Raw genomic sequence first — 57,671 nt, 5'->3', positions numbered from 1 at the left:
GGTGCGATCTTTGTATCGGGTTGAATGCCCTGTACATCGAAGCTGATCTGGTTATTGGCATGCTGTCTTATTTTTTCGGTATCGATGTAGTTGGTTAAAAAGCGGAGCTCTTTTTGTAAGGGTACTGTTGGTTGTTCCGCCTCATATAAAATATACCGCATCATTTCTGCCAGCCGGGCTACCAGCGACGCTGTGTCGGCCGATTGTTTCAGCGCCAGCGAATAAATGTTATTCAGTGTGTTGAAAAAGAAATGCGGGTGCAGTTGGGCTTTCAGGTAAGTTAGTTCAGTAAGCAATTGCTGCTCCTTCAGTTGACGCAGCTGATCCTCCTGTTTGGCGGAATAGATAAAATAGGCGAGGGCGCTTATGCACAAAAAATCACGGCACATGTAGATGATGCTGTAATGAAGTCCTCTGGCATTTGCCCATCGTGCCGCATCTGACCGCGCTTTGGCCGGTAAAAACTCAAGGTGGCTCCAAAGCAGGTAAGTCAATTTTTTATAAAAGACCAATCCTATCAAAAACAGGATGGTGTATAAGATAAAGCGGACTAATTTTTTAGAAACAAGTGAGCGGCGGACAATAGCATAAAACACCAGTCCGCTAAACAAATTGATCGGACTAAAAACCAGCATCTCCAGGGCATCATTGTAAAACTTTCCTAAGTTATGCTGTTCAAAATAACGATACTCTGCTGCGGTAAATATGGGAAACAACAGATAGTAAGTAATAAAAAACAAGCCTTCGAACCGAAAATATTTCCATGCTGTTGCCATGCGTACTGTATGCATGTTACAAGATAAAATATATTCTTTTCACTGATATTAGCCAGCCCGGGTTTTCGACAGGCTCCCTTATTTTTTCGACAAAACCAGTATAGTCTAATAATTAACCGGGCTGGTCTTATTGTCAAAGATCCTGTACCGAATGCCTTGTAGCTTTCCGTTATTAAACCATTTACACATGAAGTATAGCCTTTTTATTTCAATCATGTTGGTAACCGCCATTAACCGGCTTGAAGCGAAAACCAACCGGCCACCTGATGCATTAGTAGCCTTATCAAAAAAGCTGACCGCTTTACAAACCATCAGCTTTCAATTCTACCGGGAGATCAACAATCCGGATAACAACTACTTTAATACATTCACGGGTTCCTGTTACATCGAGTTTAATCAGACCGACAAACAAACGGTTTCGCGATACCGGATGGAATGCGATAGTTATATCTCGGTGTACAATGGCAGCGAGGACTTTTTCCTGGATAAGAAATTAAAAACCTATAGCCAAAGGGCGCAGCCAAAACAGCGGTCGTTCAGTACCCAGACTTTCTTTTTAAATTCCATTCAAACCCTGCGCAGCGTGATACAGCAATGGGTACAAAGCGATAGTATGCTTATGTTTGAACGGGATACGCTTATTCAGAACAAATCGTATAAATTGGTGCAGGTGAACAAACGGCAATATCCGTTGGAATACCTGAACAATTTCGATAAAATGGACCCATTGCCTGATAGTGTAACCCTTTTTTATAGCATCATTATAGACCCCGAAACAGGGCTGCCATACCAGGTGTTGCAAACAAGCAATCGATACAGCAGTAGTTTTAAAACGGTTTTTACGAATGTGAATACCCGGCCGGCGGAGCCAGAGGCCGACTCCTGGTTTTGTTCAACGTATCAAAAGGAGTATCAACCGCGGAAAAAGGAAAACAGGCAACTGATAGCTTCCGGCGCTGTGATGATGCCGGTATGGTCGATGCGGGAATATAATGGAAAAGACACGCCCGTTTTTTCAAGCAGTGCGGTTACAGGCAAGCTGGTTTTGTATGATTTCTGGATAAAAGGCTGCGGCCCCTGCATGGCCTCGTTCCCCATACAACAGCGATTGCAAAAGACCTATGGCGGTGATCATTTTCAATTGCTAAGTGTCAATACGGTTGATAAGAAGGAAGACATCAGCTTCTTTTACAAACGCGAACAACCCCTGTATAAAATGCTTTACGAGGGCGAAGCCATGGCCAAAGAATTAGGGATAGACAGCTATCCAACCCTGATACTGGCGGACAAAACCGGCAAAGTGATCTATGCGGGTCATAATTATGAAAAAGTGGAGGAATTGATCAAGACAAACCTTTGATTTAGATCATAATAGCATTAAAAAGCGGGCAGGTGAACCATCTACCCGCTTTATTGTTATTAACTACCACCCGGGCCGGGAGCCCCTGCCGGGCGTAATGGCACCCATTGGGGCATTAATTGTATATTTGCAATCTTATTTTTTTCAGTATGAGCCGTAAAGGAAAAGTTTTGGTGGCGATGAGTGGCGGTATCGATAGTACCGTTACTGCCCTGATGCTCAATGATCAGGGATACGAAGTGGTAGGTATAACCATGAAAACATGGGATTATGCCACCAGTGGCGGCGGTAAAAAGGAAACCGGTTGTTGTAATATCGATTCATTTAACGACGCCCGGATGGCTGCCGTACAGCATGGGTTCCCGCATTATATCCTGGACATTCGCGATGAGTTTGGCGATTTTGTGATCGAGAACTTTGTGGATGAATACCTGGCTGGCCGCACGCCCAACCCCTGTGTAATGTGTAATACCCATATTAAATGGCGCGCCCTGTTAAAACGGGCCGATGCATTGGGTTGTGATTATATTGCCACCGGTCACTATGGCAATGTGCATCAGCACGATAATGGCCGTTTTTACATCAGCAAGGGTAAAGACGAAACCAAAGACCAGAGCTACGTACTGTGGGGCCTGCAGCAGGACCTGTTGAGCCGTACTTTATTGCCATTGGGCCCTTATCACAAAACCGAAATCCGCCAAATGGCACTGGATTATGGTTATCCTGAACTGGCTAAAAAGAGCGAGAGCTATGAAATTTGCTTTGTGCCGGATAATGATTACCGGGGCTTTCTAAAAAGAAAGGTGGAAGGACTGGAAGAACAGGTAGCCGGCGGCAACTTTATAGATAAAACCGGTAAAGTGTTGGGTAAACATAAAGGGTATCCCTTTTACACCATTGGCCAGCGTAAAGGGCTGGATATCACCTTTGGGAAACCGGTATATGTTACCAATATCATTCCCGAAGACAATACCGTAATGCTGGGCGAGGAAGATGACCTGAACCGCCAGGACATGCTGGTAAGCAAGATAAACTGGATAAAATACGAAGGTATTACCGACGGTATGGAAGCCCTTACCAAGATCCGTTATAAAGATCAGGGTGCTATGGCCAGTTTGTACAATCATCCCAACGGGGTGCAGGTACAGTTCTCCCATTATGCCAAAGGCATTGCCCCCGGCCAAAGCGCCGTGTTTTATGAAGGCGATGATGTGATCGGCGGCGGGGTGATACAGCGCGGACAATTAGCCTGATTCTCAGGCAATAAATACATATTTATTAACGTTACAAACCTCCCGGCTTTTGCTGGGAGGTTTTTTTTGAAGCAACTAAAACGCCCCTATTTTTGTCCTGTAACAAAGTCGCTGTTTTACAAATCGTTGTATGAAGAAATTTTTTATCTCTGTAGCCGCCGGTATACTGTTTGGCTCTTTCTGGTTAAGCAGTTGTAATAAAAAAGATGATCTTACCTCTGATGCAGTAACAGATTATCTGAACCTGGAAAAAGGTAAATACATCCTGTACCGGTACGATTCACTGCGGTTTGTAGATTTTGACCAGTTTGATACAATGGTCACTTACCAGGCCAAAGAGGTGGTGGAAGACGCTACCACCGATAACCAGGGCCGTAACGGCTGGCGGATAGTTCGTTATATCCGCGACTGGACCGACACCGCGGAAGACAACTGGCAACCTATACTTACTTATGCAATAACGCCTTCTGACCGGAACATTGAAATGAGCGAGAACAGTTTACGGGCTATAAAACTCGTAGGACCGATAACAAACGGTTACAGCTGGCATGGCAATGGCTTTTATCCCGAGCGGCCTTATGAGGTGAATTACGATTTCGATAATGATCAGAATATTCAAACCTGGGATTATACGTATCATGATGTAGGCACTACCCTGAATCTGAATGGTAAAGATTACGAAAACACCATTTCGGTTACCCAGGTAGCGGATTCAGCCAACGTTCCCATTTCACAAACCATAACTGGCTACAAAAATTTGTGGACAGAATCATATGCCAAAGGCATTGGACTGGTTTATAAAGAAGTAGCCGTGTGGCAATGGCAGGGTGCTACTGGTACCCAGTCGGGATACTATACCGGCTTTGGCATAACCATGAGCATTCTTGACCATAATTAATAACCTTAAAGGGTGGTACCACTAATCGTTACCTTCCATGAGAAAGACAGCTATACTTGTAATAGTACTATTGGCAACTATCGGTTTAGCACAAGCTCAGTCACAGTCTACCCGCTATACAATTCAGCTTACTGATAAAAAAGGAACACCTTACACACTTTCGGCTCCTTCGGCTTATTTGTCGGACAAAGCACTGGCCCGTCGTGCCAAAATACACAGCGCCATCGACTCAACCGATTTGCCGGTTAATCCGGCCTACATCGCAGCCATTCGCAATGTGCCCTTTGTAACCGTACTAAACAATTCCAAATGGTTGAACCAGGTGCTGATAAAGATCGACACTACGGTGAAAACCAACGTGCCCGCTGCACTGGCCGCCATCCGGGCATTGCCCTTCGTAAAGAAAGCAGATTCCGTAGCCGCCAGGATAAGTACCAGTGACAAAGGCCTTTCCGGTACCTTAGGTGATTTAACAGTTCAGGCGCCCCTTTCCACTAAACAGACAACTGGTGAAACCGGAACTACAGCAGCCTTTGATTACGGCACTATGTACAACCAGATCCACATTCACAATGGTGATTACCTGCACGGGTTGGGTTTTTCTGGCCGGGGTATGCACATTGCGGTTATTGATGCCGGTTTTTTAAATTATCTTATTAACCCGGCTTTTGACAGCATTCGTTTGCAGGGCCGGGTGTTAGGTACCTGGGATTTTGTAAACAACGAAGCCAGTGTAAATGAAGATCATTATCATGGCGCGTATGTGCTTACCCTGATGGCTTCCAACCGGCCGGGTGTACTGGTAGGCACTGCGCCGCATGCCAGTTACTGGTTGTTAAGATCTGAAAATGACACCACCGAATTTCCGGTAGAAGAACACAACTGGGCTGTAGCCGCCGAGTTTGCCGATAGCGTAGGCGTTGATATGATCTCCACTTCGCTCGGTTATTTCAATTTTGACGACCCTGTTTATAATCACAGTTATGCACAACGCAATGGCAAAACATCCATGATCACGCTGGCGGCAAATCTGGCCGCTAAAAAGGGGATCCTGGTGGTAGTGGCTGCTGGCAATAGCGGAGCAAGTGCAGACGACACAAAATACGTTGCCTGTCCCGGTGATGCGGATAGCGTGCTCACCGTTGGTTCAATAAATGTAAACGGGAATATTGCCAGTTCAAGCAGCTGGGGCCCCAACGGTGCAGGCTTATTAAAACCCAATGTGGTAGCGGTAGGCGAAAATGCAATTGTGGCAAGCGCCACTGCCGGTATCCCATTGGTTAGCAGTGGTACTTCCTTTGCCTGTCCCAATATGGCCGGACTGGTTGCCTGTTTATGGCAGGCATTTCCTGAGTTCTCGAATATGCAGCTCATCGATGCGGTACAACGAAGCGGCAACAAGTACATCAATCCCGACTTCAGGTATGGACATGGAATCCCGAACTTTAAAAAAGCCGTCGCACTGCTTACCCAACAATACGCTACGGCCAGTATCGACTTTAATAATTGTGTGGTTACCCTAAACTGGAAAAGCAAGGACGATACCAGCTCGGTATATACCCTGCAAAGAAAACTGCCCGGTGAAACAGGTTTTGTCAATCTTAGTCAGCTTACTTCTTCTGCTTTTGCGTTTACAGCAAACAGCTATACGTATAAAGACACCATCAGGGCTGCGGGCGCTGGTATGGTTCAATACCGGATCTTACAAACCATGCGTTCGGCCGATACTACAATTGAGATAGCGAACCTGCAACAAAATATCAATTCTGCCTGCTTCTTCGATAACACCATGATGGCGCTGCCCAGCCCCTTCGATCAACAGCTGCTGGTAGTGGTAAATGTACCGGAAGCTATTGCCAACCTGGGAATAAAGATCACAGATATGATGGGGCGTGTTATGTACACCAAAAAGACAGATAAGGCGGCGGGGTATTACAGTACTACGGTCTCAACCATTGGCTGGAACGCCGGTATTTATGAAGTGACCGTCTACAATAACAGTAAAAGAATATATCAACGCAAGGTGTTGAAGAAATAACGGGTTTATTTTTTCTGAAATACCGCACCAAATAAGGTGTCTGCTTTTTGATCATAACCTGTGAACAAGGCTGTTTTCAGTAACGACAGCGAATGCTGTTCCTGGATATACTGCACCACTTCTTCGTTTTCCTTTTTAAATACAGAGCAGGTACAATACAACAGAAAGCCGCCCGGTTTTAGATGGGGAATGGCCTGTTCAACGATCTTTTTTTGGAGGGTGCTGTACCGGTCAATTTGCTGGGGATCGAAATAATACAATTGTTCCGGGGTGCGGCTCCAGGTACCGGAACCGCTGCAGGGTACGTCGGTGATGATGACGTCGTATAATGTATTCCGGGTCTTTAAGTTGGGTGCAGAAAGGTCGGCAATAAACGAGTGATAGTTTTTGATGCCTGCAGTGGCAAACCGTTTCTCCAGGTTGATAAGAATTGATTTGCGCACATCGGAAACTGTAAGGTCGATGCGGTGGAAGATGTCATTGGCCAGAATGGATTTGCCGCCGCTGGCCGCACAGGCATCCCAAACCTTGAGTGGAGCAGCGGAGCGGGCTGCATCTCTTATTAATTCCATCAACTCGCCAATCCGTTGCGAACTATAATCCTGGATCACTGCTTCCCGGTCGGTTTCAATAAGGGTGTCTATTTTAGAGGCATTCGGCAGGGCCAGGCAGGAACGGTTTAATTCCCTGAACGTGATCCCCGCTTGTTGCAGTTTATTTTTTACCGCCGCTTCTTTACCGGGGCGTAACCGCAGGAACAGATCGGGTTGGGTGAGAAAGGATGCGCAGAATGGTTCATAAACCATGCCCTCGCTAAGGGCTGCTGCCCAGGGAAACAGTTCGGGTAAGTGCAGGGCAACCAGTGCTGTTTTTTCTAATAGGGGCAGGTGCGCTTTATCATTCCAGTCTGGCCGCAGGTGCTGCAGCAGGTCATTGGGTTCGGGGCTGCAAAGGAACAAACCGGTGAGTATCCGTTCCTCCATCGGTAGCTGAGGCAGAGCCTTGCCCAACCGGAAAAAAGCATAACACAGGTGCGAAATATTCTTCCGGTCTTTGGAGCCGTACTTCTTGTGCTGGCTGAAGAACTGTTTTATAAAACTCCCAAATGGCTGACTGCCGTTGTATTGTTGCAACAATTGCACTGCGGTGTTCAGATGGGAGAAATATTTCATGGGGATGCAAGTTAGGAAAACAGCCTCAAGCTGCAAGCTATAAGCTGTAAGCCTCAGGCAATACACCTCATCGCGGCCTTCCAGCTCCGTAAGCTGGCGGAAGGGGGGACGATTACCAACCGGAAACTGGAAACCGGCAACCCTTTTTTCACTATCTTAATTGTTCAATAATTCCCGGAATGCGCAAATGGATACTGATATCATATTTGCTTTTGATGCAATTCGTTGGTTTGGGCCAGCGGGTTCCTTTTTCTTTCCGGAACATGAGCATTAATGAAGGGCTTTCGCAAAGCAGTGTGATTGATATCGCTACCGATGATGCCGGCTTTTTATGGCTGGCCACCCAGGATGGCCTGAACCGCTACGATGGCCGCGAACTGGTTATTTTCAAAAAGAATTTCGACGACATTACCACCACTACCGGCAGCAGGCTTGGGAAAATTGTAAACGGACTTAACAATACGCTGTGGCTCATTACCAGCGGCGGCAGGCTGGAAAAGCTTAATCTGTATAATGAAACATTTACGCCTGTTCGAACTATTGGCGCCGATAAAACAGAGCTGCCGCCGGTGAGTTGTTTATTTCATGACCGCAATAACACGCTATGGATTGGTACGGAAAGTAAAAGCCTTTATCAATATGATCTTACTACTAATAAAATAGTGTTTGTATACGACTTTAGTGATGTGTTGGGCCCGAAAAACATCATACAATATGTTTATAAAGACAGCGATCAAATGATATGGGTGTTGACCAACAACGGCTATTCGCAATTATACCCGCAAGTTGGTACATCTTCATTAGGTTCATTAATCCCCTCAGAAAAGGGTACTTCATTTAGTACCATGGATGAAGACTGCCATAAAAATCTATGGATAGGGAGTTATGGAAAAGGACTGTTTATAAAAAAAGCAGCGGAACAACGTTTCTCACCATTTATAGGTTATGGCGACGAGAACAGTTTGCCAGCCAACCTGGTCATTGAATCGGTAAAAGCAGCTGCCGATGGCCAGATCTGGGTGGGCACTTATGGAAACGGGTTGTATGTTATCAATCCGGCAAACGCTACAGTTACCCATTATGTAAATAACAAGAAAGATCCTTTCTCTGTTAGTTACAACGATATCCTATCGATAAAGCAGGATAAACACGGCGGCATCTGGATCGGTACCGATGGCGGCGGCGTAAGCCATTACGATAAGCGACTGAATAATTTTGCCCAGCTTACCAGTAACAATGTGCCGGAAGATATTTCCATTGAACAGGTACGGGCCATTACCACCGATCGCCAGGGCGCCTATTGGATAGGCACCAGCAGCACCGGGCTCACTTTTGCTGATATGCGCAACAATATTTTTAAAACCTTTCATTACCCGCCGGCGCCCAACGCGCAGGGGAATTATGACCGGGTGGTTTCATTGTATACCGATGGGCAGGGCGATATCTGGGTAGGCACCCAGGGCAATGGATTGCTGGTAGTTGATGCAGTTAGTAAAAAAGTAAAGACAAGATTCTATCCGGGACACTACATTCCCGATCATACCATTTGGTGTATGCTGCCCGCCACAAACAACCAGGTATGGGCCGGTACCCGCAATGGCGGCTTGTGCCTGATGGATAAACAAAAAGGACTGATCAGGAATTACAATGCCATCAGCACTGATAATCAAACGCTGGAAAATAATGTGCGCTTTCTGACCCGCATCAACGATACTACGCTGTGTATCGGTTTTGAAAAAAGAGGGATCCAGTTCCTGAATACCCAAACCGGTAAATTATTTACAACACAAAATAGTACGCTGGATAGCCTGATCACACACGAAGCCATTTTCAAGTGCGGCTGGTACCGGCAACCTCTGTTATGGATTGGTACATTGGGCCGGGGTCTGATAGCCTGCAACCTAAACACCGGTGAAACCCGGTTGATCAACGATGAACAGGGATTGCCCAATAATACGGTATATGGTATGCTGCCCGATGAACAGGGTTTTTTGTGGTTAAGTACCAATAAAGGCATTTGCCGGTTTACACCACCGGCCAGTTTGAAGGAGGTCGGCCGGTCCAGCTTTACGGCCTACCTGGTTGAAGACGGATTGCAAAGCAATGAGTTCAATACCGGGGCGTATCATAAGGCTGCCAACGGCATGCTATTGTTTGGGGGTATTAAAGGACTTACTTTTTTTCAACCAGGCCAGATAGCGCTGGCCAGCCAACCGGCGCACGTGGTAATAACACAGGTTATGGTGAACAACCAACCGCTGGGCAATGATACGGGTATCGCCTACAAGAAATTCCTGCGCCTGCCTTACCGGCAAAATGAGGTCTCGTTCAGTTTTGCAGCACTGGATTTTGTTTCACCACGCCGCTTTAATTATTATTACCAGTTATCGGGTCACGACAACCAATGGATCGATGCCGGCAATAGAAATTATGTGGCCTATACCAACCTGCCACCCGGTCGCTATGCGTTTAAGGTAAAGGCAGCGCAACAGCCTTTCGATAACAGTCCGGTTACCACGCTCTCCATCCAAATCGATCCGCCTTATTGGCGAACCGCCTGGTTTATTTTGCTGTGCGTGTTGTTGCTGGTGGGTATTTTATATGCAGTTTACCGGTATCGCATCAATCAGCTGTTGCGGTTACAAAAGGTGCGAAACCGTATTGCTACCGACCTGCACGATGATATCGGCACCACGCTTACCAATATCAGTATCCTCTCGGAGTTAAGTAAAAAGAGCGTGCTGCAAAAAGAAGACGCCAGTACGTTTCTAGATCGAATTGCTGAAGAAGTACACAATTCAAGTCAGGCCCTGGATGACATAGTCTGGAGCATCAATACCCGGAACGATACGCTGGCACAAACGGTGGCCCGCATGCGCCGTTATGCAGCGGAGGTATTCGATGCTGCCAATATTTGTTATTACCTGCAGCTGGATGAACAATTTGAGCGGTACAAACTGAATATGGAGCAGCGGCGTGATTGCTTCCTGATCTTCAAGGAAACGATCAATAACATATACAAACACGCCAATGCCAAACAGGTGCAAATAAAAGTATGGATTGAAAAAGGCCATTTACACATGAGCATAAATGACGATGGCAAAGGCTTTGATACCAATACCGTTACTCATCGCAATGGCATTAAGAACATCCATAACCGGGCTGAAAAATGGAAGGGACGTATTACACTGAAATCCGTACCCGGCAAGGGCACTCTGACACAGGTCAGTATCCCGCTGTCTTAGTTCTTACCTCACCCCAATGAGCTATGGTAACGATATGCCTAACCTGATTACATTTGTATATGGCAATAAAAATCGTTTTATTCGAAGATAATGAGCGGCTGCGGGAGTCGTTGGCGTATCTGTTAAAGATGAACGGATATAACGTGGTAGGGGATTATAGCCAGTGTTCGGAGGCTGCCAATATAGCCAGGGTGTATGAGCCCGATGTAGTGTTGATGGATATCGATATGCCCGGAGAGAATGGCATAAAAGGGGTGCGTATGATCAAGGAGGCACGTCCGAAAACATCGGTGGTCATGTACACGGTGTTTGAAGATGATGAAAAGTTGTTTGAGTGTTTGTGTGCCGGCGCCAATGGTTATTTGCTGAAGAAAACGCCGCCGGCCAGATTGTTCGATGCCATTCAGGAAGTGCTGGAGGGCGGGGCTCCCATGAGCCCGGTTATTGCCCGTAAGGTGTTAAACACTTTTCAGGTAAAAGAAACTTCCAATAAGTATAATTTATCACCGCGCGAAATAGAGGTGTTGCAATGGCTTATAAAGGGCTACAGCATCAAGATCATTGCGGCCGAAATGAACCTCGCCTTCGATACAGTACGTTCCCACCTGAAGAATATTTACCAGAAGCTGCACGTGAACTGCGGCAAGGAAGCTATTGCGAAGGCATTAAGTGAACGGATTGTTTAATGGAACGAAAAAGCCGGTAACCTCAAAGAAGTTACCGGCTTTAAATTTCTATGTTTTGTATTTGTTGTATTTCCTACTGCCCACTGCCTGGTGCCCATTGCCTTTTACAGCTCCAGCAATGTCTTAACCGGATCTTTTCCGAACAACAACAGCTCAGGGTTTTCGAGCAGCTCTTTCACCCGTACCAGGAAGCTTACAGATTCACGACCGTCGATGATGCGGTGGTCGTAGCTCACTGCCAGGTACATCATGGGTTTAATTACTACCTGTCCGTTGATAGCCATGGGGCGTTCCTGAATTTTATGCATACCCAGGATGGCGCTTTGAGGCAGATTGATGATAGGCGTACTCATTAAAGAACCAAATACACCACCGTTGGTGATGGTAAAGGTTCCGCCAGTGAGTTCTTCCATGGTTAATTTGTTGTCTCTTGCTTTGCCGGCCAGTTCCACTACTTTCTTCTCAATATCGGCCATGCTCAGGCTTTCTACGTTGCGGATAACTGGTACAGTTAAGCCACGGGGAGTAGAGACGGCAACAGAAATATCAACATAATCATGGTAAACCAGCTGGTCGCCATCGATGTAAGCGCCTACTGCAGGCCATTCCTGTAAGGCGATGGCGCAGGCTTTGGCAAAGAAGCTCATGAAACCAAGGTTAACCCCATGTATTTCTTTGAACTTGTCTTTGAATTTGGTGCGTATTTCCATGATGCGGCTCATGTCTACCTCGTTAAAGGTAGTGAGCATCGCAGTGGTGTTCTTTGATTCTACCAGGCGGCGGCTGATTGTTTTGCGCAGCTGGCTCATTTTTTCTCTTCTTTCTTCACGGCTGAACAGCGGTTTGCCGCCAGTTACTTTACCGGGGTTAGAAAGGGCTTGCAGTACATCGTTCTTAACGATCTTGCCGCTGTACCCGCTGGGGGTAACAGATTTGGGATCTATCTTTTTATCGGCGATCATAGCGGCTGCTACCGGAGTAGCCTTGATATCGTTCGATACTGCTGTAACAGGTGCCTGAGAAGGCTGTTGTACTACAGGTTCTGTTTTGGGGCTTGCTTCCGGCTTTGTTTCTTTAGCCGGTGTTCCGTTGGTGGCCGCTGCTTTTTCGGGCTTGGCTGCTTTATCATCGATAGTGGCCAGTACGTCGCCAATTTTAAGGGTATCACCTTCTTTGGCTGATTGTTGCAGGGTGCCTGCCTGTTCGGCATTTACTTCAAAAGTGGCTTTTTCGCTTTCCAGCTCAGCAATCACTTCATCACGTTCAACATAATCTCCGCTGTTCTTTACCCATCTTAATAAAGTAACCTCGCTAATGGATTCTCCAACTGTCGGAACTTTTATATCTATCATAAAAAACGTTTCTGTTTGACTTCAATGATGAATTATGGGCAATCGTGATGAACAAAGTTATATTGAAAATGCGGTATCAATGATCTCTGTTTGCTCCTGCGCATGAACCTTGGCATAACCGGTGGCAGTGGCAGCGCTTGGCTGACGGCTGATCACACCATAATTAATGGTCTTCAGGTTCATTTGTAAGAAGGAGGCAGCGCCCATGTTCAACGGTTCTTCCTGTACCCAGAACCAGGTTGCTTTGTTGTATTTGGCATACAATGCTTCCAATTGTTTAACAGGTAAAGGATACAACTGTTCAAGGCGTACAATGGCCGTATCTTTCCTGTTCTCTTTTTGTTGGCGTTCTGCCAGGTCGAAGTACACTTTACCACTGCAGAACAATACTTTACGTACGCTTGAAGCGTCGTTAACAAAAGTATCGTCGATCACTTCCTTGAATCCACCGTTCAGGAACTCCTGTGTTGGGGAGTAGGTACCCGGGTGACGCAAATTAGCTTTTGGTGAGAAGTTGATCAGTGGTTTGCGGAACGGCCAGGCTAACTGGCGGCGCAGGGCATGGAATAAGTTGGCGGCTGTAGTAATATTGGTCACCACCATATTCAATTCAGCGCACATTTGTAAGAAGCGTTCCATACGGGCGCTGCTGTGCTCAGGTCCCTGGCCTTCATAACCGTGCGGCAGCAACATGGTGATACCGTTCATGCGGTTCCATTTTTGTTCGCCGGCAGAAATGAACTGGTCGATCATGATCTGTGCGCCGTTGCTGAAGTCGCCAAACTGCGCTTCCCATAATACGAGGCTGTTGGGGTTGGCCATGGCATAACCATATTCAAACCCCAGTACACCATATTCGCTCAGTAATGAGTTGTATATTCTGAATTGACCACCTGCATCGGCGATCTCGCTCAGCCTGCTGTATGCTTTGTCGGTGTTTTCATCGCGCAAAACAGCGTGGCGGTGTGAGAAGGTGCCGCGGCGAACGTCCTGCCCGCTCATCCGTACATCATTTCCGTCCAGCAACAGGGTACCGTAAGCCATCAGCTCACCGGTTGCCCAGTCCAGTTTACCTTCTTCGTTGTATAATTTTACTTTGTCCTGGATGATCTTTTCAACCTTTTTCAGGGGTTTGAAATCAGCAGGCCATTTCATGATTGCTTCAAATACCTTCTTGAAGCTGGCATCGTTGATAGCGGTAGCGGGTGACTTCACAAAGTCTTCCTCAGTGGCTTTCCGCAAATTTTTCCAGGCCAGTTCAGGTTGTTGGTAATGATAGGGGAGTGGTTTCTGTTTTATTTCATCGAGGCGTTCCTGCAGGTCGGCCCAGAATTTCTTTTCCATTTCCTTGGCGAGGTCCTTGGCGTCTGATTCACCGTTTTCCAGCAGGAAGTTGGTATACACTTCACGCGGGTTGGCGTGTTTTTCGATCAGTGAATACAGCTGTGGCTGGGTGAATTTAGGATCGTCGCCTTCGTTGTGTCCATGTTTGCGGTAACAAACCATATCGATGAACACATCTGAATTGTATTCCTGGCGGTAGCGGGTAGCTATCTGAACGCATTTAACTACTGCTTCTGCATCATCGCCATTTACGTGTAATACAGGTGCCTGAACCATGGCTGCCAGTGAGGTACAGTAGTCAGAGCTGCGGGCATCTTCAAAGTCGGTGGTGAAACCGATCTGGTTGTTGATCACGAAGTGAACGGTACCTCCGGTATAGTAACCATCGAGGTCGCTCATTTGCAGTACTTCGTAAACAACACCCTGGCCGGCTACAGATGCATCGCCATGGATGAGTATAGGTAATATTTTATCGAAATCGCTTTTGTACAGTACATCGGCTTTTGCCCGGGCGAAACCGATCACAACCGGGTCAACCGTTTCCAGGTGCGATGGGTTGGGCATCAGTTTCAGGTGAATGGTTTTGCCATCAGGTGTTTGCACCTCACTGCCATAACCCATGTGGTATTTTACGTCGCCGCTGCCCATGGTTTGGTCGGGCTTGGCGGTACCTTCAAATTCACTGAAGACCTGCTCATAGGTTTTACCCATGATGTTGGTCAGTACGTTCAAACGGCCGCGGTGTGCCATTCCGATCACTACTTCCTGCACGTCGTTGTTGGCGGCAGTGGTAATGATCTCGTCCAGCGCAGCAATGGTGCTTTCACCACCTTCCAGGGAGAACCGCTTCTGGCCGATATATTTTGTGTGAAGGAATTTTTCGAAGATCACACCCTGGTTCAGTTTTTCCAGAATGCGTTTTTTCTTGTTGATGGGGAGCGGTTTGGCAAAGTTCCGTTCCATTTCATTGGTGAGCCAGTCAACTTTCTTCTGATCGCTGATGTATTTGAACTCGATCCCTACATGCCCGGCATAAGTCGTTTGCATGTGGTTGAGAATGTTGCGGAGGGTAGTGGTACCCAACCCGATCATATTGCCCGCATTAAAGGTTTTATCGAGATCAGCCTCGGTAAAACCATAGAAACCCAGATCGAGGTTCGCACCCCGGTCTTTACGCTCGCGAATGGGGTTGGTTTTAGCGATCAGGTGGCCTTTGTTACGATAACCCAGAATAAGGCGGTAGGCGCCCACTTCTTTTTTCCAGTCGAAGCTTTCGCCCGTAGCACCGGTTGTTCCGCCTGCTACTGCTGCCGTTCCGTTCGTTGTCCCATTTTTGCCTTGTCCCACGGCAAAGTCAAATCCTTCAAAAAATTTTTTAAGGTCGGGATCAACACTGTTTGGGTCTTGTAAGAAATCCTGATACAGGTTTTCAATAAAGGCCGGGTGGGAATTGGTGATATACGAAAAATCCTTCATGAGGATGCAATTGAAACTTAAAGTGTATTGAGTTATTTAAAATCGGGGTACAAATATCGGTCAAAAACGGTACGAATAGAACGTAAATTATCTGAATTTGTGTTTTTTGACACTATAAAATAGGATAGGCCGCTAAAACCTGCAAGGGGCGTGCGTTTTATGGTAATTTGGTGGAAAAAGAATTGGTTAATTTGCTGTTATTCATGGGGTAGAGGTGCCCCGCAAGATTTTTTCTGTATTATTTTTCGTTTTCTTGTTCAAATCCTTACCTTTGCACTCCCCTAAATTTTTGGGGAGTAAATTAGAACGAAATGGCAAATCATAAAGCTACTAAAAAAGACGTACGTCAAGCTGCTAAAAGACGTGAAAGAAACAAGTATTACGGCAAAACTACCCGTAATGCAATCCGTGATTTGAAAGCACTGAAGACAAACGGCGAAGCTACTAAAGAGTTTCCTGAGGTAGCTTCTATGATCGATAAACTGGCTAAAAGAGGTATTATCCATAAGAATAAAGCGGCTAACCTGAAAAGTAAGCTGGCTAAAAAGATCAATACCTTAGCAAAATAAGTGGTGTAACCTGCAGCCATTTGACATCTGGTTTGCAGGGCTTATTTATAAGATATTATTTTTTTTGTTTTTTCCTCCCGTTTACGCGGGAGGTTTTTTTGTTTTTAGTAGGGCCACTTTACCTGGTATAATAGTACCGGTATTGCCTGAAAATGGTAGTCAGATGGCCTGGGTATTGTACCGGAATGGCCCGGGGGGCTTACGCGGATCGCCTAATGCACAAGGCAGTCCCCTGGCAATACTTAGGCAATGGCCAGGCAATCCCCAGGCCATTCGCATTAGGTCTGCCATCGGCAACCCTGTAACCTGCAATAACCACTCCTCAAACAATTGCAGCCTTCCCCGGTAACTGGCAACCGGTAACCGGTAACTTTTCCTATATTTAGCCCCGAACAGTCACATTATGAGAAAACTACAAGTATTTCTGCTTCTTGTATTGCCCGTTTCCCTTTTCAGCCAGTCCATTACAACCAGATACGAACAAAGCCAGGCCAAAGAAACGCCTGTGTACAGCGAGATCATCAGCTGGTGGAAAATGATGGACGACCGGTTCCCCACCATAAAAATGCAGGCCATGGGCCCCAGCGATGCCGGTTTTCCCCTGCACCTGGTGGTAGTATCAAACGACGGTGATTTTGACATGACCAGCCTGCACCGCAAGAATAAACGCATCATTTTAGTAAATAACGGCATTCACCCCGGCGAACCCGATGGCATAGATGCCAGTATGCTGCTGGTACGCGATATCGCCACTAAAAAAATAAAACTGCCCGAAAATGTGGTGCTGGCCATCATCCCGGTTTATAATATTGGCGGTTGTTTGAACCGCAGCCCCTGGTACCGCGTAGATCAAAACGGACCGGATAATTTCGGTTCCCGCGGCAATTCCCAAAACCTGGACCTTAACCGCGACTTTATAAAATGCGATTCCAAAGAAGCCCGCTCCTTTGCAGCCATCTTTCACCAGTGCGACCCCGACGTATTTGTAGATAACCACGTGAGCAACGGGGCCGATTACCAGCACATTATGACCCTGCTTACCAGTCAGTACAACAAATTGGGCGGCCCCATGGGCGATTACCTCCATACGAAGTTTGAACCCGGCCTGTACAAACTGATGAAGCAAAAGGGATACGACCTGGTGCCCTACGTTGATTTTGCCGGCAATACCCCTGAATCGGGAATGGAAGCTTATTTTGATGGTCCCCGGTACAGCAGCGGTTATGCTACCTTGTGGCACACCTTTGCTTTTGTGCCCGAAACCCATATGTTGAAACCCTATAACCAACGGGTGGAAGCGACCAAAGCATTGATGGAATCGTTCATCGCCTTCACAGCTGCAAACAGCACGGCCATTCACCAACTGCGTGAGCAAACCAAAAAGGATGTAGTTACCCAAACCAGTTTTCCCCTGAGCTGGAAACTCGATACTACCCGGGCCGACCAGGTATTGTTCAAAGGCTATGAAGCCGGACATAAACCAAGTGAGGTGTCGGGGCTGCCGCGTTTGTATTACGACCGCAGCAAGCCGTATGAAAAGCAGATCAAATACTATAACGCTTACGCTACCCGCACGGCTGTTAATAAACCGCTTGCCTATATTATACCCCAGGGCTGGTGGCCGGTGATCGATCTGTTAAAGATCAACCGGGTAAAAATGCGGGTAATGCCAAAAGATACCAGTATAGAAGTGGAGGTGTATAGAATTGAAGATTACAAAACCTATCCCCGCCCGTATGAGATGCATCATTTAAATACCGATGTAACGGTAAGCACCCGTAAGCAAACAATGAACTTCAGAAAAGGAGATTATTATATTCCGCTCGATCAGCCAGCCAACCGGTTTTTGATGGAGGTGCTGGAGCCGCAGGCCGATGATTCGTACTTTGCCTGGAATTATTTTGATGGCATTCTGGGCCGCAAGGAAGGATTCAGCGCTTACGCATTTGAAGACATTGCAGCGCAGTACCTGAATGAACATCCTGATGTTCGAAAGCTGTTGGAGGCACGAAAGTCAACCGACACCGCTTTTGCCAAAAGCGCCAGCGCGCAGCTCGACTTTGTATACCGAAACTCACCTTATTACGAACCGGATCACATGAAATACCCGGTGTATCGAATCGTTCGTTAGTTAGAATTTCAGGTGCCTGACTGTCAATCCATCATTGATTAACTGTTTCAATGAGTCGATACCTATTCTAACATGCCTTTCAACAAAATTGGCGGTGACTTTTTTGTCGCTTTCTTCGGTTTTTACGCCTTCGGGTACCATGGGTTGATCGCTTACCAGTAACAGCGCGCCAGTGGGGATCTTGTTATAAAAGCCAACAGAAAAGATAGTAGCAGTTTCCATATCGATGGCCATGGCCCTTATCTTCTGCAGGTATTCCTTAAAGTGTTCATCGTGTTCCCAAACCCGGCGGTTGGTGGTGTATACGGTGCCGGTCCAGTAGTCAACGCTGTAATCGCGAATGGTAGTGGACACTGCTTTTTGTAAGGCGAATGCGGGCAGTGCTGGCACTTCGGGTGGAAAATAGTCGTTGGATGTACCTTCACCACGAATGGCTGCAATGGGTAAAATAAGATCGCCGATGTTGTTTCGTTTTTTCAAACCGCCGCATTTTCCCAGGAACAGTACGGCCTTAGGTTCAATAGCGGTTAACAGGTCCATTACGGTTGCAGCGGTTGGACTGCCCATCCCAAAGTTGATGATGGTAATGTTTTCGGCAGTGGCGCATTGCATGGGTTTGTCGATGCCGGTAACGGGAACGTTGTTCCATTCGGCAAACATTTTTACGTAATTGCTGAAGTTGGTGAGCAGAATGTATTCACCGAAATGGTCGAGGGTTTCTCCGGTGTAACGGGGCAGCCAGTTCTTTACTATTTCATCTTTTGTTTTCATAATCAATAAATTTCGTTTATTTTAAGCAAACCCAACTGGTTTTTAGTAATAAGAAATGGTAAATAGTAGCTTTGACAATATGATCAGGATTGAATATCCTTTGTTTCCTTTTCGCATGAAAAGAGAAGAAGGGAAAGAATTTATATTTGATGAATGCCGGAAGCAATGGATCCGGTTGACTTCAGAAGAATGGGTGCGTCAGAATTTTCTGCAATATTTATTACAGGTAAAAAAATATCCCGCTGCCCTTATCGCTGTTGAGAAAGAGATCAGGCTGGGAGAATTGAAAAAGCGGTTTGATATTCTTATATACAATGCACAACACCAGCCCTGGTTAATGGTTGAATGCAAGGCTATGGAAGTACCCTTAATGGATGATGTATTACACCAGGTATTACGGTATAACATAGCCGTGCCCGTTCCATATCTCGTTATTACCAATGGCGCTGCGAGTTTTGCATATATTAGAAAAAACAACCAGTTGCAAATGCTTGAAGACTTACCCGAGTACGGAATTTAAGTTGGTGTTAACGGATTTTATGCTTTCTTTAGCATAACCAACAACCTGTTTATGGATACACCTATCCATGAGAAAATTGAAGACCTGAACCGTCGCATTCAGGAACTGGCGGGCCGGCAGTCTGCTATCAGCAGTCAACTGTTACAATTGAACGATGAGCTCGAAGCACTGAAACTTACAGCAAATACCGGCGCTCCGGTTACGCAGAAACCGGTAGCGCAGGAGAAAATAGAAACAGTCCCGCCGCCACCGCCACGGGTTACCACCAAATCGTCCTCCTCCTTTGAAGAATTTATTGGAAAGGACGTTGCCAGCAAGGTCGGCATCCTGGTTACCATCATAGGTATTTTTATTGGCGCCAAATATGCCATCGAACATAATATGGTTAGCCCGGTAGTACGGGTGATCAATGGGTACATTGCTGGTATTGTTTTGGTGACCATAGCTATCCGCTTAAAGAAAAAATACGAAGCCTACAGCAGTGTGCTGATGGGGGGCGGACTGGCCGTGTTGTATTTCATTACTTATACCGCCTACAGTTTCTACCACTTGCTGCCACAGTCAGTCGCGTTTGCCCTAATGCTGGTCTTTACAGCCGGAACCGTATATGCCGCCTTGTTGTATAACCGTGTAATTATTGCTCACCTGGCACAGATAGGGGCATACGCCATTCCATTTTTATTAAGCGATAATTCGGGGCGTTATGCCATATTCTTTGGTTATGTAGCCATCATTAATACGGGGATCTTGATAGTGTCGCTGCGTAAATGCTGGAAGTCGCTGTTTTATTCGGCATTCATCCTTACCTGGTTCATATATGGGTTCTGGTATGTTACCAGTTTTCAATATCATTTGCATCAATACATTGCCTGGACGTACCTGGTTGTTTTCTTCCTGATCTTTTATGTGACCTTTCTGGCGTATAAGATCGTTAAAAAAGAGCAGTACGGGTTGAATGATGTGTTTGTGTTGCTAAGCAACGCGTTTATTTTTTATGGCATTGGTTATAACCTGTTGAGTCATGAATCGGCTGTCGCTAATTACGCAGGAGTTTTCACCATCATTAATGCGGCCATCCACCTCACCGTGAGCCAGGGGATAAAAAAATTGCAACTGGCCGACCGGTCATTGTATTACCTGTTGCTGGGGCTGGTGATCGTATTTTGTTCCATAGCCATACCTGTACAATTTGATGGCAATTGGGTAACCCTGTTATGGACTGCCGAAGCGGTACTGGTGTTTTTGATAGGCCGGATGCGGCGGGCCGGTTCCTATGAAAAACTGGGCGCCGGACTGATTATCCTGAGTTTTTTAAGTATGGTGCAGGACTGGTTTACCTACTCACAGGCACATCCTTTTTTGAATATAGTGTTTGCAACGGGGCTGCTGGCAGCTGCCGCACAGGGCATTATAATCTATTATAACAGAAGCAAAAGCTATCAATCAACTTTAACCCCTGACAGTCTGTACCTGGGGTTTTATAATTATTTTCTGCCGGGTATTTTTCTGGTAACGGCTTATGTGGTTTTTAGTATGGAGATCTCCGGGTATTTCAAAAAGCTTGATCTGCCTGTACCTGTAAATGACGACTGGAAATATGGCATCCTTTCATCCTTTTCCGGACCTGAAGAATTCATTGTACGCCTGTTGTATTCCATGGTATTCTGCATTGGAGTTATGATGGCCAATCAGCGATTGGGTCGGAGCAGATTACTGGGGGCATTTACGCTCACTGGTATTGGTATGATGATGCTTATACTGGTAACGCTCGCCCTGGGTGTCTTGAATGAACTCACGCATACCTATTATCAAAAAGGCGGCGGCTCTTTCGGGGCACTGGAATTTTACCTCAGGTATATTGTAATCGTAACGACCGTTTTGCTGTTCTACAAAGGACAGCAGACCCTGAATGAATTTGTACGGGAACCTGTTATAAAAAAGGCGTGGACGTTGACGATATACGGAGTAGCATTGGCCTTTATCAGTGCCGAATACCTTTGTTGGACCTCTTTCTCGGGAGTGGGTAAACAATACAAATTAGGAATGAGCATTGTGTGGGGTATCTATGCACTGATGTTGATCGTCCTGGGCATTCAGAAAAAACAAAAGCACCTGCGGCTGGCTGCCATTGCGTTGTTTCTAATAACGCTGATCAAATTATTCTTTTATGACCTGGCGGGTTCCAGCACCATTACCAAAACGGTATCGTTTATTTCATTAGGGGTGTTGTTGCTGGTAGTGTCGTTCCTGTATAATAAGTATAAGGAGGTGTTGTTTGGGGAAGGTGAGGGGAGGGAAGTAAATTGAAAAATAAGTAATTAAAGCACGAATGCCATCCCGCAAAAATGTGGAATGGCATTCGTGTACTACCTGGTAAACCAGATAGGGGCTTCGTATATAATTTTCAGCCTTAACTATGGGAAGATACCCAGTTCATTGTAGCTGGTACCCACTTTATTGATGGCTACCACGTAGGCGGCTGTACGCATATCGGGGATCTGCGGATTGGCTTTCCATACTTCCATGATCTCGCGGGTAGCGGTGATCATAGTTTCTTCCAAACCACTGCGCACCAGGTCAACCTCATCGGGGCCGTGCATAATCAATTCTTTCTCTGAACCATTCACCTTTTTACCGGTCAGCTCTTCAATTTGACCAAGGATGTGGGTGTTCAGGTTTTCAGTAAAGCGTTTTTCCATGCGGCCATAACGCACATGGCTAAGGTTCTTTAACCATTCAAAGTACGATACGGTTACCCCGCCGGCGTTCAGGTACATATCTGGTACAACCAGGATCCCTCTTTTTGCAAATACCTCATCAGCTTCGGGTGTAAGTGGTCCATTGGCAGCTTCACCAATGATCTTGGCTTTTACATTGGGGGCGTTTTGTCCGGTTACTACTGCTTCCAGTGCAGCAGGGATCAGGATATCGCAATCCATTTCCAGTGCATCGGTATTTTTTACAAAATTGGTGCTGCCGGGGAAATTCAGGATAGTCCCTTTTGCTTTGCGGTGTTCCACTACTTTATCCACATCCAGGCCATCAAGGTTGTAAATAGCGCCTTCGTATTCACTTAAGCCAACGATTTTGGCGCCATGTTCCTGGAAGAATTTGGCGGTGTGGTAACCCACATTACCTAATCCTTGTACCACTACACGTTTGCCTTCAACACCCACGGGCAGGCCCAGTTTATCCATTTGATCTTTCATGGACAGTACTTCGCGTAAGCCGTAGAATACACCCAAACCAGTTGCTTCGCGACGACCGCGAACGCCACCCTGAGTAACAGGTTTACCGGTTACGCAACCCAGTCCATCAATTTCGCCAGGACGCATGCTGGTATACGTATCAACGATCCAGGCCATTTCACGTTCGCCGGTTCCGTAGTCGGGAGCGGGTACGTCAATGCCGGGGCCTATGAAGTTCTTTTTGATCAGTTCTGAAGTATAACGCCGCGTGATCTTTTCGAGCTCATAAGGCGTATACTTTTTAGGGTCGATGGTGATGCCGCCTTTGGCGCCTGCAAACGGAACGTTTACGATAGCGCATTTATAGGTCATAAGGGCGGCCAGGGCCATTACTTCATCGAGGTTCACTGAAAGGGCAAAACGAATACCGCCTTTACAGGGAAATTTGTGATGGGAGTGTTGAACGCGGTAAGCTTTGATAACTTCAACCTTATCACCAATTTTTACGGGAAAATGCATGCGGTAAACGGCATTACATTGTTTGATCTGTTCCAGGATTCCGGGATCCCAGCTGGTGAATTGCGCGGCTTTATCGAAACTCTTCTCCACCGCGCCAAAAAAACTGTAATCTGACATGACTAAGCTGTTTTTGTTTATGTTTTGAGCAGTATATAGCAAGCTTGTAGCTGATAAATAGGTTTCTATCAGCTACCGTTATAAATTTTACAAAGGCCGAAGCCTCATTCACCCCATCCGAACGATCGATCCGGGCGGGCATTCACCGTTATTAAGAACTTTGTTTTTCGAGCTTTGAGATCTTTCCGTCGAGCCGGATTACATACAGGATCAACCCCACCAGAATAGTTACGGCAACTGCCAGCACAACATAGATCTTGTTTCCGGCGCCCAAACCTGTTGGCGTTTGCGTTACATGTTTTGTAGAGTCCTGGGCACGGGCCATTAATTGGACAAATAAAACGATCAGGGTTACAATTAGTTGCTTCATACTAAAAATTATGCGGAATGTTTTTTCTCTTCCAGTAATCGAACGCGCAACCTAAGGGTGGATATCCAGGTGCCTAACAATGCCCAGCCTATTACAGCCGGCCAGAAAACGAGGCGCATGGTAGCGTCGAGACTGCTGCCGCCAAGACCGGGGTTTCCCTCTGATCCTTTTCCGCCGGGGTGTAACGATTCTGTTAGCCGGGGTAGTATCATGATCATGGGTATGTAAATAAAATAGGCGAAAATGTTATAGACAGCTGCTACCCGGCTTCTTTTGTCCATATCGGGCATGGAATTGCGCAGCACAAAATAAGCTATGTAAATAAGCAGGGCAATGGCTGCCCCGGTTTGTTTGGGATCGTTGCTCCACCAGGTACCCCAGGTATAATTGGCCCAGATAGAACCGGTAACCAGACCCAGGCAGCCCAAAACTGTCGCTGTGCGGGCAAATTCCGTGGCGTAAATGTCGTAAAGCGGATTGGGGTTGCGCAGGTATTTTATGGAGTAGAACAATGAAACGGAAATAAGGATCAACTGACTGAACCACATGGGCACATGAAAGAAGAAATTGCGCATGCTTTCATACAGATTACTGTTGGCATAGGCCGTTTCATAAGGAAGCGGTATTAACAGACCCGCGATAAAAGTATAGATCAATAAAACAATACTCAGTATTTTCCACCATTTCCGGTGCATAAACGCCTGCATAAAGTCCTGCATAACGACCTGTAGTTTGTTGAATGATTATTGGTACCTGATTAGCAATAGAATAACCCAATAATCCAATTTGGTGAGGCAAAATTAGGGGAAAGGTGGGAATTTGTTACAGGTTTCAGGTTTGCAGGTTCCAGGTAAAATTTTGAAGCTCACTATCAAATTTGGCAGAATGTACGCTGGGCCCCCCTGTAACCTGGAACTTGTAACCTGTAACTGGTTTTAATCCTTCCACAAAAACGGGAACAAAATTACCGCCAGGGCAATTACCAGTACATCCAGCGCCACCAGCAGCAAAATGATCTGCCACAGGCCTACCTGAATGATATCGGCAAATGCGGTGTTCGACATTTTCATCAGCAGCAGCACCTGCGGAATAATTAACGGAAAACCCATAATCGCCATCAGGGCGGCGCCCTGGCGGGCCCGTGCCGCTATGGCAGCCAAAAAGGTAAATACGAGGCTCAGGCTACAACCACCCAGGCAAACAAAACCGATAAACCGGAAAGGATTGCGCAGGGGATTGCCCAGCAGCAATTGAAACAGCGCCAGGCTCACCAGGCTCATGATGATCATTAACCCGGCATTGAATAATAATTTGGAGAGAATAAAATCGCGTGCGCCGGCAATGGTATAAAAGTATAACATACGACCCTGGCTTTCCTGCAGAAAACTTTTTGCTACCGCATTCACACAAATAAATAATTGTATCATCCAGAACAACCCGTTCCATACTTTTTCTTCGGGCTGGTTCATGGCCAGGTATAAAACAAAAATGGTTGACGCCACGTACAACAGAATACCGTAAAATGTATACTGCTGTCTTATTTCCAGCAACAGGTCTTTTTTAATAAGCGCAATTATATGATTCAACGAGTTGATAAGTTTTATGTTTTAAGTTCCGGGTTCTGTGTTTTTGATTGCCGCGACGAGACCATTGCTATTGCCTATTCTCCATTGCCTAGGGAATTTCATAATAACATTTTCTGCACCTCGGTTCATACAAATCCTTTTCACCCAGTAATACCTGTGAAGTGTCTGCCTTTTTACGAAAACTGTAATTGGCAATATTGCCACATTTTACACATATAGCATGCAGTTTGGTAATATAATCGGCTTTTGATAACAGAAAGGGAATTTGTCCAAACGGTTTGCCGGTATAATCCATGTCCAGTCCCGCCACAATAACGCGATGGCCTCTCAATGCCAGCTGATCGCATACATCCGGCAGCTGATCGTCGAAAAATTGCGCTTCATCAATGCCAATTACATCGGCCTCACCATGCAATAATAATATGGTTTGTGAGTTATCAATAGGAGTACTTTGAATGGCATTTTCGTCGTGCGATACAATGTTTTGAACATCATACCGCACATCAATCTTAGGCTTAAAAATTTCTACCCGCAGGTTTGCGATCTTTGCCCGTTTTAGTCTCCGGATCAACTCTTCGGTTTTTCCGGAAAACATAGACCCGCAAATTACCTCAATACTGCCCCGGCGCTCACCCGATATATTTGGTTCTATAAACATCTTAACGGAAATAGGTACAATAATTGTTAACTTTATCGTTTAGCTCTAACCATCAATCAATTAACTCTAACCATAAAAAAGTACCCGCTTATTATGGAACGTTTAGCACAACTTATTGGCAAATTAAATGAACAATTTGCACAAAACGCCGATCCGTTTCAACTATTAGTAACTGCTCAATTAATTGAAACAGAGTTGGTACAGATGTCGACGTCCACACACCGAACTGTCAACACGTCAAAAGTGGCAGTGGTGATGCCGGCGGCTAATGGTCATAGCTACCAGCAGGCCCGGCAAACAGCGGAGGAGAAACCCACCCCCAAGGTGGTAAATACCCCGGTGGCTGCAGTAGAACCCCCGGTTGAAGTGCAGGCGCCTGTTGTAGAAGAAACTCCGGTTGTAGTGGAAGAAGCACCGCCCGTGGTAGTTACTCCGGCTGTCGTGAATGGAAATGACATTTATGGAAGTGTGGAAAAAAATAATAACAATAACGGTACAAATGGTCATCACCAGGAAGCCCAGGTTGAGAACGGGTGGAAAATTGATCCGCTGCGCGAAGTGCCCACATTAGCGCATCAACAAGTTGTTAAAGAACTGAATGAGGTAATGGCTACCAGCCAGTCTTCCCTTAATGAAAAGTTAAAAGAAGAAGTGAAGGAAGTAGCGCATGTATTGAACGATGCACCGGTACGCGATCTGCGCCGGGCCATTGGTATCAATGACCGCTTCGTGTTTATCAGCGAACTCTTCCGCAACGACGAAGTGATGTATGAACGCAGTATAAAAACCATCAACAGTTTTCGCATACTGCCCGAAGCCCAGTACTGGATCGAAAGAGAATTAAAAGTAAAACTGGGCTGGGATGAAAATAAGGAAAGCACCCGCCACTTTTATCAGCTGGTTAAAAGACGGTTCTCCTGAATGTATGCGATTATCTTTTCTGTTGCTCCCTTTTTATTATAAACGTAATCACGGGCTGACTGGCAGTTTACCTGGTATTTACCGGTATCTGTCAGCAGGTCGTTACACGTTTTCTCCAACTCCAGTGCCGTATTGATCACAAAGGCGCCACCGGCCTGTACCAGTTCAATCGCTTCAATGTATTTTTCGTACACAGGTCCATGTACCACCGGTTTGCCGTATACGGCCGCTTCCAGCACATTATGTACGCCATCATTGCCAAAGCCGCCGCCTATATATGTAATAGTAGCATATTTGTACAGCTTCGACAGCATGCCGATATTGTCGATGATCAGCGTATTGGGTTTGGTTTCTTCAGAAGGCAATTGTTTGTTCCGGGCTACTGGTCTGGGCGAAGGGGAAAGGTGGGCCGCCAGTTTTGAAAACCTTATGGTGTGTTTGAACAATTTCTCTATTTCTTTCAGGTGTTCTTCATTTATTTCATGCGGCGCAATAATAAACTTTATATCTGGGTGTGTATTGGCATAATGGTCCATTTCCTCTTCATCTTCAGGCCAGGTACTGCCGGCAACGATAACCTGGCTGTTGCCGCAAAACTGTTCAATAAGGTCGATCGGTTTAAACTGTTCGGCTATCTGAACAACCCGGTCGAAGCGGGTATCGCCGCTTACACTCACATTATTGGCAAAGCCAATGGTGCGCAGCAAATCTTTTGACTGATCGGTTTGAACAAACAGGTGATTAAAGCTTTCGAGCATATACCAGTGCAGGCGGCCATACCATTTAAAGAAGGGCTGATCGGGTCTGAAAATGCCAGATACCAGTAAAAGCGGTACCTGTTTCTTTTTTAATTCAGTTAAATAATAGAACCAGTATTCGTATTTGATCCAGATCACCAGGCTGGGCTGTACCAGGTCAATGAATTTACGGGCATTCTTTTTTGAATCCATAGGCAGGTACATCACGTAATCGGCCCCGGAATTGTTTTTACGCACCTCATACCCGCTGGGGGAGAAGAAGGTCAATAAAGTTTTGGCGTTGGGGTATTGTTGTTTAATGGCTTCCAATACCGGCCGGCCCTGCTCAAATTCGCCCAGGGAAGAGCAATGCATCCAGATCAGTTTCCGGTCACCGGTTTCACTCTCTGCCTTCTGTCCTCTGCCTTCTGCCCCTATTTTTTCCAGTTCAGCCCAGATATTTTTTCTTCCATTGCGCCAGAGCCGCGCTTTGGGGTTCCACAGGGAGGTAATACGGATTCCAACAGCGTATAAAGACAAAAAGATATTGTAAATAAACAGGTGCACGGTGATAATTTGATTTCAGAAAGCAACAAATGTCGTTTTTATCGTCAGAATTGTCAAAAAGGGAAAAATGAGCTGTTGAAATATGTCCTTACAACGTAAACGTATTCCCGCCGGCACTGATTATGAACCACAATAAATTTATATATGGCTGTAGGTTCAGGGGTTTCCATGTACTACTAATGGGTATTAGCTTGCTTACACCATTTTTTTGCAGTACGTTTGTGCCCGTTTTGATTAAAAAGGATACGTATGCAGCCGATACAAATGGTTGATTTAAAGCTTCAGTACGCAAAAATAAAGACAGAAGTAGATTCAGCGATTCAGGAGGTATTAAACAATACTGCTTTTATACATGGAAAAGCGGTGCAGGATTTTGCTGCCGGGTTAAGTAAATACCTGGGTGTAAAACATGTTATACCCTGCGCCAATGGGACCGATGCCCTGCAAATAGCATTGATGGCATTGGACCTGAAACCGGGTGATGAAGTAATAACTCCATCTTTTACCTTTATTGCTACTACCGAAGTAGTAGCGCTTTTACAGTTAAAACCTGTATTTGTAGAGGTAGATCCCAAAACATTCTGTATTGATCCGGTGGCAATCGAAAAAGCCATCACGCCTAAAACAAAGGCTATTATCCCAGTTCACTTATACGGACAGGCAGCCAATATGGAAGCCATTATGGAAATAGCCAATCGTCATAAAATACCTGTTGTTGAAGATAATGCACAGGCAATTGGTGGCGATATAACATTGAGCGATGGCACCGTTAAAAAAACGGGTACCCTGGGTACCATTGGAACCACTTCCTTCTTCCCTTCTAAAAACCTGGGTTGTTATGGAGATGGCGGCGCCATTTTTACCAACGATGATGCTCTTGCAGAAGCGTTGAAAATGATTGCCAATCATGGCCAGTCAAAAAGATATTACCACGATCGCGTTGGCTGTAACAGCCGGCTCGATACCATACAGGCAGCTGTTTTGAATGTAAAGCTGCCATTGTTGGATGAATATATTGCCGCACGCCGCAGGGCTGCTGATTTTTATGATAAGGCATTTGCCGGAAATCCAAAGATCACGGTACCCAACAGGGCTCCATACAGCAATCACGTTTTCCATCAGTATACATTGTTGCTGGAAGGTGTTGACCGCGATGGTTTGAACCAGTTCCTGGCAGGGCAGGGTGTACCTTCCATGATCTATTACCCGGTGCCTGCACATCGTCAGAAGATGTTCGAGGCTTTTGGCGGCGCCCAGTATGATTTAAAAACAACCGACTGGCTCACTGAACGTGTAATATCCCTACCTATGCACACCGAACTGAGTAATGAACAGCTCCAGTTTATTACCGGCAAAGTATTGGAGTTTATTAATAAACAGTAATTAATTAGCATTAGGCACTATTAAAACACCTTCAAAATGAAAATCGCAGTTGTAGGCACGGGATACGTAGGTTTGGTTACGGGAACCTGTTTTGCTGAAACGGGTAACGACGTTACTTGCGTAGATATCGATAAAAAAAAGGTAGAGAAGCTTTCTTCTGGTCAGATCACCATCTATGAACCAGGATTGGAAAAGTTATTCCTTCGTAACGTTAAAGAAGAACGTTTACGCTTTACCACCAGTTTGTCTGAAGGTATTAAAGATGCGGAGATCATTTTCCTGGCCTTGCCAACACCGCCCGGTGAAGATGGAAGTGCCGATCTGAAATACATTCTGGGTGTTGCCAAAGACCTGGGCGAGCTGATGACCGATTACAAAGTGATCGTTGATAAAAGTACCGTGCCTGTTGGAACAGCTGAAAAAGTTTACGCGGCGATTGCAAAAAAATATGTAGGTGATTTTGACGTGGTATCGAACCCTGAGTTCCTGCGTGAAGGTGTAGCCGTAGATGATTTTATGAAACCCGACCGGGTTGTTATAGGGGCTGCTTCTGAAAGGGCCCGTAAAGTAATGGGCGAATTGTATGCTCCATTTGTGCGTTCCGGTAACCCGATCATTTTTATGGATGTTCGTTCTGCCGAGCTTACCAAATATGCCGCCAACTCCTTCCTGGCTACCAAGATCTCTTTCATGAACGAAATAGCCCAGTTGTGCGAACGCCTGGGTGCCGATGTAGACATGGTGCGCCGGGGTATTGGCAGTGACGACCGTATTGGAAAACGCTTCCTGTTCCCGGGTATCGGGTATGGCGGAAGCTGTTTCCCCAAAGACGTACAGGCCCTGGTTAAATCATCCAAAGAAGTGGACTACGATTTCCAGATCCTGAATGCAGTAATGGATGTGAATGAAAAACAAAAGCTGCACCTGCTTCCCAAGATCAAAAAATATTTCAATAATGACCTGAAAGGAAAACGTTTTGCTCTGTGGGGGCTGGCGTTTAAACCTAATACCGACGATATTCGCGAAGCACCGGCTTTATATATTATAGATGAGCTGTTAAAAGCAGGCGCTACGGTTTATGCATATGACCCTGAAGCGGTGAATAACGTACGTGCCTTATTAGGTGAAAAGATTCAATTCGCCGAAAATCAATACGATTGTCTGGAAGGTGCCGATGCATTGATCATTGCCACCGAGTGGAATGAATTCCGCACGCCAAACTTCCTGAAGATCGTTACATCACTTAAGAATAAAGTGATCTTCGACGGACGAAACCTGTTTGAAACAGATGCGATTAAAGAATTAGGATTTTACTACGAAAGCGTAGGCCGGTCAGTGGCTGACCCTGCTGCTAAATAATAATAAACAACCCTTCCTCATGTCAAGAAAAAGAGTACTTATTACCGGAGCAGCCGGTTTTTTAGGGTCACACTTATGCGACCGGTTCATTAAAGAGGGTTTCCATGTTATTGGCATGGATAACCTGATCACCGGTGATCTGCGCAATATTGAACATTTGTTCAAGCTGGAACAGTTTGAGTTCTATCACCATGATGTATCGAAATTTATTCATGTTCCCGGTGAACTGCATTATGTTTTACATTTTGCTTCACCCGCCAGCCCTATCGATTATCTGAAAATTCCAATTCAGACGCTGAAAGTAGGTTCACTGGGTACGCATAACTGTCTGGGACTTGCCAAAGCAAAAGGCGCCCGTATTCTGGTAGCCTCTACCTCAGAAATTTATGGCGATCCCCTGGTGCATCCGCAAAATGAAGAATACTGGGGCAATGTAAACCCTGTTGGGCCCCGTGGTGTGTACGACGAAGCAAAACGCTTCCAGGAAGCAATGACCATGGCTTATCATACTTTCCATGGTGTTGAAACCCGCATTGTACGCATTTTCAATACCTACGGCCCGCGTATGCGGTTGAACGACGGCCGCGCACTGCCAGCATTTATCGGCCAGGCATTACGCGGTGAAGACCTCACCGTATTTGGCGATGGTTCTCAAACCCGTAGTTTTTGCTTTGTAGACGATCTTATTGAAGGAATATACCGGTTATTGATGAGCGATTGCCATCAGCCTGTTAATGTGGGTAACCCCGATGAGATCTCGCTGAAAGAATTTGCCGAAGAGATCATTGCATTGACCGGAACAACACAAAAAATTGTGCACAAACCGCTCCCTGTTGATGATCCCAAACAACGGCAGCCGGATATTACCCGGGCAAAAGAAATACTGGGCTGGTCACCTAAAGTAAGCAGAAAAGAAGGGTTGAAAGTGACCTACGAGTATTTTAAATCATTACCCAAAGAAGAATGGTTTAAACAACCCAAAGAGTTTGTTGCAAAGTAACGCAGAATACTAAACGCCCTTCCGGACAAACGTTCGGAGGGCGTTCTTATTTAATTAATATACTATGAGCAGTTTTTCAAAAACGATCATGATCACGGGTGGGGCCGGGTTTATAGGTTCACACGTAGTGCGGTTGTTTGTAAATAAATATCCCGAATATTTAATCGTGAATGCCGATGCGCTTACCTATGCCGGCAACCTGGAGAATTTGAAAGATGTGCAGCACGCACCCAACTACAAATTCGAAAAGGCAGATATTACCGATGCTGCCCGTATTGAGGAGTTGTTTGAAAAATATGCATTCGATGCCGTTATTCACCTGGCGGCTGAAAGCCATGTTGACCGGTCGATCATTGACCCATTGGCATTTGTAAAAACAAATGTGCTGGGTACAGCAACCTTGCTGAATAGCGCCCGCAAAAACTGGGCAGCCTCCGCTGCAAAAATGGAAGGGAAACGTTTTATGCACGTTTCAACCGATGAAGTATATGGTTCACTGGGCGATGAAGGATTCTTTACAGAAGAAACCGCATATGATCCCCGTTCGCCGTATTCAGCCTCCAAAGCCTCGTCGGACCACTTCGTTATGGCCTGGTACCATACCTATGGGTTACCGGTGGTAATGAGCAATTGTAGTAACAACTATGGTTCCTACCATTTCCCCGAAAAGCTGATCCCGTTAATGATCAACAACATCAGGAATAACAAACCATTGCCGGTTTATGGCAAAGGTGAAAATGTGCGCGACTGGTTATTTGTTGAAGACCATGCCCGCGCCATTGATGTGATCTTTCATAAAGGGAAAACAGGCGATAAGTATAATGTGGGTGGGTTTAACGAATGGAAGAATATCGACCTGGTGCACCTGTTGTGTAAAATCATGGATGCAAAACTCGGCCGCGCGGAAGGTACATCGGCCAAACTGATCACTTATGTAACAGACCGGCCCGGGCATGACCTGCGGTATGCCATCGACGCTACAAAACTCAATAAAGAACTGGGCTGGGAACCTTCCCTTCAGTTTGAAGAGGGGCTGGAAAAAACAGTTGACTGGTACCTCCAAAATGAAGATTGGGTAAAACATGTAACTTCGGGCGATTACCAACATTATTATGAAGAGCAATATGCAAAGCGATAAGACAATTGCATTTGTTTAAAATCTACAATATCTAATGCCTTTTATAGAAACAGGAATTCCGGATCTGTTGGTTTTTGAACCAACAGTCTTTGAAGACAGCCGTGGATTTTTTTTCGAAGCCTATAACCAGAAAATGTTCAATGGGGCAGGAGTTGAAAATGTATTTATACAGGACAATCAATCACGCTCCACCTATGGTGTTATCAGGGGATTGCATTACCAAACGCCCCCGTTTGCCCAGGCTAAACTGGTGCGGGCGCTAACAGGCACTATTCTTGACGTAGCCGTTGATATCAGAAAAGGCTCCCCCACATTTGGAAAAACCTTCAGCGTAGAGTTGTCAGCCGACAATAAAAAGCAGTTAATGATACCTGCCGGTTTTGCCCACGGGTTCTCTGTATTGAGCGAAATTGCGGAGGTAATGTATAAGTGCGATCAGTTTTACAGCAAAGCCAGTGAACAGGGGATTATATACAATGACCCTTCGTTGAATATCGACTGGAAGATCCCGATGGAGAAAGCCATTGTATCGGATAAAGACCAGGTGCTTCCAGTATTCGCCAATTGTGTTAATCCCTTTGAATATAAAGGATAATCGTTTTATTATGTCGCAACCAGTTATTATAGTGACCGGCGCCAACGGACAGGTAGGGCAGGAGTTACAGGTTTTGAGTGCATCGTATCCTGAATTTACATTTGTATTTACCGATACGGACAATATGCCGATCAATGATGAAGCAGCAGTGGAAAAAATGTTTGCCACCCATCATCCGGCTTATTGTTTAAACTGTGCTGCCTATACCGCGGTTGATAAAGCAGAAACCGAACAGGAACTTGCCTTTTCAGTAAATGCTGAGGGCGCACGCATACTGGCGGCAGCCTGCAAAAACTATAATACCCGGTTCATCCATATTTCAACCGATTATGTATTTGATGGCCAGTCGCCAACTCCCTATAAAGAAGATGCACCCACCGATCCGGTAAATCAATATGGTGCCTCGAAATTAAAAGGCGAACAGCTTAGCCAGCAGGTTAATCCCGATACCATTATCATCAGAACAGCCTGGGTATATTCTTACTTTGGTAAGAACTTTGTAAAAACCATGATAAAGTTAATGCAGGACCGCCCTGCCATCAGCGTGGTGAATGACCAGGTGGGCGCTCCCACTTATGCCGCCGATCTGGCTGCCTGCATGTTACAAATAGTAGCCCAGACGCAGGCATCAACCGCTAACTGGCATCCCGGTTTGTATCACTACAGCAACCAGGGCCGCATCAGCTGGTTTGATTTTGCGGTTGCCATTAAAGAGTTAACCGGCAGCGCCTGCACCGTAACTCCCATTCCATCAGAACAATTTCCCACCCCGGCTAAAAGGCCCTCTTTCTCTTTACTGGATACCAGTAAGATTAGAAAAACATTTCATTGTACGATCCCTGATTGGAAGGATTCGTTAAGGAAGTGTGTTGGTTTGTTGGTATGACGACCTCATTTAAGATCCAGTGATGCTTTGGAGGGCGGGGGGATAAAAAATCCCCTTGATTGAACAAGGGGACCTGGTTTCCGTACTGAGGATATTACTTATTTGATGGCAGTGATAGCTGTACCGCCATATTTGCTTTCCGTTTTTACAATGCCGAATCCGGGAGCGAACCATTCTGTTCCTTCTATATTAAAAGGCATTCCTATGCCCATTGTTTTTACGGTAACCTTACTTTTATAAGTGATCTTGAAACAATCCCAGGTGCCGGCAGTAGTAGTAACACTTTCTTTAGCGGCAACTGAGCGATTGCTGGTGACCATGTTTATGTTCTGTTTCATGCCTGCATTGTCGATGTCCATATTCAACGTGGCATCTTTTAGTTGATCACCAATCTTCATATTGTTAGGGTATTCAATATAGATCTTATCGGCCTTTACATCAGCTTTGGCGAATTGTTCCTGCTGTTGCTGGGGCAGTTGCATGGTCATATCGATCATCATAACGCCACCATTGCAAACGATCTGGCTGTGACCTTTGGCAATAGATTTTCCTTTTTTATCAAACATCTCCGAGTTAACAGTGCCGGTAATAAGATCACCACTATTGGTGACATCCGATATGGTGTACACCTGTTTGCCGTTGGCCTCTCCCTTCTTATTAAAGATGGTCATTTCAACGGTCTTGTTCTTTTGCAGAAAATAGAAATTGTTACAATCCTGGGCCAGGCTGGCATTTGAGAGCAGGCCGATAAAGCTGGCTAACAAAAAGGTTGATCGCATAAACAATTTTTTTGGTGTTACTATCAAGAGCAAAGTAACAACCAAAAATAGTACATCGTAATACCCTTTTCGTGGTAAATTATCGGCTACAACGCTTGTGTGTCGTGGGTTCTGGGTGCTTAATGGATTTAGTAGTTTGGCCCTTTGGGATTTGGCTGAATTACCGTGTAACAATTAGTTGTGAGGCATAGAATGAGGTGTATTTTTTTCTGCCTTCTGCCTTCTGCCCTCTGCCTTTCCTCTACCTACTGCCTGTAGAATCTCCCTTACTCAATCTTCTGAAGTTAGTCATGCGGTTTACGATCTCTTTAATCACCGTATCGAACTTTTGCAATTGATCGGGGCGGCAAAGGGCCCTTACGTTTTGAAAGTGACGGAAAGTAACGAGGTCGAGCTTTTTTTGGAGGTCAGCAATCTGATTGCTGCGGGCTATTAATGCAGAGTCTGTTGCATCGGGTTGGTTCAACAGATCGAAGAAACTTTTTTTAGCATCACGGATGCTATCCATAACCGGTCTTTGAATGGTGATCATGGAGTCGCGCAATTTCCAGTAAGAAGCTTCCTGGGTAGCATCGAATTTCATTTGATCTACCATGAACTGGCCCATTCTTTTTTCGCGGTTGCCTGGTTCGCGGCCGGGCCCACCATCGTGGTTGGGTTTTTTAATCCAGTAAATAGACAGGGTGGCAATATTGGTCAATAATAAGATCGCTACAAGTACTAAAAGCCATCTTTGACGGGGGGGCCTAATCATGGTTCCAGTGAATTTTCATTATATACAGGGTATACACCACCTGCCGGGTATTCAGCAGCTACTATTTGCCCTGATTCGTTATTTACGTTTGTCGTACTGGTATTCTGTTCCCACATTTTTAACACTGTGGTAGCGTTTGCAATAAGAATAATTGCAGCAATCGTTAAGGCCAGTACAGGTTTGGTAAGCCACCGGCCGAGCGGACCACCCTGGTCAAATTCCCGCTCCATCCTTCCCTGCAGCCGGGTATACAGAAAATCAGGCGCTTTGGCCTGCCGTACCCCATCCAGGCTATTCAGCACCGCGTCTATCCGGGAGTCGTTATTTGAATCGCTTGACATAAATGTAATTTACGATGTAAACTTATACATTTGACGCTAATAAATCCTAAAACCTTCGAACCGCTTACTTGTCTTGTGGATTATTCTGTTGATAATATTTCTCCAACAGTTTGCGCAGGTTTTGCCGGGCTCTGAACAACAGCGATTCTACCGCGGATACCGATAATTGCATCACATCGGCAATCTCCTGGTAACTCAATTCCTCGGTTTTATGTAAAGTGAATGCTACTTTCTGATTTTCAGGTAATTGATCAATCATCCGGAACAACAGGGCCGCCTGTTCCTTGCGATCTAAAGCGACACCGGGATGTTGAAAATCAACCGGTTCGTGCACCAGTTCATCATTGGGGCCAAACAAACTGGTAATAAATGCAAAGCGTTTTTTGCGTTTACGGCTGCGGATGTGGTCTAAAGCCTTGGTGGTGGTAATGCGGTAGATCCAGGTAGAAAGCCGGGCATCTCCTTTAAATTGATCGATAGAACGATACACCTGGATGAATACTTCCTGGGCCACATCTTCAGCATCTTCACTGTTTTGTACGATACCAAGTGCCGTGTTGTATACCAGGTCCTGATAGTTTGCTACCAATGATTTGAATGCCCCTTCGTCTCCTGCCCGGAGTTGTTGTATCAGTTCCAGTTCGTTCAAAAAGACGGCCGTTTAAATTTGAGGCTACAACTTACGAAATCCTGCGATATGAACTAGGAAATCGGAGCAGACAGGCCAAAAGTGTAGATCATCAGGCTTTTTTGCAACCTGAACTATAATATATAAAGAAGTTTAAAAGATGGTTTTTTTATTATATGCAGTCTTTTTTAGAACTTTGGTTATACCACTATACCCACAAAGCCAACGGGCCTTTCCTGCCACTTGTTATGTTTACGATTGAATATTAAAGGTTTAAAGTATTGAAAGACGATCAAGTACACAGTGAAAAGCAGCTTCTTGAGCAGATTGCAGCAGGTAACCATGACGCATTTAAACAACTGGTTGATCGTCATCGCGACAATGTGTTTTCCCATGCAATAGCCTACCTGAAAGATTATTCCAAAGCGGAAGATATTACGCAGGAGGTTTTCCTGATCATTTGGGATAACCGGGAATCCTTAGGGAAGATAGCCAATCCCGAAAGTTATTTATTCATTCTTACCAGGAACCGCATCGTTGCCGAATTTAGAAAGAAAGTAAAACTATCCCTGCTCGATGAGCAGGAGCAAACCAGGAAAGATTCTGCGTTACTGCCAAACCAGCTCATGGAAAATAAGGAAACGGCCGAACTGATCCAGGCTGCCCTTAATGAAATGACCCTGCAACAAAGAAAAGTCTTTGAATTGGGTAAACTGGAAGGGCTGAAATATGAAGAAATTGCCCGGAAGTTGAACATTTCCCCCAACACAGTTAAAGTACATATGGTGCAGGCGCTGTCTTTTATCAGAACATTCATCCGCAATGGTGGGGTAGGTTATCTCCTTTTTATCCTTTTTTTACTTTTTTGATAAATTTTTCCAAAACGACTAATCCTATTTTTCAATTTCTGCTACTTTATATAGGAGCAGATTTAAGAAACAGCTAATGCAACATCAAAAATTTAAAGAACTCATAGAAAAGTACCTTGACGAAAGCGCAGGGCCGGAGGATATTCAGCAGTTGTCTGCTATGCTGAATGACCCTGCTTATGTAAGCCTGCTCGATGAACTGGTGCTGGAACAGGTTACTGATAATACGTTTAAGTATGAGTTGAACGACGCTATCCGTAATCGGATTGATCAGGGTATTTATCAAAAGACGTTGGCCGCTTCTCAAATTTCCACGCATACACCAGCTGTAAGACCTGTTCACCGCATACACTTCCTCAGAAAATGGGGCTGGGCGGCAGCTGCTGTATTATTGATTGGAACCGTGATCGCCATTGCCGTGACCTCCAACCGGAAATCCAAAACATCGGGGAACGAGGTGGCGGTGGCGCCTATCGATATTTTGCCTGGTACCAATAAGGCGGTTTTAACGGTAGATAATAAGCAGATCAATTTATCTGGTGATAAAACCGGCATTAAGGTAGGGGAAAGAATCGCCTATAACGACGGCGAAAAGCTTTCAGATGCAGGGCAGCTATTGATGCTCACAACGCCCAACGGCGGCCAGTATCAGCTGGTGCTTCCCGATGGAACAAAGGCCTGGCTCAATGCGGCGTCCAGCATCAGTTTCCCATCTGCATTTAAAGGTGAAAACAGGCAGGTAAAAATAACCGGGGAAGTATACCTGGAGGTGACAAAGGATAGGGCGCATCCATTTTTGGTGGATGTTGCCGGGCAGGGAACCATAGAAGTATTAGGAACAATCTTCAACGTTAACTCTTATGGAGATGACGGTAAAATAAAAACATCACTTATTGAAGGAAGTATACGCATGAGCGCTGGAGCTTTTAAGAGCAAAAGTATAGTCATCAAACCGGGCCAAAGGGCAACGATCTCCGTTGCCACTTCTGGTCCGCAATCAGGTATTAGCGTAGATAATGATCCGGATATTAATCAGACGATAGCCTGGAAAAATGGATTATTCAGTTTCAGTAATGCCGATCTGCATACGGTAATGCGGCAATTGGAACGATGGTATGATATTAAGGTCAGGTATGAAGGGCAGCCTTCGGCCTTCACGGTAGAAGGAGAAATGTTCCGGAATGTGAAGCTGTCGGATGTGCTGGAATTCTTAAAAGAATCAGGATTGAAGTTCAGAATGGAAGGAAAAACATTGATAGTTCTTTAATAACTATAAAAAACAAATGAACATGATTATGAGCTAATATAAACGTTGCCCAAACAGAAACCGCCACGGGTCGAAACGTGGCGGCGGACGTTTGGGTAACTTAAAATAGTCCTGGCGGACGGTATTAATCACCCAAACATCACGAAAGTATGCAAAAAACTGCTTTTTGTGGCTGGTCGGCTCGTGGGAGCAATCGCTACATACCCAAAACTGTGTTAGTAATGAAGCTAACCATCCTTTTATTAACTGTTGGATTCCTGAATGTGTACGCCAAAGGCGTGTCTCAAACTGTTTCTTTTACCGGTGAAAAAGTTCCTTTAAAGTCTGTTTTTAATTCTGTTAAGCAACAGACTGGTTTTGTTTTTTTGTATAGCGGAGCTGTGTTGCAGGTAGCAAAACCCGTAACGGTTTCTGCTACCGCGGTTCCGCTTGAAACCTTTCTTAATGAGGTTTTCAAAAACCAGCCGCTTAAGTATACCATAAAAGGCAAGAGCGTTTTCATTGCGCCGAAGCCAGCTTCGGACGGCCCACCGGTATCAAACGTGCCCGCAAATGTTGTTTCCGATTCATCTGTAACCATCCGTGGGCGGGTGCTGAATGAAAAAGGGGAGCCTGTACCGGGAGCTTCTGTAACGGTTAAAGGTTCTACTAAAGGAACAAGAACTGATGGGAATGGTGATTTTGCATTGAGAAATGTAATATCGGGAGAATATGTATTGATTACGAGTGTAGGGTACGAAACAAATACCATCCTGATCAATCGCTTCATGGGTACCCGTAGTTTAGAGCTCTCGCTCAAGCCAGCTGTAACTAAACTGGATGAAATTGAAATAACGGTAAATACTGGGTATCAGGTCTTGTCGAAAGAACGTTCTACCGGTTCACAAGCCCAGATCGACAATAAACTGTTGAACCGATCTCCCAGCGGTAATATACTGGATCGCCTGGAAGGCGTGACCAATGGTATGCTCTTTACACGCCGTAAACTAACCAAAGAAGATGTGAACGGGAGTGCAGAGATCCGCGTACGAGGCCTGGCCACTATTCTGGGCAGTTCATCGCCGTTGATCGTGCTGGATAATTTTCCGTATGAAGGAGATATCAACTCCATCAATCCAAACGATATAGAGAGCGTTACAGTGCTCAAGGATGCGGCGGCTGCCAGCATTTGGGGGGCCAGGGCAGGTAATGGGGTCATCGTTGTTAATACAAAAGCGGGCCGGTACAATCAGGTCACGCGTATTTCGATCAACAGTAATGTAGTCGTAGGTGATAAACCAGACCTTTATTATTCACAGAATTACCTGCCGTCAGCTACAGTGATGGACATTCAGAAAGAAAATTTTAATAACGGAGCTTATTTCTTGGCGGATTTTCAGCGCATACCACTGTATGCGGAACTGCTGCAAAAACTGAAAGATAAATTGATTACCCAGCAGGAATTCGATGAACAGGAAGCGCGTTTCCGCGAGCATGATATCCGCGACGACTGGAGTAAATACCTCTATCGGAAAAGTATCACGCAGCAGCATGCATTGAATGTTCGCGGGGGTGGAAATAATTACCGGTATATGTTTTCCGCGGGGTTCGACAAGGACCGCCAAATGTATGTGGGCAATGAAGGCACCCGCATGAACCTGAGCCTGCAGAATACATTTAAGGTGAGGCCTAACTTAGAGCTTACCGGAACGGTTTGGTACACGAAACGTAAATCACAGACCAATGCGGTATTGTCTTCGGTAACCAACACAAAGGGTTCAGGTCCTGATATCTACGAAAGCCTGATGGACGAAAACGGATACGCCAATCCTGTGAACATTCAAATCAACCGCTACAAATACCAGGAAACATTCCCCACAGCGAATCCTAACCTGGGTATGGTGGACTGGCTGTATCGCCCGCTTGATGAAATCGGGCTCAATGATAACCGGAGTAATACTTCAGACTTTCGTTTGAACGGGGGCCTGAAGTACAAGTTCCTTACGCATTTCAGTTTCGATCTTTCCTATCAATACATCCTCTCTATAAACGAGAGAACAAGTTATCACGATGTAAAGAGTTACTTTGCACGCGACTTCTACAATCAATATACACAAACTTATGTTCCTAATATTACCGATAATAAACTCCATCCTGTTCCCCTGGGGAATATCATGGAATATCCGGGGGCGGGGCAAACCAATACCCAGAGTAGCCGCGCCCTGTTGAACTATAACCAGGTGTTTAATACGGAACACAGCATCAGTGCTATTGGTGGTGCAGAAATTCGCCAGTCAATTGCAACCACCATGCCCGGTGCTACCTTGTTCAACTATAATCCTGATCTGCTGACAAGCAAAACCACGCTCAATTTTGATTCCTCTTTCGCTACGCGACCAAGTGGACGTACAACCATACCAACCAGCGCAAATAAGGTATTGGGAAGGACAACCAACAGATACCTGTCTTATTTTGGTAATGCCAGTTATACCTATAAAGACAGGTACATAGTGAGTGGGAGTGGCCGTTGGGATGGCAGCAACCTGCTGGGTGTACGCGCCAACATGCGTGGCACCTTGTTATGGTCTACCGGCCTTAGCTGGGATATAAGCAAAGAATCTTTCTTCAAAGTGAAACAGCTCCCGTATTTGAGATTGCGTGCTACTTATGGCAGCGCGGGAAATATCGATCCAACGCAAACCCATGACCCAACGCTCTTGTTTACTACCATTAATACGGTTACCTCATACCAGCAGGCAAATCTCAACAGTGCCGGAAATCCCAGTCTTCGCTGGGAACAGATCAATACCCTCAATTTTGGTACAGACTTCCGGGCATTTAAAAACCGGATTAGTGGCAGCGTTGAATACTACGTTAAAAATGCAAAATACCTGTTGAGTGACAATGCGGTGGACCCAACAACCGGTGTGCCTTCCACGTTTAGACTTAATTTCTCTGCCATGCGTGCCTGGGGGTATGATGTGCAGATCAACACCAAAAATCTGGAACTCAAGAAATTCTCGTGGACATCTACCTTCATATTCAATGCGAGCCGGAACAAGATCACCAAAATGAGGGATAATATTCCGACTCTAGATAACCAATATTTTACCTTGGAATCGAAATATCTGGAACAGGGCCAGTCTGTAGACAGGATCTATTCACTCCCCTGGCACGGACTGGATCCGCAGGATGGCAGCCCATTGATCTATGACAAAGACGGCGGGGTGCGTAAAGACTTCCTGGCGTATTGGAATGGAATTAAGAAAAGCGACTTCATCTATGCGGGTGTTACGGTTCCGCTTTATTCAACTTCGCTCATGAACACATTCGAGTGGAACGGGATTGCTGTGAGCGCCCTGGTAGTTGGCCGGTTTGGATCTGTCATCCGCCGTACTTCCACCGGGCCAGGTGTAGAGTTCACCAGCCTCAATTTTCCCACCTACAATATGGATCTGCTGAAGCGGTGGAAGGAGCCGGGTGATGAAAAATTTACCGATGTTCCTGCGAAAGTAACATCAGCGAATTCCCTTAGTCAGGGTGCTTCCAATCAGGCCCAACTGTATCAATACTCTGAAAAATTGATCATACCGGGTGATGTGATCCGTCTGCAGGATGTGAACCTGAGTTACACCCTGCCGCATAATTTGATAAAACGCTGGCCAATACAAAGTCTTCGGGTATATGGGTATGTACATCCAAATACAATAATCTGGAAGGCCAATAAAGACGGCATTGACCCTGATTATCCCTACACCAATTATCCTGACCCGAAAAGTTATTCTGCTGGCCTGCAGGTAGAATTCTAAATCAAAAAAGGAGCCATCATTATGAAACTCATAATAAAATTAATAACCCTTTCCCTGCTGATCATCTCAGCATCCTGCGGAAAGAAATACCTGGATTACAATGCGACGGCCAACCTGATCGTACCCAGAAAACTGGAAGATTTTCAGGCAATGCTCGACAATACCAATACCATGAACGAATCCAGTGCTGCCAATCTCGGGTTGATCGGTGGAGACGAATATTATGTAACGGCAGCCCAATATGCCACAACGGGTGCTCTCGGCGCAGCTGCGTTTCAGAAGAATGCCTACATCTGGGCGGAGCAGATCTACATAGGACGCGAAAGCCAGGTAGATTGGAGCAGCGGATATAACCACATTCTACTGGCCAATTATGTGTTTGAAGGTACGGACAAGATAGGGCGTACAGACGACAATCAGGATGCATGGGACCTGCTAAGGGGCTCAGCCTATTTCTTCCGGGGATATAACCTGTTTATGATGGCACAGTTGTATTGCCCGGTTTATAATGCAGCAACTGCGGGTACAGACCTGGGCCTTTCTCTCCGTACCGATTCAGACCCTACGATGAAACCCGCCCGGGCCAGTGTAGAAGCTACTTATCAGATGATCATCGAAGACCTGCAAGCCGCAGAAGCGTTGCTGAAAGACAAAGCCACCACTACCTACCGCCCCGGCAAAGCCGCCGTATATGCGACGCTTACCCGGGTATATATGCAGATGGGCGACTATGCAAAAGCGGCAGCGTATGCAGATAAATGCCTGGCGATCCAGAACGGCCTGATCAATTTTAACTCGTTGAATTTATCGGCTACCATTACGTTCCCGGGAAATGGAGTAGGGAATGCGGAAGTTATTTTCATGGAGAATACACAATCTGTTACAATCATAGCAAGCGCCTTTTACAATGCTGATACTACGTTGCTGAAAAGTTATACGAACGGCGATCTGCGCTCCAAAGCCTATTTCACAGTAAACGCCACTACAAAAAAGGCGACGTTCAAAGGTAGTTACAAGGGGTCGATAACGGCTGGTTATTATGCCGGGCTTGCTACCGATGAGGTATACCTTAACCGCGCAGAATGTTTGGCGCGTTTGAACAACCCTGCAGATGCATTGGCTGATCTCAACAAACTCCGCCAAAACCGGTTCACGCCGGCTACCTATGTACCACTGCAAAGTACAGATGCACAACAGGTGTTGGATTGGATCGTGGCCGAACGCAGGAAAGAAATGGTTATGCGTGGCACCCGGTGGCCAGATCTGCGCAGGCTGAACAAAGAGCCGCGTTATGCTACTACGCTTACCCGCGTGCTCGATACGCAAACCTTCGAGCTAAAACCTAACGACCAACGATGGACATGGCCGCTGCCGGTAGAGGCTATCGAGAACGGAGGATACGAGCAAAACCCGCGCTGATAAATAATTTACAAGGCTGGTCAAAGACATTGCCGGAGAACAGTGCTTCTTAGGCCAGCCTTTCTTTTTGCCACCCTTACCAGAGAAAACAATAAACATATGTCGATGCAGTATCTGATCCGCAGCTTACTTTTCATCTCTATAATGATCTTTTTTCAGGGGGCGCTTCGGGCACAAAGCCCGGCTGTAACCACCGCCAATTACAGCCTTGCCGAACGCTTTTCTCCTTCCCGCCTCGATAAGATGGTATTTGATACCAGGGTTACTCCTCATTGGCTGCCCTCCCGCAACTGCTTTTGGTATACCTACAAAACTTCCGAAGGAACGTTTTATTACCTGGTTGAACCGGATAAAAAAACAAAAAAGAATTTGTTCGATAACCAGGAAATGGCCGCTATGCTAACGCTCATCACAAAAGATGCATACGATGGTCAACACCTGCCAACAATAACTCCCAAATTCAAGGAAACGGATACTGCCTTTCAGTTTGATCTGACAAGCCCGGCTACAAGAAAAACGTATCATCTTGAATATAACCTGAAAACGGCCCGGCTTTCTGAATATACTGTCGCCAGGGATAAAAAGCCTGTTTTGTTAGGCTTGTACAATCTTTCCCCTGATAGCGGGTATGCGGTGTATGCTAAAGGATATAATCTGTTTTACATGGATAAGGCAAATTATATGAAAGTATTAAATAACAGCCCGCGCGCTTCTGTAGTGGAGCACCAATTGACCCGCGATGGGAGCGAAGACTATCCATATGGAAACAACATAGAAATGGAACGTCCGGATTCAGGCGCTGCGGTGCTCCCGCAATACCCACAGCCAGCTAAAATATTGTGGTCTCCTGACTCTAAAAAATTTGCGCTGTTAAGAAAGGATACCCGGAAAATTAAGCCGATGTGGGTCATCAATTCCTTATCAAGCCCCAGGCCAACGCTCTATACTTATAAATACCAGCTGCCTGGCGAAGTTGATCCAACAGAAATGGAACTGTTGGTGTTTACGATTGCCAGCAAAAAGATAGATACCATTGATGTAAAGAAATTCACTAACCAAAAGTTAGGGCTGCCCGAAAGAGTAGTTACCACCCGTGAAAGAACTGGTGTGACTGGACCTGACATCTGGTTGTCTGAAAACCCGAATGAACTCTATTTTTCAAGACAAAGCCGCGATCTGCATCTATATGATTTTTGTTCGGTAAACCTGGAAACTAACAAAGTACGTGTATTGATCGAAGAAAAAATGAACAGTTATGTGGAAGTGAATACACCCATACTGATCCATGGCGGCAAGGAAATGATCCATTTATCGGAAAGAGATGGCTGGGCCCATTTTTATTTGTACGATAACCAGGGCAACCTGAAACGGCAATTGACAGCAGGCGCCTGGCATTGCAGTTATGATGGTTATGCGGTAGATGAAAAAAGCGGATGGCTCTACTTTAATGGAAACGGGCATGAAGCATCAGAAGACCCCTATTATAAGCACTTTTATAAAGTGAAGTTGGATGGTACCGGCCTGACGCTGTTGAATAAAGACAATTACAATCACCAGGCTTCATTGGATGAAACGCAGCATTATTTTGTTGACAACTACTCACGTGTGAATACGGCTCCAAAATCAGCGCTCAGGGACATCAACGGAAACCTGGTATTAGACCTGGAGACGGCAGACCTGAGCAACCTGGTTGCGGCAGGGTATAAATATCCCGAACCATTTAAAGTAAAAGCCGATGATGGTGTTACGGATATCTATGGTGTAATGTACAAGCCGTTTGACTTTGATTCAACAAAAAGCTACCCGGTTATTGAATATGTTTACCCGGGCCCACAATCAGAGCATGTAAACAAGTCTTTTTCTACCAGTATGGACGTGACCGACCGGTTGGCGCAGTTGGGTTTCGTGGTGATTACGTTAGGCAACAGAGGCGGAAGCCCCGAACGGTCCCGGTGGTATCATACTTACGGGTACGGCGACCTGCGGGACTATGGACTGGCAGATAAGAAATATGCCATAGAACAATTGGCTGTTCGTCATAAATATATCGACATCAACCGGGTCGGAATATTCGGGCATTCCGGTGGAGGATTCATGTCAACCGCCGCCCTTTGTCAATATCCCGATTTTTATAAGGTGGCGATCTCCAGTTCCGGTAACCATGATAATAACATTTACAACCTGCCATTTACAGAAAAGTATAATGGAATAAAAGAACAACCCAATGACAAGGAAGGACCCGCTAAATTTTTATACGAGGTGGAAACGAATCCACAAATAGCGGCTAACCTGAAAGGACACCTTTTATTGATTACAGGCGACGTGGATTATAATGTCAATCCAGCCAATACACTCAGAATGGCCAATGCTTTAATAAAGGCAAACAAACGATTTGATATGTTTATCCTGCCTGGCCAGTCACATAACTACAGAAACGAATCTGCAGAATACTGGTTCTGGTTAATTTCCGATTATTTCTCTAAGCATTTGTTAGGAGATGCTATCAGACCGGTTGACATCCCTGAATTAAACAGGGCAGCGATGAAAACGCCGGATAAAAAAGCTGCTAACTAATTTCTCTCTATATAATCACTATTTAAAATATAAGAATATGAAAAAGAATTTGATGATACTTATGATGATCAGTCCGGTTATGGTTCTGGCTCAGAAAGGAAATTATACATTAAAAGGGAAAATAGGTAACCTGGATTCACCTGCGAAGATCTATCTGGGATACAAAAATGCCAAGGGAGAGTTTCTTGATTCCGCAGATTTTAAAAATGGACAATTTGAATTTAAAGGGAGTTTGGAAGAACCAACTCAATCTACCCTGGTGCTAAGTTATACCGGCGTCGCAGCTTTCAATAAGTTTTCCGAGTCGATGTCTGTTTATTTGGAGCAGGGTACCATCTTGCTCAATAGCACAGACTCTTTACGCAATGCAGTAGTAACCGGGTCAAAGGTCAATGCAGACTTCAAAAAGTTAAAAGAGGCCTTAAAGGAAACAGATGCGAAGATGGACTTAGTTACTTCTTCTCTGAGGGATTTACCTGCTGATAAGAAGAAGGATAAGGCGTTTATGGGAGAATTTATGAAGGATTATATTCAGCAACAGAAAGCTATTATTGATTTACAAAATGGAGTGAGGGCCAGTTTTATTAAAAATAATCCTAACACCGTAGTGAGCCTGATTGCCCTACAGAATATTGACAGGTATCGCCCTGAGTATGCCATACTGGCCCCCTTATATAATTCTTTATCTGAAACAGTGAAAAACACGAACGAAGGCAAGGCGTTTGGTCACAAATTAGATAGAATGAAAGTGATGGAAGTAGGGGTAATGGCGCTTCCATTTACACAAAATGATCCTGAGGGAAATCCAATCAGCCTGTCGTCATTTAAAGGGAAATACGTATTGGTTGATTTTTGGGCTTCCTGGTGCTCTCCCTGTCGTTTAGAAAATCCTAACGTGGTAAAGGCATACAATGCCTATCATGAAAAGGGACTGGAAATTTTAAGTGTTTCATTGGATAAAAATAAAGAGGCATGGGTAAATGCCATAAAAAAGGATGGTATGCCATGGAACCATGTTTCTGACTTAAAGTTTTGGAAGAATGAGGTTGCTGTAATGTATGGCATTAATGCAGTTCCTCAGAATATGTTGTTGGATAAATCAGGTAGGATTATCGCAAAGAACCTGCGGGGAGACGCTTTGAGCGCCAAACTGGCAGAGGTATTTAAATAAGCATATCGGATGGTGCTGACAAAAACCTTGGTTAGTAAAACAAACTTTGCCATGGATAATCACAAAGGGATGTCTCCGGAAGACTGTTTGTGGACAGACTTGTCGGCCATGATCAAAGAACAATACGATGGCCTGATAACAGTAACCAACTGGAAGTTGGTTACTGTTTTTTGGGACATTGGTCAGGAATTAAATCAATACCATGCCAAAAAGGAGCATGCTGAATACAGCGAATTTTTCCTGCGAACTTTATCAACGCAATTAATGACCGTTTACGGACCCTGGTTCTCGGAAAACCACATAAAAAATATGAGCCGGTTCGCAGCTCAATTTCCCCGCCCTTCTGTTATAGGCTCAACGACTCCCGTAATAATCTGGGAACAGATCTTCGGACCGGCGATGATTCTCAAAAAAGAAAAGGATGCGGGCTTAAAAAATATTTTTAATGAGCCCTGGATAGCATCTTTTCGTCGTTTACTGGAGCCTGCAAAGGGCCTGCGTATTGAAAAAAAAATAGATGATATTGAAAAGGAGCTGTTGAGGGGTATATCTCAGTATATTGAAAAATACAGGGACGAGCAAAACAAGTGGTTCAGTGACAATCTTAATTTATTTTTCCTGAAGATCGGGGAACGAATTAACCAGGAACAGAAGCCGGTCATTCGTCATGCTTCTCTGCGTTTGGAAAAAGAATATGGCAGCGCCTTTTGTGAAAACCAACTGTATGCTATGGGCTTATTTGTCCAGCTGTTCGGTCATCCACTTGTTATTCGCATAGCTACGCTGGTGACCTGGGAACACATTATGATTTTACTGCCGCTGCCTGAATTGGAAGAGAAGCTGTTTTATGTGCGATTGACAGCCACGCAGGGACTAAGCCCGGCAGGTTTACGAAAGCAAATTGCTGGCCATGTTTATGAAAATACCAATGGGGCAAAAGAACGTGAACAAAGGACTATTGCAAAATTGCAAAACCCTACGACAGAGACTAAAGTATCAAAAAAAGGAAATAATATATTTATAGCCGAATATGTTCATCTCGAGTTTGAAGGCGTCGATAAAAGTCTGGTTGTTTACAATATTTTTAAAAACCGCTATTTTATGAATTTTGAGAAAGGCGCCTCTTATTTTTGAGGCGCCTTCCTTTCTCTCCGTAATTTTGGTTAGTAAAACAAATCTTGCCATGGATAATCAACCCACCATAGAACAGCACCATACCATCTTTGTGGCCACCCTCGACTATCTTCTTGAGAAATCACCCTACCGGGTAATTATTGACCAGCATGATGATACGGCTGAGCGTTATGACAAATTGAAACAGAGAGCCGAAAAACATTACCGAAATGGCAATTTGCCACTATTGCAACGCCTGATACGGGAAATAGCGGGCCTGGCGCCTCTATTCAAGGAGGAAGGTTTTCTTGCATCCATGAGAGCGCGCACCGGTTATGAGGCTGACATTGTAACACAGTCACTTCCTGCCGGGTTATCAAAACGCAAAAGGAATGAGATTACTATTAATGATCCTGCTATTTCCTATAAACAGCTGGCAGCGCTATTTTCTCCCGACAACAAACGTAAAATAAAGGTTTGGGAGGCCAGCTCGCCCGATTTCTTAATTACTGGTGTAGACCTGCAATTCGGATCGGGGACGCAGACTGGCGTATATATGGTTGATGGGGTGGACCTGGATATAGAAGTTTATTGGGAAGACAATAACACCGTCGTTATCGAAACCAGGGCAGATTATTTTGTCAGATCAAAACATGGCGAACGATATCAAAGCCAGGATGATGTAGTGCGGGTGGTATATGTGGTGCGTTGAGTATATTAAAGATTCAAGTCCTATGTTAACCCGGCTGAAAAAAAGCCTTCGACGATCTAATGCCGCAATGTATTAGTCTGAAAACCCAGTCCCGCCCTTGGCGGGGGGGGTAATTTTAGGCCCGGTTTTGTTACTCAATCCCTTGTCAATTCAACCTGATTGCCTTCCCGGCGGCGGAAAAGCAGGAGAGGCCTCATGAAGGAAGTAAAGAGGAGACAACGAGAAGGCATCCCGAACCTATATCGCTATAATGTCGCTTTAAGGGGATAGAAAACGGGCGTTTTGAAGGATGGTGTGGAGATTTTGTCCAGCCCTTGGCGGGACTGTTTTGTTTTTCTGTCCGCTTTCCCGGGCAAGCTTGGGCCGCTACCAGAAAAACAAAACCCTCCCGATATTATCGGGAGGGTTTCTTGTTACCCGACCTGGATTCGAACCAAGACAAGCAGAACCAGAATCTGCGGTACTACCGTTATACTATCGGGCAATTTGCTTTAACGCAGCCTTCTTTACGAAAGGCTTACCGCAAAAATAGAATTTATCTCAATTGCGACAAAATTCTTGTTGATAAGGGATGTTTTGCCCGTTACTTTATCCCCTTACCCCGAGCCATTTGCGTGTCATTTTACAAGTTGCGCGTCATTTTATTACAGGAAAGTGACGCGAAATAAGCTTTTGCGACAAAATCTGAAAAAGGCAAAGGGCAGAAAGCAGAGATAAATACACCTCTTCGCGGCAACCGTAAAGCAGGAATTCGAAACTCGGAAACTCTGAACCCGGAACCCGGAACTGGTTTAAACAGAACAAGGCATGTTCAATAAATCAGTAAATTCAGCCCTCGATAAACATGATAATCCAAATGAGTGTCAAAATAAAGGTGGATGATACACTTGAAATGATGCTGATCGACAATCACCATGCAGAAACCATGTATCAGCTGGTGAAGGCTAACCGCCAGCATCTGCGCGAGTGGCTGCCCTGGGTTGACCATATGCGTTCGGTAGAAGATTTCAGGAAATACATCAACAGCTCAAAACAACGATATGCCAACCACACCGAAATGGGGTATGTGATCCTGAAAGACCAGGTGATGATAGGAAGGTTAGGGTTGTACAATATTGACCTGATCAATAAAAGCGGGTCCATAGGTTACTGGCTCAGTAAAGAATGGGAGGGCCAGGGCATTATAACCCGGTGTTGCAAAGCCGTCATCGATGAAGGGTTTTCCTACCTTCAATTGAACCGCATAGAAATAAGGGCCGCTACGGCCAATGTTAAAAGCCAGGCCATTCCCGAACGGCTGGGGTTTAAAAAAGAAGGCATCATCAGACAGGGCGAATTTGTAAACAATGGGTTTGTTGACCTGTATGTATATTCCCTGTTAAAAAAAGAGTGGCAGAAACCTGCATAAGCAGTTGCTTGGCAATTAATCGTATTTCATACAATTCTACGCGATTTTGATTTTTATGTACATGGTAATAAGTAAATCTATGTAATCTGGTAACAAACAGAAATTTATGCACATACCTTAGGGGCACATAAGATACTAATACATGGGAACGTTTTTCTATTAGTGGGAATGAACGTTCCTTACCTGATTTGTTTAGCGTTTGATTGTAAAGTGGTTACATCATTGGCACAATTTGAGCGGCGTGCACGCGAACGAAATGGTTACTTAACATTTTTGAGAGAGACCCTATGAACCCAACTTTTACAACCAATTACCGTGAAATGGCCCCCTGGTTGGAGAGCATTTTAAATGACTGCCAGGACGCCGTATTTATTACTGACCGGCATTTTTATTTGCAGCACTGGAACGTGACAGCTGAAGAGTTATGGTTTAAACAACCCGACAGACCAGCTAAAAAGAATATCGTCGATTTCCTCAACCGGATGTTTCCAGGGCACCATGAGGTACATAGCCAGCTGCAAAGGGCCATAGCCCTCGATGAACAGGTGGAAGATATTTTTGTAGCAGGGCCCGATCGTAAAACCTATCGAATTTCCTGCTACACCCATAAATTCCCTGGTACTCATTACCTGCTCGATGTAGTTATTATCCTGCGCGACCTGCAGGCAACCATTCATCGTAAAAAAGAAATCCGACCCGGCGTGCTGTATAATACCCTGTTTAATTCCCTGGAAGAAGGCGTGATGCTGTTGCAAGGCGATCAGGGCACCATCATCTCTGCTAATAATAAAGCGTGTGAAATTCTAGGCTGCATCCATGATCAATTGATTGGAAAGAACCTGACCGATATTGGCGGCAAAGCCTATAGGGACGATGGTACGCCCATGCCCATCCAGGAATACCCGGGCATGGTCACTTTGCGCACCGGAGAGGTCATACAGCAGCAGATCCTGGGTTTTAACAATGCCCTGGGCCAGCTCATCTGGTTATCGGTGAGTACCTGTTTGCTGGAAGAGGTCAATGCCCCCGTACCCAGACTGGTAGGGGTTACCTTCAATGATATTACCGCCTGCAGGGAAGCAGAGTCGCGGTTGTCTGAAAGCGAATACATCTTTCAGTCGTTCATGAACAATACGCACAGCCCCGCCTGGATCGTTGATGAAGACGGCTATATCATTTACATGAATGATATTTATAAACGTGTATTTAAGTTGAACGACTGTCACCTGTATACCAATGTGCGCGACCTGATGCCCAAAGAGCTGGTGGATCAATATACGGCCAACAACCAACGGGTGCTGGAAACCGGGCAGCCCCTGATCACTATTGAAAGCTCTTTCCAGGAGGACGGTAGCCCCGCCATGCACCTGGTGATCAAATTTTTGCTGCAAACCTCCACCCCCAAGCGCCTCATCGGTGGTCAGTCAATCGATATCACCGAAGAAAAAAGGGCGCATGAAGAGATCGCAAAAATTAACGAACGTTTCTATTATACCACCAAAGCCACTTCAGATTACATCTGGGACTGGAATATTGAAAAAGGTACTATTTACCGAAGCGAACCATTCAGCCGGTTAACCGGGTATGCCCAGAACGATATGAACCTGGACTGGTTGCTGGAAAGAATACACATCGATGACCGCCAGCGGATCATGGACCATATCAATACCAGTTTACAATCGAGAAATAATTACTGGCAAGATGAGTATCAGTTTCTTTGTGCCGATGGCAGTTATAAATATTTGTCAGATAAAGGATATATTATTTTCAAAGATGGTATAGCGGTTCGGGCCATTGGCGCTATCCAGGACCTTACCGAAAAAAGAAAACTCGAAGCGGAACTGGCGCAGCAGAAAGAAAAGGAACGCCTGCGTATTAACCAGGCTATGATCGCCGGTCAGGAATATGAGCGCAATGAAATTTCAAAAGAACTGCACGATAACGTGAACCAGATCTTGTCATCGGCTATAATATTGTTAAGCACTGCAAAGGGCAATGGCGATGAACAGGAGCAGCTGCTTGGTAAAACATCGCAATATATAAACCTGGCTATTCAGGAGATCCGAAAGATCTCCAAATCGCTGAATTCCTCCATCATCAAAGAAGTTGGTTTTATTGATCCGGTGGAAGACATCATCAAAAACATGCAGCTGGTACGGCCGATCATAGTGGATTTTGAATGCGACCCGGAACTGGAAATGGAACTGACGCACGATGTGCAGCTGATGTTATACCGCATTATACAGGAACAAACCAATAACATCATGCGGTATGCAGAGGCGGGTTATGTACGCATCGCCATCGATAAAAGCCCAAACCAGTTAACGCTGCTTATTCAAGATAACGGAAAAGGTTTTGATGCCACCAAACAAACAAAAGGCATAGGACTGTTAAACATCCTCAACCGCGCCGAAACCCTGGGTGGTACCCTTACCATCGACACCAAACCCATGGGCGGCTGCCGATTGGAAGTACAGATCCCACTTTAAAAGGTCATAGTTTAAAGTTTAAAGTTTAAAGTTGAAAGTTGAAAGTTCATAGTTTAAAGTTGAAAGTTGAAAGTTATTCAGCTCTCCGTATACGGAGAGCTGAATTTAGTTTTGAGACTCGAATGCCAACGACTTTCAACTTAAAACTTTAAACTTTCAACTTAGAACTTAAAACTGTTATGGAATTGGTTCTGTTGAACCGTTGGTCATCCAGGGCAGATTGAATTTATGGAACTCGATAGAACGATGACTGTTTGGGCTATCACCGGTGTTCTCATTAATCTCGATGAGTGCACCAATGGTATAGTCAGCTGTTTTAACCATACTGCTATAACCGCCTTTACCCTGGGCGAATGCTTCATCATCCGTTAACCAGTCGTAGATCTTACGGCTGAGGGGCCAGGTAACGCCGCCATCATAACTTATACGCACCCGCATTTTGCAGCGGGTTTCGGTGCTGGCCGAATTCAATACCATAATACGATCGGGTGCACCGGTGTACCGGACAATTGACCCTTCGCAGGCTGGGTCAAGCAACACATCGTCAGGAGCGAAGGTGCTGAAACTGCCGGTGATGGTGCCGCGCGATACCCAGCGCCGTTTGGCTGTTGCCCAGGTGGTGCTGGTAGCCCGGTCGTTCCGCATGAGGCGGCCATCGTTTAATTCAACAATGGTGCCTTCGCTGGTACCGCCGGGTATCAACTGGTAATGCCAGGTGGCGCCATGATCGGTGCTATAGATATTTCTGCCAATGGCCGGTATAACCAGGGTGCCGTTGGTGGTTTGAATACCAACGCCGGGCCCCATGGCATCCCAGGTATAACCGGGTGGCAGCAGGGTGCTGGTCATATCGGTGGGCGTGGTGAAGGTAAGGCCGTCGTTATCGCTGTAGGAATAATAGACTTTGCGATCGCCCCAGGTATTTATTTTTTCATAGCCATCGGTACCGCCCTGGTTCTTAGTGGCGGAATTCCAGCTCATAAATACCCATATGCGGCCAGTAGTGCGGTCAACCACCGACGTGGGATTACCCCAGGTGCCTTGCCCGGCCCCTACTACTTCCATCATGGCTGACCAGGTAGCGCCATTGTCGGTAGAGCGTTTATACTCTACGTTAATGTTGCCATAGTCCTTGTTGGCACCCATGCGCCCCTCTGCAAAGGCAAGGAGGGTATTGTCGTTGGTACGAACAATAGAGGGGATCCGGAAAGAGTGATAGCCATCGGCGCCCCCATCAAACAGTTTTATATAAGTATGGGTTTGGGTGGCTTCGGTGGCAGCAACCCGTTCCTCGTTGGGAGCGGTGGCTGCGTCGGCAACTCCTTTTTTGCAGGCTGTAACCGACAATATAAGCGCGGGGAGAAGAATAAACAGGCATTTTGTTTGTTTCATTTTTCAGGTTTTAATAGTTCAGCGTTTGTTAGTATTTAAATGGTAAAAGAGAATGTGTTTAATGCAAAAGGAGGCCCGTTGCCTGCTGCTTCGCTCGCCGAAGCCGAACAGGCAAAAAAAATATAGGACTCAGTAAACCGGGTTTACTGAGTTACAGTAATAGAGCGGACTATACAATAGGGAATAGGCACGGATTATGGCCTGTGGCCATGTAAATGAGTCCTTTACTGGTGATAGGGACTGTATAAGAATATGTAGAACATAATTAAGACAATTTTTCGGAAAAGCAATGGGGCGCCCCCAAAAATTATATCAACATATTCAGCGGTGTGGGCGTGTGGTAACGTTGTTGTACAATGGCTGTTGGGGTTTATGGGCCAATGTTATTTTCGAGGCTACATAAAATTATTATCTTTAATAAAGCAATAGATCAACTAAGATGCTACGAAAGACATTACTGCTCATAACCGGTATACTACTGGTTTTGGTGACCGGCGTTTTCTGGGGAACCTGGTTTTCTTTGAGTAGAACCATGTATACATTGCCGCAAGAAACTTTTGTATTGATCGGTAAACAGATCATGCAAAACGTAGCTACGGGGATGAGCATCATGATGCCGCTGGGCATTGCGGGCATCCTGGTGCTGTTGTTGCTGGCGGGGCGAAGAAAAAAAGCCCATTTCTACTGGTTGCTGTCTGCGTTGCTGTTGTTTACCCTGGCCCTGGCTATAACCCTGTTTATTGAAGTGCCCATCGACAACCAGATAAAAACCTGGACCAGTGTTAACATTCCACACAATTGGGAGGCAATCCGTGATCGCTGGCAGAATTTTCATACCGGCCGCACTTTTCTTTCACTCGGCGGCATGATCTGTTTCCTGATGGCGGTTATTAAAAGATATAATTGATTTCGGGGGAGACGCAAGGTTGATATCCCTGAATAACTTTACCGTATAATATAACTGAAGAGCCCCTATAAAAGCCTGTAATGCGCCGGTGATTTCAAATAACCAGTCGTTGGGTAATTCATACAGGGAGGCCGGATAAAACCAGCGCATGGAAGTGGGGGACAGGCCGCCAAAATACAGGATGTTTTTCAGCAGGTGATTGTAAAGGCCCTCATACAAACCGATCAGTCCGCCGAAGAATAAACCCGCAGTTACCAGGTACAGAAATAGAAATACCTTCTTTTTGAGCCATTCATACAGGAAAAGAAAGGCGCCGGTTATCAGTAATATAATAAGTCCATGAAACAGGATGTGCAGCCGCCAGGGTGTTTTGTATAACCAGGCGCCATAGGCATGGTGCAGTGCCGTAAGCACATAAGTGCCGGTAGTGGTTACCAGAGAGCCGATCAATAAACGCAGGTCGGGTTTGAATGCTTTGTGAAAATCCATTTTCATTTGTTTAATAATAAAATTGAACAAGTGTATTTTTATGTAAAGCTGTCGCGGCTGGCTTGTTTATACAACATACAATACCGGTCGAATGACAGTTATGGAACAAAACAGCCTAAAATGTTCAGCAATATGACAGGGGATTTGCGGGAAGACCGGCGCATTCAGAAAACCAAGAAGCTGCTGGCTGATTCGTTGGGGCAGTTGATGCGGGAAAAGGAATACGATGCCATCACTATTCAGGATATCATTGACAAAGCCAATGTGGGGCGAAGTACTTTTTATGCCCATTATGAAAGCAAGGAAAACCTGTTGTTGCATAACATAAACTTTCAGCGGGAACTGATCCATTTTACCAGTAATGATGCACAGCACCCCATGGAAATAAACCTGCCGTATTTGTTCAATCATTTATCAGAATATGGGGCCATTCTAAAAGCCATTCATGGAACGGCGATCGCTTACCAGATCGCCGATCATTTTATCGCCATTATGGTAAACCGGATCGTTGGGTATTATAAACGTCGGCCGATGCCACCAGGAATGGAAAAGCAATTGTTACAGTACCGGGCTGAAGCGGTAGCCGGGGGCATTGTTCGAATGGTTTTTTGCTGGGTGATGGACGATACACCTATACCGGCTTCGAAAATGATCGCCCAGGCGCAGGAGTTATTGGCGGAAGCTTTCCCATTTGATAATAGGGAATAGCCTGATTCAAAATATTTTCGTGAAAAGTGAAAAAAGAACTTGTTGTATTGAAAATACTCCTACATTTGCACCCCCAACGAAAACGGGGCAGTGAAAAAGAGGAAGAGAAAGCGAAGCAAGTCACTGACAATCAGCTCTTAGAAATGTAAAGTGAGAAAGGAAGAAAGAAAAAGAAAAGTGAGAAAAGATTTGGTGGAATGAGAGAAACGCTTACCTTTGCACCCCCAACGAAAACGGGGCAGTGAAAA

General features: G+C 45.4%; 46 protein-coding genes (1 of these 46 running past the window's edge). 29 read left to right on the top strand and 17 right to left on the bottom strand.

The window, feature by feature from the left end; translation table 11 throughout:
- On the bottom strand, nucleotides 1–791 hold the 5' portion of the coding sequence (locus BMX95_RS27865) for a sensor histidine kinase (RefSeq protein ID WP_081198554.1). Its footprint begins 280 nt before the window's first position; only the first 791 of its 1,071 coding nucleotides appear in the window; it begins with the start codon at nucleotides 789–791; the stop codon falls past the left edge of the window.
- Between the two features lie 172 nt (nucleotides 792–963).
- Here BMX95_RS27865 and BMX95_RS27860 point away from each other — a divergent pair, with 172 nt between their 5' ends.
- The 4 genes from BMX95_RS27860 to BMX95_RS27845 all read left to right on the top strand — a co-directional run bounded on the left by BMX95_RS27860 (nucleotide 964) and on the right by BMX95_RS27845 (nucleotide 6,325).
- Nucleotides 964–2,136, top strand: a complete 1,173-nt coding sequence (locus tag BMX95_RS27860) for a TlpA family protein disulfide reductase (RefSeq protein ID WP_165758850.1) — start codon at nucleotides 964–966, stop codon at nucleotides 2,134–2,136.
- Nucleotides 2,137–2,285: 149 nt separating this feature from the next.
- Nucleotides 2,286–3,389, top strand: a complete 1,104-nt coding sequence (gene mnmA, locus BMX95_RS27855) for a tRNA 2-thiouridine(34) synthase MnmA (protein ID WP_081198556.1) — start codon at nucleotides 2,286–2,288, stop codon at nucleotides 3,387–3,389.
- Between the two features lie 130 nt (nucleotides 3,390–3,519).
- Nucleotides 3,520–4,287 carry a hypothetical protein gene (locus BMX95_RS27850; RefSeq protein WP_081198557.1) on the top strand — a complete coding sequence of 256 codons (768 nt, stop codon included), beginning with the start codon at nucleotides 3,520–3,522 and terminating at the stop codon, nucleotides 4,285–4,287.
- A gap of 37 nt (nucleotides 4,288–4,324) precedes the next feature.
- A complete protein-coding gene (locus BMX95_RS27845; RefSeq protein ID WP_081198558.1) occupies nucleotides 4,325–6,325 on the top strand; it encodes a S8 family peptidase in 2,001 nt (666 codons plus the stop codon).
- Nucleotides 6,326–6,330: 5 nt separating this feature from the next.
- Here BMX95_RS27845 and BMX95_RS27840 read toward each other — a convergent pair whose 3' ends face one another.
- A complete protein-coding gene (locus BMX95_RS27840) occupies nucleotides 6,331–7,497 on the bottom strand; it encodes an RsmB/NOP family class I SAM-dependent RNA methyltransferase (RefSeq protein ID WP_081198559.1) in 1,167 nt (388 codons plus the stop codon).
- A gap of 179 nt (nucleotides 7,498–7,676) precedes the next feature.
- On the opposite strand from BMX95_RS27840, the gene BMX95_RS27835 reads away from it, so the two are divergent.
- A complete protein-coding gene (locus tag BMX95_RS27835) occupies nucleotides 7,677–10,742 on the top strand; it encodes a ligand-binding sensor domain-containing protein (RefSeq protein WP_081198560.1) in 3,066 nt (1,021 codons plus the stop codon).
- Nucleotides 10,743–10,801: 59 nt separating this feature from the next.
- Nucleotides 10,802–11,428, top strand: coding sequence for a response regulator transcription factor (locus tag BMX95_RS27830; protein WP_081198561.1), 627 nt, complete (start codon nucleotides 10,802–10,804; stop codon nucleotides 11,426–11,428).
- 104 nt (nucleotides 11,429–11,532) lie between these two features.
- Here the strand turns inward: BMX95_RS27830 and odhB are convergent, their stop codons facing one another.
- Together odhB and BMX95_RS27820 are read right to left on the bottom strand one after the other, a co-directional pair.
- Complete coding sequence (odhB, locus tag BMX95_RS27825; protein WP_081198562.1) at nucleotides 11,533–12,780, bottom strand: 2-oxoglutarate dehydrogenase complex dihydrolipoyllysine-residue succinyltransferase; 1,248 nt, start codon at nucleotides 12,778–12,780, stop codon at nucleotides 11,533–11,535.
- A 57-nt stretch (nucleotides 12,781–12,837) separates the two neighbouring features.
- Complete coding sequence (locus BMX95_RS27820; protein ID WP_081198563.1) at nucleotides 12,838–15,600, bottom strand: 2-oxoglutarate dehydrogenase E1 component; 2,763 nt, start codon at nucleotides 15,598–15,600, stop codon at nucleotides 12,838–12,840.
- A 311-nt stretch (nucleotides 15,601–15,911) separates the two neighbouring features.
- On the opposite strand from BMX95_RS27820, the gene rpsT reads away from it, so the two are divergent.
- Both rpsT and BMX95_RS27805 read left to right on the top strand, forming a co-directional pair.
- Nucleotides 15,912–16,169 (top strand): 30S ribosomal protein S20, encoded by a 258-nt coding sequence (gene rpsT, locus BMX95_RS27815; protein ID WP_014221190.1) that lies wholly within the window; start codon nucleotides 15,912–15,914, stop codon nucleotides 16,167–16,169.
- Nucleotides 16,170–16,572: 403 nt separating this feature from the next.
- The gene (locus tag BMX95_RS27805; RefSeq protein WP_081198565.1) at nucleotides 16,573–18,300 is read left to right on the top strand and encodes a M14 family metallopeptidase; all 1,728 of its coding nucleotides are present in this window, start codon (nucleotides 16,573–16,575) and stop codon (nucleotides 18,298–18,300) included.
- Here BMX95_RS27805 and BMX95_RS27800 read toward each other — a convergent pair whose 3' ends face one another.
- Nucleotides 18,301–19,071 carry an AMP nucleosidase gene (locus tag BMX95_RS27800; protein ID WP_081198566.1) on the bottom strand — a complete coding sequence of 257 codons (771 nt, stop codon included), beginning with the start codon at nucleotides 19,069–19,071 and terminating at the stop codon, nucleotides 18,301–18,303. It abuts the gene before it with no gap.
- 79 nt (nucleotides 19,072–19,150) lie between these two features.
- On the opposite strand from BMX95_RS27800, the gene BMX95_RS27795 reads away from it, so the two are divergent.
- Complete coding sequence (locus BMX95_RS27795; protein ID WP_242673039.1) at nucleotides 19,151–19,591, top strand: type I restriction enzyme HsdR N-terminal domain-containing protein; 441 nt, start codon at nucleotides 19,151–19,153, stop codon at nucleotides 19,589–19,591.
- A 51-nt stretch (nucleotides 19,592–19,642) separates the two neighbouring features.
- Nucleotides 19,643–21,898 (top strand): DUF2339 domain-containing protein, encoded by a 2,256-nt coding sequence (locus tag BMX95_RS27790; protein WP_081198568.1) that lies wholly within the window; start codon nucleotides 19,643–19,645, stop codon nucleotides 21,896–21,898.
- A gap of 107 nt (nucleotides 21,899–22,005) precedes the next feature.
- On the opposite strand, the gene BMX95_RS27785 is transcribed toward BMX95_RS27790, so the two are convergent.
- The 5 genes from BMX95_RS27785 to BMX95_RS27765 form a co-directional block, all read right to left on the bottom strand.
- Entirely contained in the window at nucleotides 22,006–23,415 is a 1,410-nt protein-coding gene (locus BMX95_RS27785; protein ID WP_081198569.1) for a Glu/Leu/Phe/Val family dehydrogenase, read from the bottom strand.
- Nucleotides 23,416–23,566: 151 nt separating this feature from the next.
- A complete protein-coding gene (locus BMX95_RS27780; protein ID WP_081198570.1) occupies nucleotides 23,567–23,785 on the bottom strand; it encodes a CcmD family protein in 219 nt (72 codons plus the stop codon).
- A gap of 8 nt (nucleotides 23,786–23,793) precedes the next feature.
- Nucleotides 23,794–24,504 carry a cytochrome c biogenesis protein CcsA gene (gene ccsA / locus BMX95_RS27775; protein ID WP_081198571.1) on the bottom strand — a complete coding sequence of 237 codons (711 nt, stop codon included), beginning with the start codon at nucleotides 24,502–24,504 and terminating at the stop codon, nucleotides 23,794–23,796.
- A gap of 216 nt (nucleotides 24,505–24,720) precedes the next feature.
- Nucleotides 24,721–25,371 (bottom strand): heme exporter protein CcmB, encoded by a 651-nt coding sequence (locus tag BMX95_RS27770; RefSeq protein ID WP_081198572.1) that lies wholly within the window; start codon nucleotides 25,369–25,371, stop codon nucleotides 24,721–24,723.
- 88 nt (nucleotides 25,372–25,459) lie between these two features.
- Nucleotides 25,460–26,029 (bottom strand): thymidine kinase, encoded by a 570-nt coding sequence (locus BMX95_RS27765; protein ID WP_081198573.1) that lies wholly within the window; start codon nucleotides 26,027–26,029, stop codon nucleotides 25,460–25,462.
- Between the two features lie 93 nt (nucleotides 26,030–26,122).
- Between BMX95_RS27765 and BMX95_RS27760 the strand changes: the two genes are divergently transcribed.
- Nucleotides 26,123–26,950, top strand: a complete 828-nt coding sequence (locus tag BMX95_RS27760; protein WP_081198574.1) for a hypothetical protein — start codon at nucleotides 26,123–26,125, stop codon at nucleotides 26,948–26,950.
- Here BMX95_RS27760 and BMX95_RS27755 read toward each other — a convergent pair.
- Complete coding sequence (locus tag BMX95_RS27755) at nucleotides 26,923–28,254, bottom strand: 3-deoxy-D-manno-octulosonic acid transferase (RefSeq protein ID WP_081198575.1); 1,332 nt, start codon at nucleotides 28,252–28,254, stop codon at nucleotides 26,923–26,925. The two genes, BMX95_RS27760 and BMX95_RS27755, sit on opposite strands and share 28 nt — an antisense overlap.
- Nucleotides 28,255–28,503: 249 nt before the next feature.
- Here BMX95_RS27755 and BMX95_RS27750 point away from each other — a divergent pair, with 249 nt between their 5' ends.
- The 6 genes from BMX95_RS27750 (at nucleotide 28,504) to rfbD (ending at nucleotide 34,615) form a co-directional block, all read left to right on the top strand.
- Complete coding sequence (locus BMX95_RS27750; protein ID WP_081198576.1) at nucleotides 28,504–29,637, top strand: DegT/DnrJ/EryC1/StrS family aminotransferase; 1,134 nt, start codon at nucleotides 28,504–28,506, stop codon at nucleotides 29,635–29,637.
- A 36-nt stretch (nucleotides 29,638–29,673) separates the two neighbouring features.
- A complete protein-coding gene (locus BMX95_RS27745; protein ID WP_081198577.1) occupies nucleotides 29,674–30,996 on the top strand; it encodes a UDP-glucose dehydrogenase family protein in 1,323 nt (440 codons plus the stop codon).
- 19 nt (nucleotides 30,997–31,015) lie between these two features.
- Nucleotides 31,016–31,996, top strand: a complete 981-nt coding sequence (locus tag BMX95_RS27740) for a UDP-glucuronic acid decarboxylase family protein (protein WP_081198578.1) — start codon at nucleotides 31,016–31,018, stop codon at nucleotides 31,994–31,996.
- A gap of 64 nt (nucleotides 31,997–32,060) precedes the next feature.
- Nucleotides 32,061–33,134: a dTDP-glucose 4,6-dehydratase gene (gene rfbB / locus BMX95_RS27735; RefSeq protein WP_207631527.1), complete on the top strand. Its 1,074-nt coding sequence runs from the start codon at nucleotides 32,061–32,063 to the stop codon at nucleotides 33,132–33,134.
- Nucleotides 33,135–33,168: 34 nt separating this feature from the next.
- Entirely contained in the window at nucleotides 33,169–33,729 is a 561-nt protein-coding gene (gene rfbC, locus BMX95_RS27730) for a dTDP-4-dehydrorhamnose 3,5-epimerase (RefSeq protein WP_081198579.1), read from the top strand.
- Nucleotides 33,730–33,739: 10 nt separating this feature from the next.
- The gene (gene rfbD, locus BMX95_RS27725; RefSeq protein ID WP_081198580.1) at nucleotides 33,740–34,615 is read left to right on the top strand and encodes a dTDP-4-dehydrorhamnose reductase; all 876 of its coding nucleotides are present in this window, start codon (nucleotides 33,740–33,742) and stop codon (nucleotides 34,613–34,615) included.
- A gap of 98 nt (nucleotides 34,616–34,713) precedes the next feature.
- On the opposite strand, the gene BMX95_RS27720 is transcribed toward rfbD, so the two are convergent.
- The 4 genes from BMX95_RS27720 to BMX95_RS27705 all read right to left on the bottom strand — a co-directional run bounded on the left by BMX95_RS27720 (nucleotide 34,714) and on the right by BMX95_RS27705 (nucleotide 37,138).
- The gene (locus BMX95_RS27720) at nucleotides 34,714–35,394 is read right to left on the bottom strand and encodes a TapB family protein (protein ID WP_081198581.1); all 681 of its coding nucleotides are present in this window, start codon (nucleotides 35,392–35,394) and stop codon (nucleotides 34,714–34,716) included.
- Nucleotides 35,395–35,635: 241 nt separating this feature from the next.
- Entirely contained in the window at nucleotides 35,636–36,148 is a 513-nt protein-coding gene (locus tag BMX95_RS27715) for a Spy/CpxP family protein refolding chaperone (protein ID WP_081198582.1), read from the bottom strand.
- Nucleotides 36,145–36,489, bottom strand: a complete 345-nt coding sequence (locus BMX95_RS27710) for a hypothetical protein (RefSeq protein WP_081198583.1) — start codon at nucleotides 36,487–36,489, stop codon at nucleotides 36,145–36,147. Before BMX95_RS27710 ends, BMX95_RS27715 begins: the two co-directional genes overlap by 4 nt.
- A gap of 64 nt (nucleotides 36,490–36,553) precedes the next feature.
- Entirely contained in the window at nucleotides 36,554–37,138 is a 585-nt protein-coding gene (locus BMX95_RS27705; protein ID WP_081198584.1) for an RNA polymerase sigma factor, read from the bottom strand.
- A 260-nt stretch (nucleotides 37,139–37,398) separates the two neighbouring features.
- Between BMX95_RS27705 and BMX95_RS27700 the strand changes: the two genes are divergently transcribed.
- From BMX95_RS27700 to BMX95_RS27650, 10 genes are all read left to right on the top strand, one after another.
- A complete protein-coding gene (locus BMX95_RS27700) occupies nucleotides 37,399–37,986 on the top strand; it encodes an RNA polymerase sigma factor (protein ID WP_081198585.1) in 588 nt (195 codons plus the stop codon).
- A gap of 76 nt (nucleotides 37,987–38,062) precedes the next feature.
- A complete protein-coding gene (locus BMX95_RS27695) occupies nucleotides 38,063–39,253 on the top strand; it encodes a FecR family protein (RefSeq protein WP_081198586.1) in 1,191 nt (396 codons plus the stop codon).
- Between the two features lie 221 nt (nucleotides 39,254–39,474).
- Nucleotides 39,475–43,041 (top strand): SusC/RagA family TonB-linked outer membrane protein, encoded by a 3,567-nt coding sequence (locus tag BMX95_RS27690; protein ID WP_165758851.1) that lies wholly within the window; start codon nucleotides 39,475–39,477, stop codon nucleotides 43,039–43,041.
- Between the two features lie 21 nt (nucleotides 43,042–43,062).
- Nucleotides 43,063–44,460 (top strand): RagB/SusD family nutrient uptake outer membrane protein, encoded by a 1,398-nt coding sequence (locus tag BMX95_RS27685; RefSeq protein WP_081198588.1) that lies wholly within the window; start codon nucleotides 43,063–43,065, stop codon nucleotides 44,458–44,460.
- A gap of 99 nt (nucleotides 44,461–44,559) precedes the next feature.
- The gene (locus tag BMX95_RS27680) at nucleotides 44,560–47,034 is read left to right on the top strand and encodes a S9 family peptidase (RefSeq protein ID WP_081198589.1); all 2,475 of its coding nucleotides are present in this window, start codon (nucleotides 44,560–44,562) and stop codon (nucleotides 47,032–47,034) included.
- A gap of 37 nt (nucleotides 47,035–47,071) precedes the next feature.
- Complete coding sequence (locus BMX95_RS27675) at nucleotides 47,072–48,205, top strand: TlpA disulfide reductase family protein (RefSeq protein ID WP_081198590.1); 1,134 nt, start codon at nucleotides 47,072–47,074, stop codon at nucleotides 48,203–48,205.
- A gap of 51 nt (nucleotides 48,206–48,256) precedes the next feature.
- A complete protein-coding gene (locus BMX95_RS27670) occupies nucleotides 48,257–49,339 on the top strand; it encodes a DUF1016 N-terminal domain-containing protein (RefSeq protein WP_165758852.1) in 1,083 nt (360 codons plus the stop codon).
- Between the two features lie 49 nt (nucleotides 49,340–49,388).
- A complete protein-coding gene (locus BMX95_RS27665; RefSeq protein WP_081198592.1) occupies nucleotides 49,389–50,030 on the top strand; it encodes a hypothetical protein in 642 nt (213 codons plus the stop codon).
- An 856-nt stretch (nucleotides 50,031–50,886) separates the two neighbouring features.
- Nucleotides 50,887–51,438 (top strand): GNAT family N-acetyltransferase, encoded by a 552-nt coding sequence (locus BMX95_RS27655; protein WP_165758853.1) that lies wholly within the window; start codon nucleotides 50,887–50,889, stop codon nucleotides 51,436–51,438.
- A gap of 287 nt (nucleotides 51,439–51,725) precedes the next feature.
- Nucleotides 51,726–53,927: a sensor histidine kinase gene (locus BMX95_RS27650; RefSeq protein WP_081198594.1), complete on the top strand. Its 2,202-nt coding sequence runs from the start codon at nucleotides 51,726–51,728 to the stop codon at nucleotides 53,925–53,927.
- Between the two features lie 177 nt (nucleotides 53,928–54,104).
- Here BMX95_RS27650 and BMX95_RS27645 read toward each other — a convergent pair whose 3' ends face one another.
- Nucleotides 54,105–55,319 (bottom strand): sialidase family protein, encoded by a 1,215-nt coding sequence (locus BMX95_RS27645; RefSeq protein ID WP_081198595.1) that lies wholly within the window; start codon nucleotides 55,317–55,319, stop codon nucleotides 54,105–54,107.
- Nucleotides 55,320–55,758: 439 nt separating this feature from the next.
- Here BMX95_RS27645 and BMX95_RS27640 point away from each other — a divergent pair, with 439 nt between their 5' ends.
- On the top strand, nucleotides 55,759–56,226 hold the full coding sequence (locus BMX95_RS27640; RefSeq protein WP_081198596.1) for an anthrone oxygenase family protein: 468 nt from the start codon (nucleotides 55,759–55,761) through the stop codon (nucleotides 56,224–56,226).
- Here BMX95_RS27640 and BMX95_RS27635 read toward each other — a convergent pair.
- Entirely contained in the window at nucleotides 56,173–56,715 is a 543-nt protein-coding gene (locus BMX95_RS27635; protein ID WP_133053879.1) for a hypothetical protein, read from the bottom strand. The genes BMX95_RS27640 and BMX95_RS27635 overlap by 54 nt on opposite strands.
- Nucleotides 56,716–56,721: 6 nt before the next feature.
- On the opposite strand from BMX95_RS27635, the gene BMX95_RS35725 reads away from it, so the two are divergent.
- Nucleotides 56,722–57,423: a TetR/AcrR family transcriptional regulator gene (locus BMX95_RS35725; RefSeq protein ID WP_207631529.1), complete on the top strand. Its 702-nt coding sequence runs from the start codon at nucleotides 56,722–56,724 to the stop codon at nucleotides 57,421–57,423.
- The last annotated feature ends 248 nt before the right edge of the window (nucleotides 57,424–57,671 follow it).

It is taken from the genome of Niastella yeongjuensis (assembly GCF_900110245.1).
In the GTDB taxonomy this organism is placed as follows: domain Bacteria; phylum Bacteroidota; class Bacteroidia; order Chitinophagales; family Chitinophagaceae; genus Niastella; species Niastella yeongjuensis.
Note: the sequence above shows the minus strand (reverse complement) of the source record. Positions and strands in the feature narration are given on the sequence as shown.

Coding starts and splice junctions, on each gene's coding strand:
- BMX95_RS27760 (WP_081198574.1), top strand. CDS start 26,123: ATGGAACGTTTAGCACAACTTATTGGCAAATTAAATGAACAATTTGCA.
- rfbB (WP_207631527.1), top strand. CDS start 32,061: ATGAGCAGTTTTTCAAAAACGATCATGATCACGGGTGGGGCCGGGTTT.
- ccsA (WP_081198571.1), bottom strand. CDS start 24,504: ATGCAGGACTTTATGCAGGCGTTTATGCACCGGAAATGGTGGAAAATA.
- BMX95_RS27845 (WP_081198558.1), top strand. CDS start 4,325: ATGAGAAAGACAGCTATACTTGTAATAGTACTATTGGCAACTATCGGT.
- odhB (WP_081198562.1), bottom strand. CDS start 12,780: ATGATAGATATAAAAGTTCCGACAGTTGGAGAATCCATTAGCGAGGTT.
- BMX95_RS27655 (WP_165758853.1), top strand. CDS start 50,887: ATGAGTGTCAAAATAAAGGTGGATGATACACTTGAAATGATGCTGATC.
- BMX95_RS27720 (WP_081198581.1), bottom strand. CDS start 35,394: ATGCGATCAACCTTTTTGTTAGCCAGCTTTATCGGCCTGCTCTCAAAT.
- BMX95_RS27795 (WP_242673039.1), top strand. CDS start 19,151: ATGATCAGGATTGAATATCCTTTGTTTCCTTTTCGCATGAAAAGAGAA.
- BMX95_RS27645 (WP_081198595.1), bottom strand. CDS start 55,319: ATGAAACAAACAAAATGCCTGTTTATTCTTCTCCCCGCGCTTATATTG.
- BMX95_RS27800 (WP_081198566.1), bottom strand. CDS start 19,071: ATGAAAACAAAAGATGAAATAGTAAAGAACTGGCTGCCCCGTTACACC.
- BMX95_RS27840 (WP_081198559.1), bottom strand. CDS start 7,497: ATGAAATATTTCTCCCATCTGAACACCGCAGTGCAATTGTTGCAACAA.
- BMX95_RS27670 (WP_165758852.1), top strand. CDS start 48,257: ATGGATAATCACAAAGGGATGTCTCCGGAAGACTGTTTGTGGACAGAC.
- BMX95_RS27690 (WP_165758851.1), top strand. CDS start 39,475: ATGAAGCTAACCATCCTTTTATTAACTGTTGGATTCCTGAATGTGTAC.
- BMX95_RS27715 (WP_081198582.1), bottom strand. CDS start 36,148: ATGATTAGGCCCCCCCGTCAAAGATGGCTTTTAGTACTTGTAGCGATC.
- BMX95_RS27780 (WP_081198570.1), bottom strand. CDS start 23,785: ATGAAGCAACTAATTGTAACCCTGATCGTTTTATTTGTCCAATTAATG.
- BMX95_RS27680 (WP_081198589.1), top strand. CDS start 44,560: ATGTCGATGCAGTATCTGATCCGCAGCTTACTTTTCATCTCTATAATG.
- BMX95_RS27710 (WP_081198583.1), bottom strand. CDS start 36,489: ATGTCAAGCGATTCAAATAACGACTCCCGGATAGACGCGGTGCTGAAT.
- BMX95_RS27650 (WP_081198594.1), top strand. CDS start 51,726: ATGAACCCAACTTTTACAACCAATTACCGTGAAATGGCCCCCTGGTTG.
- rfbD (WP_081198580.1), top strand. CDS start 33,740: ATGTCGCAACCAGTTATTATAGTGACCGGCGCCAACGGACAGGTAGGG.
- BMX95_RS27685 (WP_081198588.1), top strand. CDS start 43,063: ATGAAACTCATAATAAAATTAATAACCCTTTCCCTGCTGATCATCTCA.
- BMX95_RS27765 (WP_081198573.1), bottom strand. CDS start 26,029: ATGTTTATAGAACCAAATATATCGGGTGAGCGCCGGGGCAGTATTGAG.
- rpsT (WP_014221190.1), top strand. CDS start 15,912: ATGGCAAATCATAAAGCTACTAAAAAAGACGTACGTCAAGCTGCTAAA.
- rfbC (WP_081198579.1), top strand. CDS start 33,169: ATGCCTTTTATAGAAACAGGAATTCCGGATCTGTTGGTTTTTGAACCA.
- BMX95_RS27830 (WP_081198561.1), top strand. CDS start 10,802: ATGGCAATAAAAATCGTTTTATTCGAAGATAATGAGCGGCTGCGGGAG.
- BMX95_RS27805 (WP_081198565.1), top strand. CDS start 16,573: ATGAGAAAACTACAAGTATTTCTGCTTCTTGTATTGCCCGTTTCCCTT.
- BMX95_RS27820 (WP_081198563.1), bottom strand. CDS start 15,600: ATGAAGGATTTTTCGTATATCACCAATTCCCACCCGGCCTTTATTGAA.
- BMX95_RS27750 (WP_081198576.1), top strand. CDS start 28,504: ATGCAGCCGATACAAATGGTTGATTTAAAGCTTCAGTACGCAAAAATA.
- BMX95_RS27860 (WP_165758850.1), top strand. CDS start 964: ATGAAGTATAGCCTTTTTATTTCAATCATGTTGGTAACCGCCATTAAC.
- BMX95_RS27790 (WP_081198568.1), top strand. CDS start 19,643: ATGGATACACCTATCCATGAGAAAATTGAAGACCTGAACCGTCGCATT.
- BMX95_RS27850 (WP_081198557.1), top strand. CDS start 3,520: ATGAAGAAATTTTTTATCTCTGTAGCCGCCGGTATACTGTTTGGCTCT.
- BMX95_RS27835 (WP_081198560.1), top strand. CDS start 7,677: ATGCGCAAATGGATACTGATATCATATTTGCTTTTGATGCAATTCGTT.
- BMX95_RS27635 (WP_133053879.1), bottom strand. CDS start 56,715: ATGGATTTTCACAAAGCATTCAAACCCGACCTGCGTTTATTGATCGGC.
- BMX95_RS27740 (WP_081198578.1), top strand. CDS start 31,016: ATGTCAAGAAAAAGAGTACTTATTACCGGAGCAGCCGGTTTTTTAGGG.
- BMX95_RS27675 (WP_081198590.1), top strand. CDS start 47,072: ATGAAAAAGAATTTGATGATACTTATGATGATCAGTCCGGTTATGGTT.
- BMX95_RS27745 (WP_081198577.1), top strand. CDS start 29,674: ATGAAAATCGCAGTTGTAGGCACGGGATACGTAGGTTTGGTTACGGGA.
- BMX95_RS27665 (WP_081198592.1), top strand. CDS start 49,389: ATGGATAATCAACCCACCATAGAACAGCACCATACCATCTTTGTGGCC.
- BMX95_RS27785 (WP_081198569.1), bottom strand. CDS start 23,415: ATGTCAGATTACAGTTTTTTTGGCGCGGTGGAGAAGAGTTTCGATAAA.
- BMX95_RS27640 (WP_081198596.1), top strand. CDS start 55,759: ATGCTACGAAAGACATTACTGCTCATAACCGGTATACTACTGGTTTTG.
- BMX95_RS27695 (WP_081198586.1), top strand. CDS start 38,063: ATGCAACATCAAAAATTTAAAGAACTCATAGAAAAGTACCTTGACGAA.
- mnmA (WP_081198556.1), top strand. CDS start 2,286: ATGAGCCGTAAAGGAAAAGTTTTGGTGGCGATGAGTGGCGGTATCGAT.